Consider the following 56,362-nt stretch of genomic DNA (forward strand, 5'->3'; position numbering starts at 1 on the left):
TCTCGGCGCGGGCCACGACGCCGCCGATGGACATGCCGTTGCCGATGCCCTTGGCGAAGGTGAGCATGTCGGGCGGGCCGGCGGCGGCGTGCGCCTGCCAGCCCCAGAAGTGTTCGCCGGTACGGCCCCAGCCGGTCTGCACCTCGTCGGCGATCCAGAGGACGCCGTGCTGTTGCAGTACTTCACGGAAGGCGGCGTAGAGGCCGTCGGGCGGCAGCGTGAAGCCACCGACACCCTGGACGGGCTCGGCGATCAGGGCCGCGGGCGGGCGGACGTGGCCCAGCAGGTCCTTCAGGTCCTCGACGCAGGCCGCGATGAACTCGGCGTCGCTGAGATCGGCGTAGGGGCCGCGGCTGCGGACGCCGCCATGGACGTACAGCGTCTGGAGCGGCGAGAGGGAGGTCGGCGACCAGCCCTTGTTGCCGGTGATGCCGACCGCGCTGAACGAGCGGCCGTGGTAGCTGTTGCGCATCGCCAGGATCTGGTTGCTCTGCCGGTAGGCGGTCGCGAGCATCAGGGCGGTGTCGTTGGCCTCGGTGCCGGAGGTGGTGAAGAAGACGCGGGCGTCCGGGATGCCGGACAGCTGGGCGATCCGCTCGGCGAGGTCGACCATCGGGCGGTTGAGGTAGAGCGTGGAGGAGTGGATGATCCGCCCCGCCTGCTCACTCACCGCCTTGGTGACCTCGGGCAGGGCGTGCGCGGTCATCGTGGTGAGGATGCCGCCGAAGAAGTCGAGGTACTTGTTGCCCTTGGCGTCCCAGACGTGGCGGCCCTCGCCGTGGGTGATCTCGAGCGGGTCCTCGTAGTAGAGGGCGAGCCAGTCGGGCAGGACGGCCTTGTGACGCGCGTACAGATCGGTCACGGCTGCACCAGCCCTTCGTACGCGTCGGGACGGCGGTCTCGGTAGAAAGCCCACTGCTGGCGTACTTCCTCGATCACGTCGAAGTCGAGGTCGCGGACAAGGAGTTCCTCGGCCTTGTCGCTCGCCGTCTCCCCCACGAACTGTCCGCGCGGGTCGACGAAGTACGACGTTCCGTAGAAGTCGTTGTCCCCGTACTCCTCTTCTCCCACGCGGTTGATCGCGGCGATGAAGTACTCGTTGGCGACGGCGGCCGCGGGCTGCTCCAGCTGCCAGAGGTAGGCGGAGAGACCACGGGAGGTGGCGGAGGGGTTGTAGACGAGCTGGGCGCCGTTCAGGCCGAGCTGGCGCCAGCCCTCCGGGAAGTGGCGGTCGTAGCAGATGTACACACCGATCTTGCCGACCGCGGTGTCGAAGACGGGCCAGCCGAGGTTGCCCGGCTTGAAGTAGTACTTCTCCCAGAATCCCTTCACCTGCGGGATGTGGTGCTTGCGGTACTTGCCGAGGTAGGTGCCGTCGGCGTCGATCACGGCCGCCGTGTTGAAGTAGAAGCCGGACTGTTCGACCTCGAAGACGGGCACGACGACGACCATGCCGGTCTCGCGGGCGAGCTCCCGCATCCGCGTGACGGTGGGCCCCTCGGGCACGGGTTCCGCCCAGCGGTAGTGCTCGGGCTCCTGGACCTGGCAGAAGTAGGGGGCGTTGAAGACTTCCTGGAATCCGATGACCTTGGCGCCCTGCCGGGCCGCCTCGCGGGCGTGCTCCTCGTGCTTGGCGACCATGGATGCGGTGTCGCCGGTCCAGGTGGCCTGGACCAGAGCGGCACGTACGACGTTGGCCATGAGCTGCTCCTTCGACGGGACGTCAGAGAGCCTCTACGCCCGTAGACAAAGGCTGTAGAGGCTCGAAAGTAAGCCCCCTGGAGAGCCTTGCCAAGACCATCGTCGTTAACCCGCTGAGTCGATCACGTTTCACACCCCTGTGGGTGAGCGACAGGTCCGGTGACCGGACAGGTCACGCGGTGAAGCCGGCCACTCTCAGGGCGTGCAGCAGGTCCCAGTGGCGCTCGTCGGAGACGCCCTGGGCGGCCTCCAGGAGGAGCGGCACGAGCCGCTGCGGGTCGGCTTCCGCGCTGCGGGCGGCCTCCTCCGGAGTGCGTACACGGACGTACGCGCCCAGCAGTGCCCCGATCTCGCGCCTGCGGCCCTCCTCGGCGAGGCCCAGTACGACGGCCCCGATCTCCGGCGCGGGCCGGGCCACGCCCTGGCGCAGCATCTGCTGCCCGTCGGCCGTGCGGCCCGCCGCGACGAGCGCGTCGGCTGCGGCGACCAGCCGGTCGGCGGGGAGTGAGGCAGCCTCCCACAGCAGGGTGGCCCAGTCGGCGTCGAGGCCCGCGCGATGCAGTTCGGCGGCGAGCAGCGGGAAGCGGGCGGCGGGCCAGTACGCGGCCTCGACGAGCAGGGCGTGCGCCTCGCCGCTCCTGCCCTCGCCGCGCAGCCGTGTCAGCGTCTCCACCGTCTCGGCGGTGGCCCGCCGGGCGTCCTCGTCCAGCGGCTCCGCACGCGGCTGTACGGGCGCCTCGGCCGCCCCCGCGAAACGCGCGCCTCGGGGGGTACGGCCGCTCGGCACCGCCGGGGCGGGTGCGGGCGGCGCCACCTCGGGTACGGCGACGGGCGCCGCCTCCGGCTCCAGCATCCCGGCGAAACGGGCACTGCCCCGGGGGCGGCGCTTGGAGCGCTGCTTGGGGGCGGCGGGGGTCGGCTCCGGGTCGGGGGTCGTGGATGGGAACGGGGACGGAGCGGGGGTCTGGGGCTGGTCGTGGTCGGCCCGGCCGTCGGGGGCGTACGCGTCCGGGGCGTAGGAGTCGGAGGCGTAGGAGTCCTGGGTGTGCTCGTCCGAGGCGTACGGATCGGAGGCGTAGGAGTCGGGGGCGTACGCGTCCGAGGCGTAGGCGTCGGGGGTGGGCGCGTCCGGGGCGTACGGATCCGAGGCGTAGAAGTCCGGGGTCTGCGCATCCGGGGCGTACGGGTCGGAGCGGGGGGTCGCCGGTCGATCCGGGGCGTACGGATCGGAGCGGGGGGTCGCCGGTCGATCCGCGGGCGCCGGGGGCTCGTAGGGGAAGCGCGACGCGGTCTGCTTGCCCGGCGCATGCACCCCGCCCTCGGGCTCCCGCACCCGGAACACGTCCCCGGCCGGGCCGGCCGGGAAGCTGAGGGTGTCCTGCGCGTGGGTGCGCAGGGCTCGGCGGTCGAGCTCGGCCATACGGTGGCGGAGCTCGGTGCAGCGGGCGGTGGCGCGTTCGTGGTCGTCGTGGGCCCAGGCGAGGTCGAGCCGGAACGACTCGGCCTCCTCCTGGGAGCCGGCCGAGTGGAGCAGCCGGCCGAGTTCGGCCTGGCGCTCGGCGGCGTAGCGCTGTTCGCGGAGCATCACGTCGAGGCGGTCTCCGAGGGCGTCCCGGCCACCGGGCCGGGCGTCGTACGCGGCGAGCGAGGCGCCGTGCAGCCGGCGGGCCCGCTGGGTCTCCTGGACGGTGGCGCGGTCGCCGTACTCGGCGGCGAGGTCCTGGAGGAGGGCCTCCACGACGTCCCAGGGCGGGACTTCCCAGCCGTCCAGGCAGGCCCGCATGCCGTCGGGGTCGCGCTGCCAGAACACTCCGCACCAGCCGCCGCCCCGATCGAGCCGTTCCATCAGCCCGTTCAGGTACCTCGCGAACTCCCGCACCTGACCCGGGAGTTGTTCTACAGCCATCACATGACTCCCCGCCCGACTGGAGTGCTCCGATCCGGAAGAAAACACCAGCCGTGTTACGGAACGGCTACAGGGAGTTTTCGGACCGGGCGCAGAGCGCTCCGGGATGGATGAACCCGTGTGCGGCCCGCCGGGTCGCAGTTGGCACGAGACCCTACTCGCCTCTCCCGCCGGGCGGTTGGGCACTGCCCGCATCCGGCCACGAGACGGCTTCGCTTCAGCCCCCGCCGTCCTCACACCTCACGCCGCTCGCTCCAGCGCGCAGCGCAGCACGATGTCGTCCATCGACAGCCCGAGCGCCCGGGCCAGGGCCGCCACCGTGAAGAAGGCGGGAGTGGGCGCCCGGCCGGTCTCGATCTTGCGCAGCGTCTCGGCGGAGATCCCGGCGACCGCCGCGATCTCCGTCATGCTGCGGCCACCGCGGGCGTCGCGCAGCAACTGCCCGAGCCGCTCCCCGCGTTCGCGCTCTTCGGGGGTCAGGGGGGTGCGTACCATCCCCCCATTCTAATACCGGTATAGTAATTGGCATGGTGGAACTGAAGACGGACACATCGATCGACGAGATGTACGCGGCGGGCCAGGTCGTGGGCCGGGCCCTGACGGCGGTGCGGGAAGTGGGCGACGTCGGCGTCTCGCTCCTGGAGCTGGACGAGGTGGCGCATCAGGTCCTGCGGGACGCCGGCGCACGCTCCCCCTTCCTCGGCTACCGCCCCTCCTTCGCGCCGACGCCGTTCCCCGCGGTCCTCTGCGTCTCCGTGAACGACGCGATCGTGCACGGCATCCCGAACGGCTACCGGCTGCGCGACGGCGACCTGGTCTCCGCCGACTTCGGCGCCGAACTGGGCGGCTGGGTGGGCGACTCGGCGATCAGCTTCGTCGTCGGCAAGCCGCGCGCCGCCGACCTCCGCCTGATCGAGACCGCCGAGCGCGCCCTCGCGGCGGGCATCGAGGCAGCCGTCGTCGGCAACCGCATCGGCGACATCGCGCACGCCGTCGGCACGGTGTGCCGCGCGGCGGGGTACGGGATCCCGGACGGCTTCGGCGGCCACGGCGTGGGCCGCCGCATGCACGAGGACCCGGGCGTCCCGAACGAGGGGAGCCCGGGCCGCGGCCTCCCCCTCCGCCACGGCATGGTCCTCGCCATCGAGCCCATGCTCATCGGCGGCGGCACCGACGGCTACCACGCGGACCCCGACGGCTGGACCCTCCGCACCGACGACGGCTCCCGCGCCGCCCACACCGAACACACGGTGGCGATCACGTCGGCCGGGCCTCGCATCCTGACGGCACGCTGAGCCGCCGGAGGCGGCGGCCCCGAGGCCCCGGGCGCCCGGAGACCCCCCCGGCCCCGGAGAGCGCACCGGCCCGCAGAGCCCCCCGGACGCCCCAGGGGGGCTCCCGGGTGGGCCGCCCCACCATCCGTGCGCTACGACGCCGGACGTACCACCATCGCCGAGCCGCCCCCGCGGCGGACCTTCTCCGCGGCCGCGAGCCATTTGCCGTTCGGGAGGCGTTGGACGCCGGTCGCCGCGCCGATCTCGGGGTTCTGGCGGAAGGCGTGGCCGAGGGACTCCAGCTGGGTTTTCAGGGGGCTGGTCCACAGCGACGGTTCGAGTTCGGTGGTGGTCTGGTTGCGCTGGCTGGCGCGAGGGGCGGCGATGGCGTCGACCAGGGGCAGTCCGCGGTCAAGGAACTCGGTCAGTGTCTGCAGCACCGTGGTGATGATGGTCGCGCCGCCCGGCGAACCGAGCGCCACCACGGGCCGGTTGTCACGGTCGAGGACGATCGTCGGGGAGATGGACGAGCGCGGCCGCTTGCCGGGGCCGGGCAGGTTCGGGTCGTGGACGTCGGAGCTGGCGGGGGTGAAGGAGAAGTCCGTCAGCTCGTTGTTGAGCAGGAAGCCACGGCCCGGGACCGTTATGCCGCTGCCGCCGGTCTGCTCGATGGTCAGCGTGTAGGCGACGACGTTGCCCCACTTGTCGGCCACCGTCAGGTGCGTGGTGTTCTCGCCCTCGTACGTCGTCGGGGCGGCCTTCCCCGCGGTGGAGCAGGCGGCCGGCTTGCTCGGGTCACCCGGCGCCAGCGGGCTCGTCAGCACCGCGTCGTCCTTGATCAGGCACTCCCGCGAGTCCGCGAACTTCTGCGACAGCAGCCCCTTGGTGGGAACGTTCTCGGAGGCGGGGTCGCCCACCCAGCGCCCCCGGTCCGCGAACGCGATCCGGCTCGCCTCGATGTAGCGGTGCAGGTACTGCGCCTCGCTCGCCTTCGAAAGGTCCGTTTTCTCAAGGATGTTGAGCGCCTCGCCGACCGTGGTGCCGCCGGAGGAGGAGGGCGCGATCGAGTAGACCTTCAGCCCGCGGTACGACGTCTTCGTCGGCGCCTGCAGCTTCGCCTCGTACTCCCCGAGGTCGTCCAGGGACAGCTTGCCTGGGCGGGCGTTGTAGCCCGAGGCCGGGTCCACCGGCGGCTTGTTCACCGTGTCGACGATGTCCTGACCCAGGTCGCCGTCGTAGACCGCGTCGACCCCCTCCTTGCCCAACTGCTCGTACGTCCGCGCCAGATCGGGGTTCTTGAAGGTCGAGCCGACCACCGGCAGCGCGCCACCCGGAAGGAACAGCTTCGAGGTGTCCGGGAAGTACTTGAAGCGGGCCTGGTTGGACTCGGTCTGCGAGCGGAAGGTCGAGTCGACCGTGAAGCCGTCGCGGGCGAGGCGCTCGGCGGGCTTCAGCACACTGCCCAGCCCCTTGCTGCCCCACTCGTCCAGAGCCGTCTGCCAGGTGGCGGGGGTACCGGGAGTCCCGACGCCCAGCCCGCTGGTGACCGCGTCCGCGAAGGCGAGCGGCTTGCCCTTCTCCAGGAACAGCCCGGAGTCCGCGGTCAGCGGCGCCGTCTCGCGTCCGTCGATCGTGTGCACCGTACGGGACCTGGCGTCGTAGTAGACGAAGTAACCGCCGCCGCCGACACCGGACGAGTAGGGCTCGGTGACGCCGAGGGCCGCGGCTGTGGCGACGGCCGCGTCCACGGCGTTGCCGCCCTTCTTCAGGACCTCGATCCCGGCCGCGGAGGCGTCCGCGTCGACGCTCGCCACGGCACCGCCGTACCCGACGGCGACGGGAACCTTCTCCACCGAGGCATCGGTGGAAGACGGTGGCGCCGCCGCTCCGACCGACACCACCGCGGCCGAAACCGCCACAACCGCCAGATTCCGCGCAAGGGGGCGACGCATCCGTACCTCCAGTCAACAGCCGTCCGCGCAGCGTAACTTCACTGCCCTGCCCGCGTCAGGACCCCCTCGAACGCTGTTCCGTATTCCCGCTAGCATGCGCGCCCATGAATGACGACGTGCGCAACATCGTCCTCGGCGTGGTGGCGGCCGGCATCAGCGCCGCGCTCGGCTGGCTTGCCCGTACCTATCTGTGGAAGCGCAAGCTCCGCCGCAAGCAGGCCTTCTTCGGGCTGCCGGACAACTCCGAATCGCTCCTCGTGGTGAACCGCGAGGCGGGCGGCCCGGAGCTCACCGTCATGCGTCACGATGTGTTCGCACTCCTTGAACTCTCCGCACTGATCAAGGACTGCGGCGCGCACGCCCAGGTTATCGCGCACGACGCGGCGCAGCAGGGGTTCGGGGAGCGCACCGAGTTCTGTGTGGGCGGCCCGTCGTCGAACCGCCGTATGGCGGCTCACCTCCAGTCCCTCCTGCCGGGCATACGCGTCAACACCGATGCCGAGCCGGGTCCGGACCGCGGCGCCTTCCAGGTCGGCAGCGAGCGCTACCGACTGGATTCGGGCAAGGGCGAGTACGTGATCCTCGCCCGCCTCGTCGCGGGCCAGGACCGCGGCACGCGACCCGTCTTCCTCTTCTGCGGCCAGCGCGCGATCACCAACCAGGCCGCGACCCGCTATCTCGCCCGCAACCACGAACGTCTCGCGCGCAAGCACGGCGGCAACTCCTTCGCCCTGCTCCTGAAGGTGGTGAATTCCCAGGCGTACGGCCCCGATGTCGTCGAACTCGTCGCGGACGTCACCCGGGCCGCCCACACCCCGCTGCCCACGCCCGCACCCCCGCGCACCTCCCACCGCGCGAACTCGTGACGCCCGTCAACGTGCGCACGGAATGAGCACTTCAGCAGGTCATGGCAGGCCAGCCACTGTCCGCGCACTCACGAAATCAACACGCCGTCAATCGTTACCCGCACGTAACTTACCGACGGGTTACTTCCAGTAAGAGGCCGAGGTTACCGTCGGGTCACTTTGCGCTGACACGAGTGAGGAGTGACCCGTGGGACACGGTCGCAACGCCCTGCGTACGTCCGCCGTCGGTGCCGTCTCGGCGACGCTGATCGCCACCGCCGGCCTCGGCCTGGCCCCCGCCGCCCAGGCCGCCACCGGCGCGGCGGGCATCCGCTTCGTGGACATCTCCGGAGACGGCGGCACGATCCTCAAGGCCAACGTCGTCACCCCCGCGAACGCCGACGACAGCCGCAGCTACCCGCTCCTCGTGCTGCCGACGAGCTGGGGCCTGCCCCAGGTCGAATACCTGGCACAGGCCCAGAAACTCGCCGACTCCGGCTATGTCGTGGTCAGTTACAACGTCCGCGGGTTCTGGCAGTCCGGCGGTGAGATAGAAGTGGCGGGTCCGCCCGACGTGGCGGACGCGTCCAAGGTGATCGACTGGGCTCTGGCGAACACCCCGTCCGACGCCCGGAAGGTCGGCATCGCGGGTGTCTCGTACGGCGCCGGCATCAGCCTGCTCGCCGCCGCGCACGACAAGCGGATCAAGGCGGTCGCCGCCCTCAGCGGCTGGGCCGACCTCATCGACTCGATCTACTCGGGCCGCACCCAGCACGCCCAGGCGGCCGCCCTGCTGGACGGCGCCGGCACCCTCACCGGCCGGCCCAGCGCCGAACTCCAGCAGGTGTTCAAGGACTTCTTCGCCTCGAACCTGGACAAGGAGCCCGAGCTCATCGCCTGGGGGAAGAAACGTTCTCCCCAGACGTACATCGACCAGATCAACTCCAACGGCGCGGCCATCATGCTGGCCAACGGCTGGGGCGACACGGTCTTCGCTCCCAACCAGTACGCCAAGTTCTACGAGCAGTTGACCGGGCCGAAGAGGCTCGAGTTCCGCCCCGGCGACCACGCCACCGCCGAGGTGACCGGTCTGTTCGGGCTTCCCAACGACGTGTGGACGGACACCGGCCGCTGGTTCGACCACTACCTCAAGGGCGCGGACAACGGCATCGACCGCGAGCAGCCGGTCCAGCTCAAGTCCCGCTCCACGGGCGGCTACGAGGGCTATCCGGACTGGAAGTCGGTCGGTCCGACCAGGAAGAAGATCGCCCTCGCGGGCACCACCTCGATCCACACGAACGTGGACTCCGGCGCCGACGGCGGGGTCATCTTCCTGTCCAGCATCCTCGACCAGCTCGCCCAGCTGCCGCCGGTCGCGTCGATCCCGCTGCTGCCGCGCTACTGGGCGGCCGTGTGGCAGTCGGAGAGGTACGCCAGCGTCCAACGCGTGCGCGGCACCGTCACCTTGCACACCACGGTGACCGGAACCAAGGAGAGCGGCACCCTCGTCGCCTATCTCTACGACGTGGGCCCGCTCGGCCTCGGCAAGCTGGTCAGCAACGCGCCGTACACCTTCCACGGGCAGACGCCCGGAAAGCCGTTCGGTCTCGACCTGGAGCTGTACTCCACGGCCTACGACGTCCCGGCAGGGCATCGACTCGCCCTGGTCGTCGACACGGTCGACCCGCTCTACATCGAGCACAACCCGTCCGGCGCGCAGCTGACCTTCTCCTCGCCGGAGCACGACCCCTCATATGTGTCGGTGCCCCTGCGCGAGCAGTGATCTCCGGCTGCCGCCGGCCGGGCCTGGCCCTGTGAGCTGCTGCTCCCCCTACAGTCTCGGGGCTGTGGGGGGACCCCCACCCGGCAGCAGCGTCCCTGGTTCGGCCGGTGCCACGTCCACGGCCTCGGTCTTGGGACTGCGCTGCTCCCACCGGGACACCCACTGGGCGAACCAGGAGAGCAGCATGCACATCCCGATGTAGATCGGCGAGATCACCATCACCACGGGGATGAACGGCAAATCGTAGTCGAGGTTCGACGCGATGAGCTTCCCGGCATGGAGGAACTCCTCGTAGGTGATGAGATAGCCGAGCGAGGTGTCCTTCAGGGCCACCACCAACTGGCTGATGATGGCGGGCAGCATGGCCCGCACGGCCTGTGGCACCAGGACGTAGGACATGACCTGGGTCTTGCGCATGCCGAGCGCGAACGCGGCCTCCCGCTGGCCGCGGTCGACGGAGTTGACGCCGGAGCGGAAGACCTCGGCGAGCACCGAGCCGTTGTAGAGGGTCAGCCCCGCGACCAGCGCGGGCAGCGGCTGCACCTTCAGCGCCACGAAGATGAAGAAGATCATCACCAGCACGGGCATGGCGCGGAAGAACTCGACGACCAGCGCGGAGAGCCAGCGCACCGGAGCGTGGTCGGAGAGCCGTCCCGTCGCCAGCACGGTGCCGAGTGCCAGCGAGAGCACCGCGGCCAGCGCGAAGGCCTTGAGCGTGTTGCCCAGACCCCGCAGCAGCAGCTCCTGGATCCCCTGGTACTCGAAGGGCGTCCACTTCGTGGCCGTGAACTGGCCGGTGTCGAACAGGAGATAGAGGATCCAGCCGATCAGGGCGAGGATCAGCGCGGTGGACACGGCCCCGTACATGCGGTGCCGCCGACGGGTCTTGGGGCCGGGGACGTCGTAAAGGGCGGTGGACTCGACGGTGTGGGCTGTCATCTGGGTACTCCCCAGCGCTTTTCGAGGACGTTGAAGATCCCGCTGATGGCGAGGGTGATGATCAGGTAGCCGACGGCGATCCAGAAGAAGGTCCACACGATGTTGTAGCCGAGCTCGCTGAGCGTCTTGTAGGTGCCGAGCAGCTCGGTGACGCTGAACGCCCCCGCGATCGCCGAGTTCTTGGCGAGGGCGATGAGCGTGGAGCCGACCGGCGGGATCACCGAACGGAAGGCCTGCGGCAGGACGACCAGGGTCAGCGTCTGGTTGAACGTCATCCCGAGGGTGCGGGCCGCCTCGCCCTGCCCCTTGGGCACGGTGTTGATGCCGGAGCGCAGCGCCTCGCAGATGAACGCCGAGGTGTAGCAGCCGAGCGCGAGGACCGCGAACACCTTGAAGGGCAGGACGAGTCCGAAGCGTGGCAGGCCGAGCAGCACCGCGAAGAACAGCAGGGTGAGCGGGGTGTTGCGCAGCACCGTCACCCACGCCGTGCCGAAGGCCCGCAGGGAGCCGACCGGGGCGACCCGGAAGGAGGCCATCACGAAGCCGAGCGCGAGCGCCAACGCCGATGCGTAGACGGTGAGTTCGACGGTTCCGAGAAATCCTTCGGCGAAGGTGGAGAAGTTGTCTGTCAGAACGTTCATGCGGCCGCTCGTCCCTTCAGCTCGCCGGGTAGCGGTCGATCGGGGGCGGGATGGGCGCGGGCACACCGGACAGGCCGAGCGTCGCCTCGTACGCCTTCTTCCAGTCGCCGTTCTTCTCGCGGGCCTCCAGTGCGTCGTCGAGCGCGAACCGCAGCGCGTTGTCCTTCCGTGGTATGCCGATGCCGTACGGCTCCTTGGAGAACGGCTGCCCGACGACCTTGAGTTCGTCGGGCACCTTCGCCGCGTAGCCGATCAGGATCGCGTCGTCGGTGGTGACGGCGTCGACCTGGTAGGTGAGCAGGTTGTCGACGCAGACCGAGTACGTGTCGTACGCGACGAGTGTCGCCCTCGGGTAGTCGGTCTTGATGCGCTGGTACGGGGTCGAACCGGCCGCCGAGCAGACGCGTTTGCCGGCGAGGTCCTGCGGGCCGTGGATGTCGTTCTCGTCCTTGCGTACGAGCAGCGACTGACCGGCCAGGTAGTAGGGGCCCGCGAAGCCGACCAGCTTCTTGCGCAGGTCGTTGATGGTGTAGGTGCCGACGTAGTAGTCGATCTGGCCGTTCTGCAGGGCGGTTTCGCGGTTCGCGGAGGCGATCGTCCTGAAGTGGATCGTCTTCGGGGCGAATCCCAGCGAGGCCGACATCATCTTGGCGATCTCGATGTCGAAGCCGGAGTAGGTGCCGGTCGCCGGGTCCTTCTCGCCCAGGTACGGCTGGTCCTCCTTGGCGCCGACGATGAAGTAGCCGCGCTTCTTGGCCCGCGTCCAGGTGGGCGAGTCCGGCAGCTGAAAGCCTTGCGCGACTTGGTAGTCGGGCAGTTTGTCGGCGGCGGGGCCCTTGACGGGCGGGCTGCCCTCCTTGCCACAGCCGGCGACCGCGGCGGTGGCGATCAGTGCCGTGAACCCCGCGAGGGCACGGCACACACGTGTCGTACGGATCATGCGGTGCGCTCCCCCGGTCAGTGCTTGAGGATCTTGGAGAGGAAGTCCTTGGCGCGGTCGCTGCGCGGGTTGGTGAAGAACTCCTCGGGGGTGCGGTCCTCGACGATGCGGCCGTCGGCCATGAAGACGACGCGGTTGGCGGCGGAGCGCGCGAAGCCCATCTCGTGGGTGACGACGACCATGGTCATGCCGTCGCGGGCGAGTTGCCGCATGACCTCCAGGACCTCGTTGATCATCTCGGGGTCGAGCGCCGAGGTCGGCTCGTCGAACAGCAGCGCCTTGGGGTCCATGGCCAGGGCGCGGGCGATGGCCACGCGCTGCTGCTGGCCGCCGGAGAGCTGAGCTGGGTACTTCGATGCCTGGGAGGCGAGGCCCACACGGTCCAGGAGCTCACGCGAGCGCTTGTCGGCCTCCTCCTTCTTACGGCCGCGCACCTTGATCTGGGCGAGTGAGACGTTCTGCAGGACCGTCTTGTGCGCGAAGAGGTTGAAGGACTGGAAGACCATCCCGACCTCGGCGCGGAGCTGGGCGAGGGCCTTGCCCTCTTCCGCGAGCGGCCGCCCGTCGAGCTTGATCGTCCCGGACTCGATCGTCTCCAGGCGGTTGATCGCCCTGCACAGGGTTGACTTGCCCGACCCCGACGGGCCGATGACCACGACCACCTCCCCCTTGCCGACGGTGAGGTTGATTCCCTGGAGGACATGCAGCTCCCCGAAGTGCTTGTTCACGTCATGCAGCTCGATCAAAGGATCGACAGCCATGCCCTGCCCTACCCACTCTCAGCTGTGTCGCAGTTGCCGCAAACTATCCAGCCAAGAACGGACTTAATACTCGACACGCACTTTTCGGGCATTAGCCGTATTTACGACGGAAAGGGTTTCGCGGGGCCTGCCGACCACCCGCGCCACGGTGATGGACCCGGAGTTGCGCCGGGGGTTGCGCCGGGGGTCCGCCCCCTACCCCTCGGCGACCTCCGCGTAGAGCTGTGAGAGTTCGGGTGCGCCGCTGGACGCCCACGTGTGACCGCTCTCGACCACGTCGATCTCCCGCCCGGAGGTCAGCCGCACCACGGGGTGCCCATTGGGCCAGACCTCCCACACCGCGCCGGGAACCGTCCGCACGATCACCGTGCCGAGGTAGAGACCGGCGTCGTTGCCCAGCCAGGGCAGGCTCTCCTCGTCGTCGCGCCAGCGCGGGAGCAGCTGGTCCAGCGCCTCCAACGAGGCGGCGGAGTCGTCGAGTTCGACCCCGGCGTCCTGCGCCTGGGAGCGGAGCAGTTCGCACTCGGAGAGCAGTTCGGCGACGCCCTCGGGGTCACTGTCACCGTCGGAGAACACCGCGACGCCGAAGGCGAGGCCGCGCTTCTTGCGCCAGTTGCCCAGGAAAGGGATGTTCATACGCCCAGCGTGTCACCCACCCCGTCGGTCGCACCACAGGCGCGCGATGCTTCACCACCGGTGGCGGCAGCACTTCGCCGGCGCCAGCACTTCGGCACCTCAGCGGCAGCACCTGGCCACCCGCGACGGCGCCACGCCGCCAGCGGCAGCACTGCACCACCCGACGGCGCCACCATCAGCGGCGCCACTCCACCACCCGCGACGGCGCCACGCCGCCAGCGGCAGCACTGCACCACCCGCGACGGCGCCTCACCATCAGCGGCAGCGCCTGGCTGGCCACCAGCGGTAGCGCTTCGGGACCAGTAGCGGGGCCGCGTCGTGAGCGGCTACGCCTCGCCGGATGTGGCGAGGCGGTCGGCGGCAGCGAGGTGTCCCGGAACAGGAGTGGGGACTACCGCACGACGGACGCCGAGTTCTTCGCGGATCTCGGCTCGCCGGGCGGCGGCTGCGGCCTCGGTCCGGTCGAGCGCGATCATCCGGCAGTCGCTGGGGCGGCGCCGCCGACTGCGTGACGTCACCGGTCACGGCTCGGGGATCGGCGAACTCGCCGGTCCCCGAGGGCCTGCCCGGCGGATCATGCCGGACAGCCCCTGGACATCCCTGGGCGTCCCTAGACGTCCAGGTCCACCACGACCGGCGCGTGGTCCGACGCGCCCTTGCCCTTGCGCTCCTCGCGATCCACGTACGCGTCCTTGACCGCCTTCGAGAACGCCTGGTTCCCATAGACGAGGTCGATGCGCATCCCGCGGTTCTTGGGGAAGCCGAGCTGGCGGTAGTCCCAGTAGGTGAAGGGGTGCTCGTACTTGAGGGGCCGCGGGACCACGTCCGAGAGGCCCGCCTCGCGCAGGGTGGCGAGGGCGGCGCGCTCGGCCGGGGTGACATGCGTCGCGCCGTCGAAGAGGGAGATGTCCCAGACGTCGGCGTCCGTCGGCGCCACGTTGTAGTCCCCCATCACCGCGAACGGCCGGCTGCCCGCCGTGTCGCCCGCGATCGCGGCCTTGAGGGCCTCGAACCACTGGAGCTTGTAGGCGTAGTGGGGGTGGTCCACCTCGCGTCCGTTCGGCACATACACCGACCAGACGCGGACCGGGCCGCAGGTCGCGGAGATGGCGCGGGGTTCCTCGACGCCCTCGTAGCCAGGGTCTCCGGGCAGGCCCTTGACCACGTCTTCGAGGCCGACTCGGGAGATCACCGCGACGCCGTTCCACCGCCCCGTCGCGTGCACGGCCGCCTCGTAGCCCATCTCGCGCAGTTGGTCGGACGGGAACTGCTCGGCGGCGATCTTGGCCTCCTGGAGGCACAGCACATCCGTGCCGCTGCTCTCCAGCCAGGCCAGCAGCCTCGGGAGGCGGGCGGTGATCGAGTTCACGTTCCAGGTGGCAATGCGCATGGCTCACAACCTACAAGGCGGGTACGACAACGGCTCCGGCGGTCGCGTTCGCACCCGGATTTCGACCGGCAAGGTCCAGCGCGGAGCGCAGCTCCTGCGCGGTCCGCCCCAGGCTGAAGCCGGTGCGGGGCCGAGGCGAAAGCCGGTGCGCGGCCGAAGCTGAAGCCGGTGCGCGGCTGAGGCTCAAGCCCGTGCGCGGCCGAGGCGGAAGCCGGTGCGCGGCCGAGGCGGAAGCCGGTCCAGACCCGACACTGGAACCCGTGCCGGCCCGACGCCGAGACCCATGCCGGCCCGACGCCGAGACCCATGTCGGCCCGACGTTGCTCGATCGCTGACGCTCAGATGTCCGCCGACGCCCCCGGCGCGAGCCGCAGGTGCGCGGAGCCGCCCAGCGCGCCGATCTGGTTGTCGTAGATCGGCCGGGCGAGGTCGGTGAGCAGGGCGTCGTGGATGTCGTACGCGCGTTGCGGTTTGACCTCGCGGACGTACTCGATGACCTCGGCGATCTTGTTCCAGGGAGCCATGACCGGGAGCATCAGCGTCTGGACCGGCAGGTCGGGGACGGTGAGGGCGTCGCCGGGGTGGAAGACGCGGCCGCCGTCGACGAGGTAGCCGACGTTGGTGATGCGCGGGATGTCCGGGTGGATCACGGCGTGCAGTTCACCGTGCACCTGGACGTCGAAGCCCGCGGCGGTGAACGTGTCGCCGTGGCCGACGGTGTGCACGCGGCCCGGAAAGGCGGCGGAGATCTTGTCCGCGACGGACTTCAGGGTCCAGATCTCGGCGCCCCGGTTGGACTCCATGCCCGCCCGCAGTCGCTCCTCGTCGAAGTGGTCCGGGTGCTCGTGCGTGACCAGGATCGCGTCCGCGCCGAGGGCGGCGTCCTCCTCGCTGAAACCGCCGGGATCGATGACAAGGGTCCGGCCGAGCTTCTCGAGACGGACGCAGGCATGCGACTTCTTCGTGAGCTTCATGGTTCCATCCTGCCCCTGCGCCGGCCCGGTGCGCATTCACAGGTGGCTCAGGGCTCACTCCTGCCACATGGAGACGGCCCTGGCCCCACTCCTGCCCACTCCTCGGGCAAGGACATGCCCCTGCACTCATTCCTGGGGCGTGGTCTCCTCGCGGATGACCTGCTGGGCCACCTTGAAGGCGCTGTTCGCGGCCGGTACGCCGCAGTAGACCGCCGCCTGGAGGAGCACTTCCTTGATCTCCACCGGCGTGAGGCCGTTGCGGAGGGCCGCGCGGGTGTGGAAGGCGAGCTCGTCGAGGTGACCGCCCGCGACCAGCGCGGTGAGCGTGACACAGCTGCGCGAGCGCCGGTCGAGCCCGGGCCGGTCCCAGATCTCGCCCCACGCGTACCGGGTGATGAACTCCTGGAAGTCGCCGGAGAACTCGTCCGCCGTGGCCAGTGCCCGGTCGACGTGCGCGTCCCCCAGCACCTCGCGACGCACCTTGATCCCGGCGTCGTACGGATCGGGCCGCCCCGTCCCCATGACCTGCGGCTGCGCGGCGGCCGGGGCGATCTCGGCGACGGGCGCCACCGGCGGCGGCGCGGCCAGCACCGGCTTCACCGGAGCCGCGGGGATCGCCATCTGGCCGGTGGTCGAGTCGAAGGCGGGCTGCCAGGCGGTGGAGAAGTGGCGTACGAGCAGGTCCGTGACGGCGGCCGGCTGCTCCACCGGAACCAGGTGCGAGGCACCGGGCACGACCGCGAGCCGGGCATCCGGTATCCCGGCGACCAGGGTGCGGGCCTCGGCGGGCCCGGTGACCTGGTCGTCGGAGCCGACGAGGACGAGCGTCGGGACGCCGATCCGGCCCAGCTCGGCCCGTACGTCGAAGGCGGCCAGCGCCTCGCAGGCCGCGATGTAGCAGCCGGGATCGGTGGTGCGCACCATCTGCACGGCCCACTCGGTGATCGCGGGCTGGGCGGCGGCGAAGCCCCCAGTGAACCAGCGCTCGGGCGAGGTCCGCGCCACGGGGTCCAGCCCGTTGGTGCGCACGATCACCCCGCGCTGCCGGAACTCGTCGGCTGTTCCGAACCGCGGTGAGGCGGCGATCAGCGCGAGCGAGGCGAGGCGCTCCGGGTGGCGCAGCGCCAGCTCGATCCCGACGGCACCCCCGAGCGCGCAGCCCGCGTACCCGAATCGCTGCACGCCGAGCGCGTCGAGCGTGGAGAGCAGCCGCCCGGCGAGTTCGGTGACCGAACCCGCCGGATACGCGGGTGCTCCGCCGTGTCCCGGCAGGTCGAACCGGAACACCCGCCAGTTCTTCGCGAGCTCCGGAACCTGCCTGTCCCACATGTGCCATGTGGTACCCAGTGAGGGACCCAAGATCAGGACCGGAGCGTCTTCTGGCCCGTCAAAGCGGTATTGCAGGGTGTTCGCTGGTGTCTCACTCACCCGCCTGACCCTCTCATCTGTCACGCCTGCCCCTATGTTCGTAGAGTTCGATGCCGTCCCGTTCAGTCCGGCGGGTGATCAGCACGTGGTGTGCGGTGCCACTCCCGCCGGGTTCGGCGCACCCGTCTACGTCGACGGCCCTGAGGCAGCCGAACGACGTCTTCCGGAGGCTGCTTGAACGGTACCCGCGGTTGCCGAAAGAGCTGAAGTCGGCCGGCGAGCTCAAGGCTGCAGGGCTGCGCGCGTCGAACCTGTTCCGTCCTGACGCCTACGTGCTCGGGCCCCCACAACTGGTTGCCGTCCCCGGGGTGCTCACGGGCACCGGGCGCACGACGCCGGGATGGGACGAGACCGTGTACCCGTCGTCGCCTGTCTACCGCGCAGACACGGCCGTGCCGTTCTCGACGCGCCCTAACGCCGACGAAGCCCAAGCCGTGCGCCGTGAGGCGATCCGTTGGGCACAAGATGTCCTCGACGACCCCGGTACGGTCATTCTGGCAGTCAGCGCCATCGGTTCACCTGCTCCGGCCACTCCGCCTCTGGAGCGGGCAGGGCCCTACGAGATAGCACTCACCTCGACGAGCGGCCGCAAGAGATGGCATCAATTGCGCAGTTGGAGCGCAGCCGCTGGGAGTGTGCGCGCCTGCGCCACGGTGAGTTCGACAACGACTGGGATGCGGCGGAGGGACACTTCGCGCTACCGGTCGAGGAATCGGCTGCCGACGCGCTCTCACGATGCCGAATGACTGCTGCTCTACTGCGCCGTATGGCAGACCCGGTCCTGCGCTACGCAGAGCTGCTGTCCGTCTATGGCTGTTCCCGCAGCCCTCGTTTTCTCCAAGCCGAAAGCATCAGTCGTCCTGCTCTCTGAGGGCACGACGGCATCGTCGACAACAACCAGTACGCTCTTCACCCCGACGCCAAATTTCCCGATCGCACCACCACGCATTCGGGACATGGCCATTCTGCGGATCGTCTCAACGGCTTCTTCGCTGATCGGCTCGTTCATCCGCCCCCTAACCGTGGGCCTGACAGCCTTGCACAGGGCGCTGACACCGTCCCCGGGCTGCCGCTTCGCTCGTCCCCCGGATAGGCCATACTCCACCTCCCCCAACGGCTGGCGCAGGCGTTCCCCGCGCCAGGGCAGAGGCGAGGGCACACGGAACATGCGGCATCCAGCGGCTCTGCACACCGGCCACCATGCAGGCGAAGCCGGGTGCCCTGCGAACCGGCACACCGCGTCATTCCGAAGAAACGCGAAACTCGAATTCGGGACGGTCCCACGGCACGGCGGGCGGGTAGGCGAGCGCGGTCCCGGTCCGCACCGCACCGACGCGGTGGTAGAAGTCCTCGGCGGGAAGATGCGACACGACCTTGACACGGTCGAGCCCGGCGGCACGGGCCTCGGCCTGCATGTGCTCGACGAGCAGCCGTCCGATACCCCGTCCCTGCGCATCGTCAGCGACGAACAGCAGGTCGAGCTCCGGTGGAGCGAGGACGAGCGAGTAGAACCCGAGGATCCGGCCTCCATTCTCGTCGGCGCCGATGGCTACGAAGGCGCGGTGGGCCTCGATGTAATCAGGACCGACCCGGTAGCCCTCGACTGCGGCTGCGTACTTACCCTCGTAGGCGCCTGAGCCGCGCACGAGCCGCGTGAGCCGTTTGGCATCCTGCGCGACGGCCCTCCGTATCGTGATCGGCCGGCTGATCGGGGACCTGCGTGAACTCATCGGGAAAGTATGTCGCACCGATCTCCCCTCAGGATGTTCCTCGGTGGGGCCTCGCCGTCTCACCCGCTGCCACAGAGAGATCACACAGGCAATGGATCATGCCGTCCCGCAGCACGGGTACCGTCAAGGTATGAGTCATCCACACCCCGAACTGAAAGCCGCCCCACCCCTGCCTGAAGGAGGGCTGCGGGTCATCGCCCTGGGCGGCCTGGGTGAGATCGGCCGCAACATGACCGTCTTCGAGCACGCGGGCAAGCTGCTCATCGTCGACTGCGGCGTGCTGTTCCCCGAGGAGAACCAGCCCGGCGTGGACGTGATCCTGCCGGACTTCACCTCGATCCGGGACCGGCTGGACGACGTCGTGGGGATCGTCCTCACCCATGGCCACGAGGACCACATCGGCGGCGTGCCGTACCTGCTGCGCGAGCGGTCCGACATTCCCGTCGTCGGCTCCAAGCTGACGCTGGCGTTCCTGGAGGCCAAACTCAAGGAACACGGCATCCGGCCGCGCACGGTGCGGGTGCGGGAGAGCGACCGGCGCCGCTTCGGGCCCTTCGACCTCGAGTTCGTGGCGGTCAACCACTCCATCCCGGACAGCCTCGCGGTCGCGATCCGCACCGGCGCCGGACTGGTGCTGCACACCGGCGACTTCAAGATGGACCAGTTCCCTCTCGACGATCGCATCACCGATCTGCGTGCCTTCGCCCGCCTGGGCGAGGAGGGTGTGGACCTGTTCCTCACCGACTCCACCAACGCCGAAGTGCCCGGCTTCACCACGTCCGAGCGTGAGCTGAACCCGGCGATCGAGCAGGTGATGCGCACCGCGCCGCGCCGGGTCATCGTCTCCAGCTTCGCCAGCCATGTGCACCGCATCCAGCAGGTCCTGGACGCCGCCCACCAGCACGGCCGCAAGGTCGCGTTCGTCGGCCGGTCGATGGTCCGCAACATGGGCATCGCCCGTGACCTGGGCTATCTGAAGGTCCCCTCCGGTCTGGTGGTGAGCACGAAGGAGCTGGAGAAGCTCCCGGACCACAAGATCACTCTGGTGTGCACCGGATCCCAGGGCGAACCGATGGCCGCGCTGTCACGGATGGCCAACCGCGACCACATGATCCGCATCGGCAAGGGCGACACCGTCCTGCTCGCCAGCTCCCTCATCCCCGGCAACGAGAACGCCATCTACCGGGTGATCAACGGCCTGACCCGGTGGGGCGCCCACGTGGTGCACAAGGGCAATGCCAAGGTGCACGTCTCCGGTCACGCCAGCGCGGGCGAACTCGTCTACTGCTACAACATCGTCAAACCCCGCAACGTCATGCCCGTGCATGGCGAATGGCGCCACCTGCGGGCCAACGGCGACCTCGCCATCCGTACCGGTGTCGACCCCGAGCGGGTCGTGATCGCCGAGGACGGCGTCGTCGTCGACCTCGTCGACGGGCGTGCGTCCATCACCGGCAAGGTGCCCGCCGGCAACGTCTACGTGGACGGGATGGAAGTGGGCGGCGCCACCGAAGCGTCCCTCAAGGACCGCCTCACCCTCGCAGAGGAAGGCGTCGTCACGGTGGTGGCGATCGTCGACGCGGACACCGGCGCCCTCGCCGAGGCCCCCGACTTCCTGGCCCGGGGCTTCGTCCACGACGACGCCACCTTCGAGCCCGTCATTCCCGTCATCGAGAAGACCCTGGCCACCGCGGCCGAGGAAGGCGTCGGGGACGCGCACCAGCTCGAACAGCTCGTCGCCCGCGCCGTGGCGAACTGGGCCTTCCGCACCCACCGCCGCAAGCCGCTCATCATCCCCGTCATCATCGACGCATGAGCCACGGCCCGGCAGCACGGCCCGCGGTTCCGGTCGCAGTCTTGCCGGCATCGCGGCCGGGCACGGGAGTCAGCAGCCACCCACCTGTACGCCGATACCAGCGACAAGACCACCGGGCACGACCGAGGCGACCACGTTCGCCGACGCCGTGAAGCACCACCTCATCGACCAGAACAAGCAAGCAGCCAGCGAGAAGGAACGGGCGCTTGGCCGCGCCGCCGGGACCGATACTCTGAGTACCAGTGAGCGACAAGGAGTATCGGTGACCGTATGCGAGCCTGGAGACGGTGTGCCGACCAGTCCTACTCCGCAGAACGGGCACCGCCGGGACGGGGCGATGACCTTGGCGGGGACGCTGGCGGCGGCGGAGACCGCGGCGCCCGTGGAGTCGCTCGACGTAGTCGCGCGCATGCTCAAGGATCACCTCGGGGCGAATTCGGTGTCGTTCCTGATCACCGACTTCACCGGCGGCTCGGTCGTACGGCTGGGGGCGGCGGGCAGCGTCGACACCGATGAACCCGCCCGGCGCATCACGCTGCGCGGCACCCTGTACGACGACGTGATCCGCACCCAGCGCCCGAGCATGGAGGACAAGGGCGAGGGCACGCTGGTGCGGATCGTCGCCCCGGTGACCAACCGCGGGGACGCCATCGGGCTCCTCGAACTGTTCCTGCCCGCGGCGCCGGACGCGGAGGCGATGCGGGAGATCGGCGAGACCGCGCATATATGCCGTTCGGCTTCCCTGCCCCTCACAGCTACCGGGTCCAGTCGCTGGACCTGCGGCCGGGCGACCGGCTGGTGATGCTGACCGACGGCATGCTGGAGCGCAACGCAGGCAGCCTCGATCTGTCCGACCGGATCGTGCGCACCCGCGCGCTGCATCCCCGCGAGGCCGCCCGCACCCTCATCGCGGCGATCGTCGACGCCAACGACGGTCACCTGCAGGACGACGCGACGGTCATGTGCCTGGACTGGCAGGGCGTCGGCCACTCCCGGCGTGACGCCGACACCGGTGCCGACCTCACCGACGCGTCCGCCCCGTCGCGGACGAGGCAGAGCGTTCCCGGACGATGACTCGGGCCTTCTCCGGTCCCCGCTGCTGCGGGCCCTTCACCGGGGCAGGCGCCTCCGGAGGCGGCCCAGGCGCGGCCTGACAGGGACGAAGACAGCGGTCAGGACCACCACACCGGTGACGAGCAGGTGGAACAACCCCTTCGCCACCAATCCTCGGAGCGGTGGGGGAAGTTGGAGCACGTCGCCGGGCCCGGCCGACTCTCCACCGCGTGAACTCCAGTCCCGTTGACCCTCCCGCCGATCGGGCCTGCCGAAGCCGAGTAAAACGGCCGGCCATGGGAAAGATCAGGGCTTCCGAACGGCATCTCCGCTCGCCTACGAGCAAGGATCGCCGATGCTTCCTGAGGTCCGCCCCCACGTATCCACCGCCCTCGCAGACCAGTTGGAACACCAACTGGACCTGGCTCCGCATCTCGAGGCCGGCCGGCTCGATGTGGAGGGCATCGCAGTCGTCGCAGCCGCCCACTCCGATGGTTACGCGGCCACCGGCCATCTCCTCGGGCTGCTGGCCGCGCTGCCTGCCCCCACCGAGGCAGGCGAACGCTTCTGGTCGGACCTGTGGAGGTCGTCGAACACCGCGTACCTGCTACCCGTCAACATGAAGGCTCAGGTGCTGCGTTCTCTGGAAGGAGAGGGAACCGCCCTGGCCAGGCAGATCCTCTCGGCCATCGATGAGATGACTCCGCCCCAGCGCGTGGCGGCCGGAGAGGTGATCGGTCAAGCCCTCGCCGAGTCCGACCATTTGCCCGACCTCAAGACACAGGTCATCGGCGAGTTGTGGCTCCGAGATCTCGAGCTCACCGCCTGGCGCGTTCTGCATGCGGACCGCAGATGGGACGATCCGGATGGACGGCAAGCCTTCCTCGCCGCCTGGACGAGCACCTGACCGTCTACTGCTCCAAACTGCGCGCACAGAGGCACAGGGCATGCGGCGCCCGCACCGGACGACGCTCGAAGCAACTGAGGTCAGGAAGTTCGGCCGAGGTCACACCCGTCTCAACAGATCAGGGGCCGCGCAGCCATGGCTGCGCGGCCCCTGATCCTGTGCACGCCCTGCACGAGAGCAGGCGCTTCGCCCGGTAGGGCGGCAAAGCCCACACGGGCGGCGCTCACCGGACGCAGTGTGCGCGATCCCTCGGGCGGGTCTGTGAGGTCAGGCCGGGGTGATGTTCTCGGCCTGCGGACCCTTCTGGCCCTGGGTGACGTCGAACGCCACGGCCTGGCCCTCCTGGAGCTCACGAAATCCCGTGGAGTTGATCGCGGAGTAGTGCGCGAAGACATCCGGGCCGCCACCGTCCTGGGCGATGAAACCGAAACCCTTCTCCGCGTTGAACCACTTCACAGTTCCCGTTGCCATGTCTGATGCCTTCCAGTCGATGAACGCCTACCACTCCATGTGGAAGGCAGAGATGATCGCCCTGGTCCCTGCGGCACAGCACAGCAAAACGCCCACACCGAAGGCGTGGGCAAGAGGGAATTCCGAACCACGACAGCTGACGCAGACGCTACACGCCCACACGCCGCGTCACCACAGGAAACGATCACACCACACGGCAGACCATGCGTGCGGTACCCGCCGACGCGGACGGGCACGCTCATCTCACGCTGCTGCGGTCGGGTCCGCCGACTCGGTGGCGCGGCGGTACTGGGCGTTGAGGCGCTGGGCTTCCTCGAGCTGGTCTTCGAGGATGATGATGCGGCAGGCGGCCTCGATGGGGGTGCCGTGGTCGACGAGTTCCCGGGCACGGGCGGCGATGCGCAGCTGATAGCGGGAGTAGCGGCGGTGTCCGCCCGCGGAGCGCAGCGGGGTGATGAGGCGGGCTTCGCCGATGGCGCGCAGGAAGCCCTGTGTGGTGCCGAGCATCTCGGCGGCCCGGCCCATGGTGTAGGCGGGGTAGTCGTCGTCATCGAGACGGCCGAACGTGTCGTCTGCTGTCATTGCACCTCTCTGTGGAACGCGTGGAGGGGCCCTGGCGCCGTACTGCCGCCAGGGCCCCGAAGGAACTGCTACACCATCTGCCGGCCCTGATACTGCACCGGCCCTCTGTTTCCGCAGACCCGACCGAGATGCTGTCGGGGGCGCGGGGATCGCGGTTGCTTGACCGGAGACCACCTCACTATCGATGTCCTGCGGTACCCGGGTCCAAGACTTCCGCCCGGGCGATCCTGATGGCGCTCGGCTCCTCCGTTCTTCCCTCTTGATCAACTACTCACTAACGGGAACTGCGTACTACTGGTACTGCGAACTGCTGGTACTGCGAACTGCTGATGGCCTCGAACAGCGCCACTCTTCGGCAGCCAGCCCCGTCGCCCATCCTGCGTCTGCCCTGGCTTAGAACCCCACTGCCGAACCTCCCGATGCGCGCGCCCGCAGCCGGCGCCTTCACCGAGGTACTGCCACTGACTTCACTGCTGGGTACTGCGAACCTTCACTTACTGACACTGCGGTGCTGCTCATGGCGGCCCCTGATCACTGCGGGCCACCCGGTCCGGTCGTCAGTCCCGTCGCCGTCCTGCGACCACTCTGGCTTCGGAACTCCACCACCGCACCGTCATGCCAACTGCAACTGGGTACTGCTGCCCGGCAGTTCATCTCTGCCGGGCCTCTCTTGATCTCGGCTACGACAGAAACCTTAACCACATCGCAGGCCAATGTCTACTCCAGCGAGTACAGATTTCCGCGCGCTGGAAGATGAGATACTTCGCCTCGACCAGCCTGCTTCGGCCGGTCCCCATGGACGGTTCAAGCAGCCGCGAGGCTCTGGCCGGCGCTCACAGTGACCCACCACCGTTGGCAGGTGGAGGGCGGGGCACAGGGGTCGGGTACCCAGGGCAGGAGGCATGGACGATTCAGAGATCAGGGTGACCCTGATGATCACGATGATTGCCAGCGCCGCAGCCGACCGTGGCTCCTGACGCGGCGGACACTGTGGTCCTGGTCGTCTCCGAGCTCGTCACCAATGCCCTGCGCCACGGTGGGGGCCGCTGCACACTGGAACCGGCTGCGCACCCCGACACCATCCAGGTCACCGTTCACGATCCCAGCCGGCATGTGCCGCGCATGCGCACCCCTGACCTGAACGGCGGTACCGGGGGCTTCGGCTGGCCCAGGGTCACCGACCTCGCCAACGCCACGGCGGTCACCCGCCGGGCCCCCCCGCGGGTACGCGGGTCGACCCGCAGGCGGGTGAACACGAGGCGATGCTGCGCGGCGTTGGCCTGCCGGTCACCGCCGCGGTTGAGGCGCCGGTAGTTCCGCCGTCCCGATGAGCGCTCGACGGGACTGACCCCGCACAGTGCCGCGAAGGACGCCTCGCTGTCAGCCGCTCCGGGTTGTCCCCCACCGTGATCAGCAAAGTGACGGCCGTGCCCGGACCGATCCCCACCACGTGTCCTCGCCCTGCTGCTCGTGGGGGAGCGCCTGAACCGTCGTCAGACCCTCGGCCTGGTGTGCGCGGCGCTGGCCGTGGCGCTGATCGCCCTGCACTGAGCCATGCGCGAGGAGCCACCTGTTCTCATCGGGTGATCGCCTGGCGCAGCCCGTTCCGCGAGGCGTCCGCCCACACCGCCGGGAGCTCCCGGTCGCGCGTATCGGCTGCGGCCTGCTCCTGTCCGTACAGCAGGCCCCAGACGAAACCGGTCTCACCGGCCGCATGTGCCGCCAGGGCCAGCTCTCGCAGGGTATCCCGAGCCACGACGCTGTCCTGATGATCGCCCAGCACCTTCTGGACGGCCTTGACCCGCTTGCCGAGGCGCTTGGCCGGTTTGCCGATCGAGTCGCGTGCCGGCTCCGTGGCGTACCGCGTCCTCTTGGCCGCCTTGCGGGCCTCGTGGAGGGCCGCGTCGCGTTCCGTTCCCGGCGGGAGTTCCAGCGCGTGCGCCACGCGGTCGGCGAGTCGGCCGTACTCCTTGAGGATGGCCTTGGTCATGACGTGCGGCGGCTTCCGAGTCGCCTTGGCGCGCAGTGGGGGCCGTTGTGTGAGCGTGGCGAGGGAGTTCAGAAGGGCCAGATAGCGGCGTGAGTTCAGGGCGTCGAGCGTGCGCAGGTGGGCCTCGGTGCTGCTGGTGACGTCCCATACCTGGAGCCGTGCGGAGACCGGGCCGAAGACCAGCTCCGGGGGCAGCGCCTCGATCCTCGATTTCAGGCGCTCCAGAAGAACCTCCTGATCCCGTTCCACGGCCAGTTCGTTGCCCAGCCACTTCAATTCCTCGCGGACCGGATCGGCGGCCTCCCTGTCCACGACCGACCGGTACGAACGCAGCACGCTACGCAGCCGGCGACAGGCGACGCGCATCCTGTGCACCGAGCCGGGCAGGTGACGCCGTACCGCGGGGTCCAGCTTCACGAGGGCGCGGATCTGGCCTTCCACATGGCGCAGGACCTCCTCGCCGGCGGAGCCGGATACGACGGCCACGGTCTCGGCCGCGCGTTCGCCCGGCAGCCGGGGTGCTCCCGCCTCCGTCTCCGTCAGGGCCCTGGCCAGCTTGGACGGGGAGTGCGCACGGTCGATACCGCTCTTGCCGAGTGTCTTGTCCACCACGTCCAGGAGGTCCGGGTCGGTGTCGGAAGCGAGTTCGACCTCCATCTCGGTCCAGGTGGCCCGTGTTCCGGTACCGCGCAGGGACTCGGCACAGACCGCGTCGATGCTCAGCTCGGCGAGGGTCGTGCCGCCGGAACCTACGAGTTGGCGTACTCCGCGAGTGGAGCGGATGCGCACGACCGGCCGCAGTTCCGCACCTCGGCTGCGGGAAAGGGCCAGGTCGCGCAGTGCGTCCGGAACCGTGTCGGACAACGGGGCCTGCACCTCCTCCCGGCTGTCCCCGGACAGCGGCAGTTTGAGATGCCAGCCCGCGTCGGCCCCGCCCGTCCTTCGCCGGAGCGTGGCCGAGGCGCTTGCCAGCCGCAAGTCGTCGGTGTCGTAGTACACCGCGTCCAGTTCCTGGGTGCCCTGGTCCACGACCGACACGATCCCGGCAACGCCGGTGAGGTCGGGCAGCCATGTCGTGTCGTCGGCGGACGGGGCGTCGTACTTCCGTTCTGTTTCCTGCTTCGGCTCGGTCATCTACTGCGCGTACACGTCTGAGCCGCGAACAAACCCAGCCGATCAGGATCTGTGCCGAACGGGCGGCTCGGAATGGCGGTGACTGGTGTCGCACCACGGGTAGGTGCGGCTGCGTCGGCAGGTGCACAGGGCGACGCAGAACCTGTCGGACGACACGGTGGTGCCGTCCTCCAGCGTGACGTCCACCGGGCCCTCGACCAGGAGGGGCCCCGCGCGCCGGGCCACGATGCGGCAGCGCCGTTCATCCGAGTCGTACGGCACGAATGATCACCAGCTCTTCCTTCTCGGCGTCGGCCTCGATCAGGCCGCGGTCGTGCAGCCAGCCGCTGCGGGAGCGCAGGACGGACCGAAGGCGACGCTGCGGTGTTCCACGATGTCGGCGCGCAGGCCCGCCGCCCGCAGCCGCCGCAGCGACTCCTCCGGGTAGCTCAGCTCGGACTGGACCAAGAGCAGCACTCCGCCGAGCTTCAGGAGACCGGGGGCGTCCTGGCAGATCCGGTCCAGTACGAGACGGCCGTCGTGTCCTGCGTCCCAGGCCCGTTCCGCACCCCGGCGGGGGCACGCGGCGGCGGGGGCCGGAACGTACGGCGGGTTGGAGAGCACGAGGTCGAAGGAGCGGCCCGTCACGGGAGCCAGCAGATCGCCGCGTCTGACCCGGATCGGGAGACGCGCCGGCAGCGCGTTGACCTTGGCGTTGAGAGCCGCTCGCCAGGAGATGTCGATCGCCGTGACGCGGGCGCCGAGCCGGGCCGCGGCCAGCCGACGACTCCTGTTCCCGTGCCCACGTCGAGGACCTCGGCGTGCGGAGGAAGGCGTTCGTCGTGGAGGAGTCGGACGAGCAGGTCGGTGTCGTCCTGCGGGGTGTAGACGCCGGGCCAGAGTGACATTGGCCATGGGGCTTCATTTCCGGTTCCCGTGGACGTGGGAGAACCTGTTCGTGGTCGGAGAGCCGGTCATACAGGCATGCGCAGTGATGACTCCCCCGCCCGCCAGGCACCGAGCAGGCGTTCGGCGAGGCGGTCTTCGAGATACGTGGTGGCATCCACGCCGAAGGCGACGTCGCCGTCGAGGTGCGGCTCCTCTTCGAGCAGACCCGCTACGACCTCCCGGCGGACGACCTGCTCGTGCACGGCGTCGGCCTCGACGTGCTCGTCGTAGGAGTGCTCGGCGGCCGGCCCGGCACCGGTCCGCCGCATGGCTTGGGCCAGGCGCCGCGAACCCGGCGACGAGGTGATCTCGACGGTGGCGAAATGTCCCACGAGGGCTCCTCGCAGGGCGCAGTGCAGGCCGAAGAGGGACATCAGGTTCACGGTGGCGAGGGCCTCGGCGCCGGTCGCGTCGAGCCAGTGCCCGTGCGTCGTGTTCAGGTCGAGGTCGGCCATGAGGTCGACGAACAGGCGAGCGTGCACGCGATCCGCGCGGCCGCCGCCGAACTCGTCGAACTCCACGGCCGCCATGCCCGCCTTCGCCCGGCCCCACAGCCGGGGCAGCACCCACGCGTGCGGGTCGGCCTCCTTGAGGTGGTAGAGCGAGCGCTGAGCGGCGGACTCACGCACCTGCCACAGTTCTCCCTCGTCCCGCAGGAAGTGGCTGACCGTCCCGCAGGAAGTGGCTGACGCCGCTGCTGTCGACGGGTTCGACGAAGAGTTCGTCCACTGCCTCGTCGGCGTGTTCGTGTGCGCTCGCCTCGTCACGGAGGGTCTTGAGGAACGGCTGTTCCAGGGCCGCTCGGACCCTGAGCAGGTCGGGGTCCCCTTCACGACCGGCGTCGACGTCGGTGAATCCGCGGTAGTGCAGCTCGTAGCAGACGTACAGGGCGAGCTGGAGATCGTCTCCGAGCGGGGTAGCGGCGGAAAGCGCCCTTCCGTCCGGAAGCGGTCCCGCACCCCGCAGATGTCCGATCATCGCCGCGGAGATCCGGCCACGAGGGGACGGCAGGGTCGGCGCCGGCGATGTGACGTTCATGAACGCCGGGTACCCGTGATGCGGGAGCTCTCACGTGAGGCGTTCGCCGTATGCCTGATCGTTTCGCGGGTACACGGCCGGTTCCATACCTCTACCCCGGGAGCCGTCCGTGAGCCCACGCCCCCGCAACGTATTCGTCGTCGGTCTCGACGAGGCCAATCTGCGGACCCTGCGGGCCGTTCCGCACGCCGAAGAGCTGCGCTTGCACCCCCTTTTGACCATCGAGGAACTCCAGCACGGCGAGGTGGACGTGCCGTCGCTGATCGACCGGGCCCGGAGTGTGCTGGACGGCTTCGACGGACCGGTCGACGCGATCGTCGGCTACTGGGACTTCCCGGTGAGCACGCTCGTCGCGCTGCTCGGAAAGGAGTACGGGACGCGCGCCACCAGTCTGGAGTCGGTGGTCAAGTGCGAGCACAAGTACTGGAGCCGTCTCGTGCAGCAGGAGGTCGTCACCGAGCATCCACGCTTCGGCCGGGTGGATCTCGACGCGGCCGACCCGCGGCCGCCGGAGGGCGTGCGGTTCCCGATGTGGCTCAAGCCGGCGCTGTCGTACTCCTCCGAACTCGCTTACGGAGTAAGGGACATGGAGGATTTCCGCTCCGCCGTGGAGCACATCGGCCAGGGCATCCACCGTGTCGGCCGCCCCTTCGAGTACATCCTCGACCAGCTCGACCTGCCGGAGGAGATGGCCGGGGTCGGCGGCCGGGTCTGCCTCGCCGAGGAGGCACTGTGCGGTGTTCAGGTCGCGGTCGAGGGGTACGAGCACGACGGCGAGATCACCGTGTACGGCGTTCTCGACTCGATCAACTACCCGGATTCCACCAGTTTCCTGCGTCACCAGTACCCCTCGGCCCTCCCGGAACCGGTGCAGGAGCGCCTGCGCGAGGTGTCGAAGCGGGTGATGCGGCATATCGGTTGGCGGCGGGCGACCTTCAGCATCGAGTTCTTCTACGATCCGGCCACCGACGGCATCTCGATCCTGGAGATCAACCCCCGCCACTCGCAGGCACACGCTGAACTCTTCGCCTACGTCGACGGCGTGCCCAACCACCACTGCATGCTCGCCCTCGCTCTGGATGAGGACCCGACCCTGCCGGTCCGGCAGGGGCCGTACGCCCTGGCCGCCAAGTGGTACTACCGCTGGTTCGCCGACGGGATCGTCCGTGAGGTGCCCTCACCCGAGGAACTGGCCCGTATCGAGAAGGAGATACCGGGCGTCCGGATCGACATCGTGCCCGATGATGGCCAACGCCTGTCCGACGTCGACCAGCAGGACAGTTACAGCTACGAGGTGGCGCACATCTTCACCGGCGGTGCCGACGAGCACGACCTGCGCGAGAAGTACGACCGCTGCGTCGCCGCACTACGACTCGCCTTCGACTCTCCGACCGGCCCGACGACTGACCGTACGGCCTGAGAGACCTATGCGATACATCGAGAACCTCCCCCACACCACCATGCAGGAGGACCACGTCCGGATCCCGATGCCGGACGGCGTCCACCTCTCCGCGCGCATCTGGCGCCCGGTGTCCTCCGACGACTCCCCCGTCCCGGCGATCCTGGAGTACATCCCGTACCGCAAGGGGGACTTGAGCTCGGTCCGCGACTCGATCCATCACCCCTACATCGCAGGGCACGGCTACGCGTGTGTCCGCGTCGACCTGCGCGGTACCGGCGACTCGGAGGGCGTGCTCACCGACGAGTACCTGGAAGTCGAGCAGAGCGACGCCGAGGCGGTGCTCGACTGGCTGGCCGCGCGACCCTGGTGCGACGGCACGACCGGGATGATGGGCCTCTCCTGGGGCGCGTTCGCCGCGCTTCAGGTGGCCGCCCGGCGACCCGCGAGTCTGCGGGCCGTCGTCATCTCCTCGTTCACCGACGACCGGTACTCGGACGACATGCACTACATGGGCGGCGCGATGCTGTCCGACAACCTCGCCGAGGCGGGCACGATGTTCGCCCACACCACGTGCCCGCCGGACCCGTCCGCCGTCGGCGACCGCTGGCGCGAGATGTGGCACGAGCGTCTGGAAGCCGCCGAGCCGTGGGTCCTGAACTGGCTGCGCCATCAGCGCCGCGACAGCTACTGGCGGCACGCATCGGTGTGCGAGGACTACACGGCCGTGCGCTGCCCCGTCCTCGCCTCCAGCGGGTGGGCCGACGGCTACTCGAACGCGGTGACCCGGCTGCTCGCCCGTCTGGACGTGCCGCGCAAGGGGCTGATCGGCCCTTGGTCCCACAAGTACCCGCACCTGGGCGAGCCCGGACCCGCCATCGGCTACCTCCAGGAAGTGGTGCGCTGGTGGGACCACTGGCTCAAGGGGGCGGACAACGGGGCGATGGACGGTCCGATGCTGCGGGCGTGGATGCAGGAGAGCGTGCCGCCCTCGACCTCGTACGAGGAACGTCCCGGCCGGTGGGTGGGCGAGCCGACATGGCCCTCGCCGCACGTGCGCGACACCGCGTACGCGTTGCGCTCCCGCCGCCTCACCGCCGAGGACGAAGCCTCCGACGACGGAGGCAGCCAGACGCTGAAGTCCCCATTGTCCGTGGGCCAGTTCGCCGGAAAGTGGGCCTCCTACAACGCCCCGCCCGACCTGCCCTACGACCAGCGCGAGGAGGACGGCGGCTCCCTGGTCTACGAGACCGAGCCGCTGCGGGACCGGCTGGAGATCCTCGGGGCGCCGCGCGTCGAACTGGAGGTGAGCGCGGACCAGCCCGTGGCCATGGTCGCCGCCCGGCTCTCCGACGTGGCCCCGGACGGCAGCGCCACCCGGGTCACGTACGGCGTCCTCAACCTCACCCGGCGGGACGGTACGGACGAGCCGGCGCCCCTTGAACCGGGCCAACTCCATCGAGCCACAGTGCACTTGAACGGGGTGGCGCAGGCATTCCCGCCGGGCCACCGGGTACGGCTCTCGCTGTCCACGTCGTACTGGCCATTGGCCTGGCCGCCACCACGGCCCACGCTCCTGACGGTCCACGAGCGGCCGAGCCGTCTCGTTCTGCCGGTCCGGCCGGCCGACGGCGAACCGGATACCCCGGCCCCGTTCGAGGCACCCGAGGGCACGGCTCCCACCACGACGACACAGGTGACACCGCCGGAACAGCGCTGGGAGGTCAGCCGCGACCTGGTCGACTACGGCGCGGCGTTGAACATCGTCAAGGACCGCGGCACCGTCCACTTCGACGCGAAGGACCTCGACGTCGGCTGCCGTGCCCACGAGCGGTACACCTCGGTCGCCGACGACTTCACCTCACCGGCCGGTGAGGTGACGTGGACCATGAGTTTCCGGCGCGGGGAGTGGGACGTCGAGGTCCGCACGAGCACGAGGTTGACCTGTGACGCCGAGGCGTTTCACGTCAACGCCACGCTGGACGCCTACGAGGGCGGCCGGCGCGTCGACTCGCGCACCTGGAACGAGTCGGTCCCCAGGGACGCGCTGTAGACCGTGCCCGCGCGGGTACGAAGGCGGCCAGGTGGGAGGTAGGTGCTGGCGCCCCAAGTGGCCTGCTGTGGCTGCCTGGTGGTGATGCTGCTGGTGCAGCTCGGGGGGTGGCGGTGACGGGGCTGCTGAATCTGCGGCTGCCCCGGGGGGTCGGCTGAGATGCGGGGGGGTCGGCCGAGAGCTGACCGGGACCGGCCGCGCCCGGTACGGCCGCAGGGCCCGGACCGCGCGTCGCCGTCCGGGCCCTGCTCCATGCGGTGCCGCCCTGCGGCGGCGGTGCGTCAGCTCTGTGCGGTGTCGTCGCTCGTCTGCCCGGCGCCCTCGGCTGCGCCTGCCATCTCGCGCATCTTGCGCACCAGCTCCGCCTTCTGGTCGGCGGCAGCCTGGCGGTCGAGGTTACGGTGCGGACCGTTGTTCTGCCGTTCGGCGCGGGACAGCTTCTTGCGCTGGCCGCCGCCCATGCCCACGGGGTTGTTGATGTTCTTGCTCACTGTCATGGGTTCTCCCGGAATGATGTGAAGTGATCTACGGATTCATCGGTGGGGGGCGGGCGCGGCGACGTCGAAGGACATCAACGGGAGCCCATCACGGCCTCACTCGTAAATCGGCGCCTGGAAGAACATGACCAAGACGTTACCTGGTTCCGTCGGCCCCGCACACCAAGTTCTTCGCCGTCCCGGCGTCGGCCACATCACGAAGCCCCGCCAGAGGGAGGCGAGCCAGGGCCCAGAGACGGCTTCTACGACATGTGCCAGGTGGTGCCGGGCGCGGTCAGACCACCTGGACGGGGTGCCGGACCACCGCGTCGAAGAGGTAGCCCTGGGTGTTGAGGACGGTGGTCTCCGGCTGTCTGCGGCCCGTCGTGTCGGTGGCGCGGGCCAGCAGTGTGTACGTCCCTGGAGTCGTCGGACGCCAGTCGGTGGACCAGCGGACCCAGCCCGCCCGGCGCGGGGCGTCATACAGCCGGGCCGGACGCCAGGTGGTCCCGCCATCGGTGCTCACCTCGACGCGGACGACACCACCGGCGCCCGACCACGACCGGCCGGTGAGGCGATGGTCCGCACCGGCCGGGAGACTCGCGTTCCAGGCGAGCTCGAAGGCGCTCTTGAGCGTCTGGTGGGTCAGCGACGCGCTGCCTCCCTCGGGGTACGCGTCGCCGAACAGCCGGTAGAAGTCGGTGTTCCACGGCGAGTACAGCGGCTGGGCGGCGACCTCGATGTCACCGAGCCACTTGATCGAGGAGATGCCCACCCAGGAAGGCACGAGCAGGCGCACCGGGTGGCCGTGGTCCGGGGGCAGCTCCTCGCCGTTCATCTCGTACGCGAGCAGCACGTCGTCCAGCGCCTTCGACAGCGGCAACGGACGCCGGACATGCCCGAGGTTCGCACCGTCCGCCGTGACGTACTCGGCGTCGAGGCCGCGCGGCATCACGTCCACGGCGCGGCGCGTGAGCCCGGCCGCGCGGAGCACCTCGGCCAGCCGTACGCCCTTCCAGCGCGCCGTGCCGATCGCACCCAGCGTCCAGGCCGTGCCGGTGACCGACTGCCCCTGCTGCGTCGTGAAGAAGCTGCGACCGTTGCCCGCGCACTCCACGAACGCGGTGCGGGTGGTCGCCGGAAACCTTTTGAGGTCGTCGAGGCCGAACTCGACGGGCTCCTCACGCGCGAGCCCGTCGCCCCACACGGTCAGCTTCCATGTCCGGGCGTCCAGGATCGGGGTGGAGGTGTGGTTGCGTACGAAGAAGTGGTCGATGGGGGTGTGATAGCCGGTGCCGGCGAGGGACGGGAACTTGGTCTCGGCGTTGGTACCGCGGATCGTGAACCAGTCGTCGGGGAGCGGCTTGACGATACCGGGGGCCGCCGCGGTGGTGGCGGCTGCTGCCGCTGCTGCCGGTGTGCCCAGGGCGACGGGGGCGGCCGTGGTGAGTCCGGCCGCGGCGAGCAGCTTGAGCAGGTCGCGACGGGCGACTCCGTCGGCCCGGGCGTCGCCCGCCAGCCATTGACGGAGTCTGCGGCGGTCGTAACTCGATTCGGGGCGCGGCATGGAGGGGCCTCCCTTTCGGGACGTTGGGACATAGGTGTTGGGGCATTGGGGCGTTGGGACTTCGGGATCGGGACCGGGGTCGAGCCCGAGTTCGGGGCGATGGCGCGGCGCACGGCGAGAGAACCGTGTGGGAGAGAGGAGTGCGGGAGTGCGGCACAAGGCGGCGGCAGCCTGACTGCCTGAACCGACCGTCGGCTAGGACGTCTGCCCCGGTGGGGCGTCAACCACGACCGCGCGTGCCACAGCGTCCGTGACGTCCGCGACGTCCGTGCCGGGGATCAGCGACAACAACCGCGCGAGAGCAGCGCGCGGGACCGCGGGGCGGGGTAGTGGTTGCCGAGGATCATGGCAGCCATGGTACGAGGCCGGGACTCAACTCGGAGGGGAAACGAGGCAGTTGGCGCCGAGCGCGGGCCAGGTCCGACTCGATGGACGGAGAGCGACCCGGGGGCCGTCGGATGTCGCCGGGAGGCGGTCGGCGGTCAGAGGTCAGAGGTCGGCGGTCAGCCGTCAGCGTTCAGCAAAGGCGGTAAGCCGTCGTAGGGGCAGACGGACATCGCCAGCCGGTGTAGGGAATGCCGGGCGGTCAGGGGCGCCAGCGGGTCTGGGGTCGTTGGCGGCTCAGGGGTCGCCGGGGGGCAGCGGTCGCCGGGGGTCAGAAGCCGCCCGGGCGGTCAGAGGTCGCCCGGGGCGCCGAGGCCCGTCAGCGCGCCGACCGGGTCGAGGTCGGGGGTGCCCCGGGGCCACCAGTCGTCGTGGCCCGGTTCTGATTCGTAGGCGTACCAGAGGCCGTTCTGGCCGAGGCGGAGTTGGGCGTGGCCGCGGGGATGGGTGAGCTGGTTGCGCCAGGGGCGGAAGGCGGGGAGGTCGGCGGCGAGGAGGAGCGGCCTGGCCCGGTCGAAACGGCCCGCCGGTGGGTCCCAGGGCTCTTCGAGCACCCTCAGCGCTTCGAATCCGCCCTGCCGCCAGGCGGCGACCGCCCGCGCCAGATCGGCGGGGGTACGACCGGTCGCGGACGCGAGCGAGGAGTACAGGGCGCGGGTGGCGGCGGTAAGGCCGGAACCGGGGCGTGCGGCGGCCAGCCGTACCGCGTCCTGCCAGAGCGTCAGCTCCGCCACCGGATCGCGGCCCGTGGTGAGCAGCGCATGCGCGCGGGCGGCCGCGTCCGTGGCCAACTGGTCGAGCGCGAACGGGTCCGGTCCGCCCGGCGCGCCCGGATAGGTCGGTGGCTGCTCGGGGTGCGGGGGCGCCGGCAGAGGCGCGGGGAGGCACGGCAACGCACGCCGGGCGAGGACATCGCGGGCGCGTACGCCGGGGAGGGGGGCCGGTTCCTGTTCCTGGGCGGCGCGGGCCGCGCGGGCGGCGTTGCGCCGGGACAGCGCGTCGAGCAGCTCGCGTTCGCCCCGGCCGCGCAGCAGGAGCAGCACGAAGGGGTCTTCGTCCAGCAGACGTGCCGTCTGATAGCAGAGGGCCGCCGCATGCTTGCAGGGGTGACCGGAGTCGGGACAACTGCAGTGCGGTTCGAGCTCGCCGGGGCCGGGGAGCAGCTCGATCCCGCACTCCGCGAGCGACTTGGGCATCTCCTTGTCGAGCAGCGCGGCGATGTGACCGGGCCGCTCGGCGGCCGCGTCCAGGAAACGGTCCCAGTCACCGTCGGACAGCGTCCGCACCCTGACCTGCACCCGATACGGCCGAGGCCGGCTCCCGTGCACATACGCGAGCACCGACCCCGGCGTCACCGTGATGGCGTCCACATACCCGTGCCCGGCGTACGCCCGCCCGCGCGCCAGCCGTGCCGCGTCCAGCGCCCCCTCCTCCAAGGCGGTCACCCACGCGTTGCCCCACCAGGTCTCCGCGAAGGCGTCCGCGCCCAACTCCCTTGTGGGGAGCGCGGCGAAGGTACGACGCAGCTCGCCATCGCGCCCGGGCGCCGCCATGGACCGGGGAACACGCCCGCCCGGGGGCGCACTCGGCCCGGTCGTCTCCGGCGCCACCGGGCGGGGGCCCGACACGGCGTCACGCACACCTCCGAACGGCCCGGGGCGCGGATCGGGGGCCCGCACGTCCGGGGCTTGGGAGTTCGCGGCTTGGGAGTTCGGGGCCTGCGCGTCGAGGGCTGGTACATGCGGGACTTGGGAGTCAGGCGCCTGTGCCTCGGGAGCCTGTGGTTCCGGTGCCACTTGGCCCGCGCCCTCGGTCCGACCGGGACGCGAGTCCCCGGCCGTCTCGCGTCCCCGCTCACCCAGGAGTGCACCCCGACGCCTCCCCGTCTCAGCGCCAGGGCGCGCCGCACGCTCGTCCTCGGACGCGCCGCCCAGCGGTGTCGCGTCCGTGGGCAGCTCGAACGCACCGGCGAGCAGATCCCGTACGTCACGGGCCCTCGCTCCGCGGCCCTGATCCGGCGAGCTGCGCCGAGGCTGGGCCCGGGGCGCCGTAGGGTCGGCGGACCGGCGTGCGGCCCCAACACCCTTGGTCTCGGCGTCCGTTCGCGCCCGCGCCGCCTCACTCCGCGCAGCGCGCAACGCCTCCCGAGCGACGTCACCGGGACGCGCGCCACCCGCGGCGCCCCCGCTGGGACGGACCGTGGGGGCCGTGCCCGCTGATGCCGAGCCCGTAGGCGCTGAGCCCGGAGAGCCGGAATCCACGGGGGCCGAGCCCGAAGCGCCCGGACCCGCGGACACCTGCTCCGTGGAGGCCATGCCTGGCGAAGCAGAACCCGGAGAGCCCGAGCCCGGCGAAGCAGTACCCGGAGAGCCCGAGCCCGGCGAAGCAGTACCCGGAGAGCCCGAGCCCGGCGAAGCAGTACCCGGAGAGCCCGAGCCCGGAGCGTCCGAGGACGCCGTATCCGCAGCAGACGCACCCGTCCCGGCTCCGCCCGCCGAAGCCCCCTCCCCCCGGCCCAAGTCCGTCGAGGTCACGCCCGGCGCATCCGTACCCGCCCGGGACGTACGGCCCTCCAGTTTCCGTGTCTCGGAGTCATCAGGCGCTGCCGGGACCGCCGGAGCCGGAGCCGATTCGGGGGCGGACGTCGTCGCGCCGCCTCCCGCGATCGCGCGCCGGAGCGCCTCGCGCGCCACATCGCCCGGGCGTCGTTCGGGTACGGAGGCAGTTTCCCGCCCGGGGGTACGGGCCGCGGCCTCCGCACCCCGCCAACGTGCGGGAGCCGCCTGATCAGTCTCCGCCTCGCGAGCCTCGCGGGCCTCGCGCTCCCGTGCGGCCCGCAAAGCCCGCCGTGCCACGTCGGCGGGACGCGACGGCCCGACATCCGCATCCTCATCCGCACCGCAATCGCCAGCGCCATCGCCGACAGGCGGCCACTCCACGCCCCCCTCCGCACCACCACCGGTGCCAGGGCGCGGCTCCTTCTCGGAGGCGTTCACGTCGCCCTCCTGAGGGACACCAGGTCGGACAGCTCGCGGTCGGTCAGTTCGGTCAGGGACGCCTCGCCGGAGCCGAGGATCGCGTCGGCGAGCGCCCGCTTCGCTTCGAGCATCTCGGCGATGCGGTCCTCCACCGTGCCCTCGGTGATGAGGCGGTGGACCTGGACGGGCTGGGTCTGGCCGATGCGGTAGGCGCGGTCGGTGGCCTGTTCCTCGACGGCGGGGTTCCACCAGCGGTCGAAGTGGACGACATGGCCCGCCCGGGTGAGGTTCAGGCCGGTGCCTGCCGCCTTGAGGGAGAGGATCAGGACCGGGGTCGCCCCGCTCTGGAAGCGGTCCACCATGCGTTCGCGGTCGGCGACCGGGGTGCCGCCGTGCAGGAGCTCCACCGGGACGGCGCGGGCGGCCAGGTGAGCCGTGATCAGGCGGGCCATCCCCACGTACTGCGTGAAGACCAGGGCCGAGCCGTCCTCGGCCAGCAGTGTGTCCAACAGCTCGTCGAGCAGGGCGAGTTTGCCGGAGCGGGCGGAGGGCCCGTGGGCGGCGGCCCGCGCGTCCTCCTTCAGGTACAGCGCGGGGTGGTTGCAGATCTGCTTGAGGGAGGTGAGGAGCTTCAGGACGAGGCCGCGGCGGGCGATGCCGTCGGCGGTCTCGATCGCCAGCAGGGACTCGCGCACCACCGCCTCGTAGAGTGAGGCCTGTTCGCGGGTCAGCGGGACCGGGTGGTCCGTCTCCGTCTTGGGCGGAAGCTCCGGGACGATGCCGGGGTCCGACTTCTTGCGGCGCAGCAGGAAGGGGCGGATCAGCCGGGCCAGGCGGGCCACCGCCTCCTCGTCCTCGCCGTTCTCCACCGCGCGCGCGTGCCGGGCGCGGAAGGACTTGAGGGGGCCGAGCAGGCCGGGGGTCGTCCAGTCCAGCAGGGCCCAGAGTTCGGAGAGGTTGTTCTCCACGGGGGTGCCGGTGAGCGCCACGCGTGCGGGGGACGGGATGGTCCGCAGGGCCTTCGCCGTCGCCGAGTACGGGTTCTTGACGTGCTGCGCCTCGTCGGCGACGACCATTCCCCACTTCTGCTGGGCGAGGCGCGGGGCGGTGGACCGCATCGTCCCGTATGTGGTGAGGACGAAACCGCCGTCGAGGTCCTCCAGGGTGCGGTCGGGTCCGTGGAAACGGCGGACGGGGACGCCGGGTGCGAAACGGGCGATCTCCCGCTGCCAGTTGCCCAGCAGGGAGGCCGGGCAGACCACCAGGGTCGGCTCGCGATGGGCCCGCCGCAGGTGCAGCGCGATGACGGTGACGGTCTTGCCGAGGCCCATGTCGTCGGCGAGGCAGCCGCCGAGGCCGAGGGAGGTCATGAGGTCCAGCCAGGCCAGGCCGCGGAGTTGGTAGTCCCGGAGCGTGGCCTGAAGGCCGGGCGGCGGCTTCACGGGAGCCACGCCCGCCGTCAACCGGTCGCGCAGCGCGGCCAGCGCGCCGACCGGCACCGCCTCGACCGTCTCGCCGTCGACCTCGGCGCTGCCGGTGAGCGCCACGGACAGCGCGTCGACCGGGTCGAGCAGGCCCAGTTCGCGCTTGCGGGCCTTGCGGACGAGGGCGGGATCGACGAGCACCCACTGGTCGCGCAGCCGCACGACCGGGCGGTGGGCCTCGGCCAGGATGTCCATCTCGGCCTCGGTGAGCGGATCGCCGCCGAGGGCCAACTGCCAGCGGAACTGGAGCAGTTCCTCGCTCTCGAAGAAGCCGGTGCCGTCCGTCGCCGAACCGGGCGCGGGACGCACCACCGCCGCCACGCTCAGGTCGTGGGCGAGGTCCCGAGGCCAGTGCACGGCGACGCCGGCCGCGCCGAGCCGGGTCGCGGCGACCCCGAGCAGATCGGACAGCTCTTCCTCGGAGAGGGCCAGGACGTCGGGCACGTCCTGTTCGGACAGCCGGTCCAGCGGTGGCCAGACGCGGGCGGCGCGACGGACGGCGAGCGCCGCGTCGACGCGCGCGCGGGGGCCGAAGGTCGCGTCGGCCTCCCCCGCCCACAACGCCGACGCGTCCACTACGAGCGTGGGGTCGGCGAGGCTGTGCACCTGCACGACGGCCGCGCCCGCGCGACGCGCTCCCTCGCCGTCGTCGAAGAGCTGGTACGCCGACAGGTCCAGGCGCAGCGAGATCCGGACGCCCGCGTCCATGCCCGCGGCGACCTCGGCGGCCCAGTCGTGGGCCGCGGGCAGCCGCTGCGGTCCGCTCGCCGCGAAGGGTTTCCCCGAGGTGTAGGGGGCGGCAGGGGTGCGCGGCAGTGTGTCCGCGACCGCGTCCAGGAAGGACCTCATCAGCGCTTCCGGTTCGGGCAGCCGGAGCGGCCCCTTGCCGGGGAGCGGTACCGCGTGTCCTTCGTACGGGAGGGCCGCGGCCACCGACCTGAGGTGCGCGATGTCCTCCTGGTCCAGTGGGCCCGCACGCCATGCGTCGACGCCGTCGGGGGTCAGCCCCGGCAGCAGCCGCCCGCGCGCGACGAGCCGCAGCGCGTGCAGCGCGGCCGCGCCCCAGCAGGCGGTGGCGGGATGCGCGGCGGGGTCACGGCGCGCCCCGGCCAGCAGCGGAAGGGCCTCGCCGATCGACAGGATCACGGTGGGGACGATGCCTCTGCGGACTCCGGAACCGTGCGGCCGTACAACCGTCAGCTCCGTCAGCTCGGGGCGCTCACCCGACGCCCCGTTCTCACCCTGCTCCCGGGCCGCCGCCCCCACGACCCGCTGCCGGCCGGGCGTCCCCGGTTCAGGCTCATGAGCATCCTTGCCCGCGACAGGCTCAGGCGCACGCGTCCCTGCGACATACGTATGGCCAGGCGCCCCCACGACGCGCTCCGCCGAAGGCAGCGGCTCGTCCCGCTCTCCCGAGGCCTGCAACGCAGCACGCTCACCCGACGCCGGCAGCGCTCCGTCCGGATCCCAGAACGCGACCCGTCCCTGGCGCGGCAGCGGCGCGGGCAGGAAGACGGCCGCGAGACGCGCGGACGCCGTCATCCCGGACGGCACCGGCCCGCTCTCGACTGCCGCCGACCCGCCGTCGGCAACCGTCGCTGGTCCGCCCGTGGCCACTGCCGCGGGCCGGCCCCCGGCGACCGTCGCGCCCGCCGAATACACCCCGTCCCCCATACGCCCGGTCACCTCCCGCCCCTCGGTCGAATCAGTTGTCTTCGACTCTACGGGCGGGGTCTGACAATCGGCCTCGGCGACCCTGCCGGGACCGGTCAGGGGATCGTGCGCGAGACGACGTACACCATGGGGTGCTGGGGCTGGGACCAGTTCACGACGATGTCCTGGGTGGGCGCCGGGTCCTTCTGTTCGTGGACGAGGCCGGACCAGGGGCCGGGGCCGGTGAACTTCCAGCCGACGACCTTCTGGTCGCGGGCGCTGATGGTGATGTCGGCCTTCTTCAGGGCGTTCCGATTGGTGCCGACGTCCGCGAGAAACTTGTCCAGGTCGTCGTCGGTGGTGCCGAACTGCACGTACAGGCGGCTGGTCTTCCAGTTGTTCGTCTCGTAGTAGGCGATGTCGGTGGCGTTCGTCGGGATGGGCACCTGATAGAGGCGGCGCTGGACGCGCGACGGCCAGCCCGAGGTGAGGCCGGTCGCCGAGTACTTCTCCTCCTTCTGCTTGCCGCTGTCGCGGCTCTGGTTGGCGGAGATCACCAGGTAGCCGGCCGGTACGCCGATGAGCAGCACGATGATCAGCAGCGTCAGGGCACGGCGGCGGAACTTGTGGCGCGGGTCCTCCGGGGGCCGCTTCGGCTCGTCCGGCGGCGACGCCTGGCGCGGCAGCGAGGCGGTCACAGCGACCCTTGGGCCGTACGTCGGGACTCCGTGTAGCGCTCGTACCGCTCGTAGCGCTCCACGCGACGCCGATTGGCGCGGCGGAAGCGGCGGGCGACGAGACGGGCGAGGTCGGCGGCGCCGACCATGCCGGCCTCGGGGCCGAGCTGGGCGCGGGCGATCCGGGCCTCGGGGCGGTAGCCGCGGCCGGTCAGATGGCGGCGGAAGGCGTCGCGCGCGGGGCCGATCAGGAGGTCGTCGGCGGCGCTGACGCCGCCGCCGATGACGAAGCAGGAGGGGTCCAGGGCGGCGGCCAGGTTGGCGATGCCGACGCCGAGCCACTGGCCGATGTCCTGGAGCAGCTCGATGCACATGGCGTCGCCCTCGCGGGCCAGCTCGGTGATCATCGGTCCTGTGATGTCGCCGATGTTGCCCTTGACGTGCTCAATGATCCCGTACGCCACCGGGGAGTCGGCGGCGGCGAGCTCGCGGGCCTCGCGGACCAGCGCGTTTCCGGAGCTGTACTGCTCCCAGCAGCCGCGGTTGCCGCACGGGCAGCGGTGGCCGCCGGGCACGACCTGCATATGGCCGAACTCGCCGGCCACGCCGAACTTGCCGCGCTTGACCTGGCCGTCCTCCAGGATGGCGCCGCCGATGCCGGTGCCGAGCGTGATCATGACGAGGTGGTCCTCGCCGCGGCCCGCGCCGAAACGCCACTCCGCCCAGGCGGCGGCGTTGGCGTCGTTGTCCACCAGGACGGGGACGGCGAGGCGGCTGGAGATGCGGTCCCGCAGGGGTTCGTTGCGCCACGACAGGTGCGGGGCGAACAGGATGCGGTTGCGGTCCGCGTCGACCCAGCCCGCCGCGCCGATGCCGACCGCGTGCACGTCGTGCCGGTCGGAGAGGTCCAGGACCAGCTCGACGATGGTGTCCTCGACGACCTTCGGGCTCTTGGACTTGTCCGGCGTCTCGGCGCGGACCTTCTCCAGGATGTTGCCGTCGGCGTCCACGACGCCCGCCATCACCTTCGTACCGCCGATGTCGATGCCGACGGTGGGGACGCGGGGCGCCGTCAGGTGGGAACGGCGCTCGCGCGTCCCCACGGTCCGCAGGACGGTGGCCCGCGCGGAGCCGCGGTGTGCGAGGTCGCGGTAGGTGCTCATCGGCCCGATTCTGCCTTACGCCGGTGCGGGCCTGCACTGCGGGAGCCTTCGCCGAGCCCGGCGGCACGGTTCCGCTCCGCTTGTGCTCGAGGGCCTCTGCGGTCGGTTCACCGCGGGCCGCCGGGGGGCTGGTCGCACAGTTCCCCGCGCCCCTGACGGGGCACGTCTCCCCGGCGGCCGCGATCGGTCTAGGTAGTGCGTTCCAGCTCGTGCCGCAAGTCGTCCAGTTCGCTTCCCCCCGCCATCTGGCGGGTCAGCTCGTCCAGGGTGATCTCGTCGCGGGCGTTGCTGCTGAACATCGTGCCGCGCTTGAGAAGGACGAAGCGGTCGCCCACGAGGTACGCGTGATGAGGGTTGTGGGTGATCAACACAACACCCAGTCCGGCATCCCGTGCGGCGGCCACATATTTCAGGACCACACCGGACTGCTTCACACCGAGGGCCGCGGTGGGCTCGTCGAGGACGAGGACCTTGGCGCCGAAGTAGACGGCGCGGGCGATCGCCACGCACTGGCGCTCACCGCCGGACAGGGTGCCGATGGGCTGGTCGACGTCGCGCAGGTCGATGCCCATACGCAGGAGTTCCGCGTGGGTCGTCCTGCGCATGAAGTCGACGTCCATGTGCTTGAAGGGGGCGACGCCCTTCCTGGGTTCGGAGCCGAGGAAGAAGTTCCGCCAGACCGGCATCAGCGGGACGACGGCGAGGTCCTGGTAGACCGTGGCGATGCCGTGGTCGAGGGCTTCGCGCGGGGAGGACAGCCGGGTCTCCTCGCCCTCGATGCGCAGCGTGCCCGTGTCGTGCCGGTGACGCCCCGCGATGATCTTGATGAGGGTGGACTTGCCCGCGCCGTTGTCGCCGAGCACGCAGGAGATCTCGCCCGCGTGGACCTCCAGCGAGACGCCCTCGAGGGCGCGGATGTTGCCGTAGTACTTGCTGACGTCGTCGAGTGCGACGAGCGGCGTGCGGTCCGTGGAGGCCGCGTCGGTCGTCTTGTCCGCGTCCGTGGTCACTTCGTCGCCTCCGCGCGCTTGCGGACCCAGTGGTTGAGCAGGGTCGCCAGGAGCAGCATCACTCCCAGGAAGAACTTGAACCAGTCCGGGTTCCACTCGGCGAACACGATGCCCTTGCTCACCATGCCGAAGATCAGCGCACCGACCGCCGCGCCGACCGCGGAGCCGTAGCCGCCGGTGATCAGACAGCCGCCGATGACGGCCGCGATGATGTAGATCAGCTCGTTGCCGACGCCCTCGCCGGACTGCACGACGTCGAACGAGAACAGCAGGTGCTGGCCGGAGATCCAGGCGCCGAAGGCGACGCCCATGTAGAGGCCGATCTTGGTCTTGTCGACCGGGACGCCGACCGCGCGGGCCGCCTCCTCGCCGCCGCCCACGGCGTAGATCCAGTTGCCGACGCGGGTGCGCAGCAGGATCCAGGTGGCGACGGCGACCAAGGCCAGCCACCACAGGATGGTGATCTTGAAGTCGACGCCGCCGATCGTGATCGTCGAGGCGAAGACGTCCCTGGCGGAGGAGAAGCCCTCCATGTCGGAGATCGACTTCGTGGAGACCGTGCCGCTGATCAGCTTGGTGAAGCCGAGGTTCATACCGGTCAGCATCAGGAAGGTGCCGAGCGTGATGATGAAGCTGGGCGGGTCGGTGCGGGTCAGCATGACGCCGTTGAAGACGCCGATCGCCAGGGTGACGAGCAGCGAGACAAAGACGCCGACCCAGACATTCGCGGTCATCTGGTAGCTGAACATCGAGGAGATCAGGGCGGAGCTGGTCACCATGACGCCCGCGGAGAGGTCGAACTCGCCGCCGATCATCAGCAGGGCGACCGGCACGGCCATGATGCCGATGGTGGAGGAGGCGTACAGGACCGTGCTGAGACTGGCGGCCCGTACGAAGCTGTCCGCGAAGATCGCGAAGAAGACGAAGACGGCGATCGCGCCGACCACCGAGCCGAGCTCGGGGCGGCCCATGAGCTTGCGCAGCGGTGAGGTCCTCAGCAGGCGCTCGTCGGTCTTGGTGGCCGGCGACGGCGCGGGGGCGGGTGCCGTGCCGCTCATCGGGTCCCTCGCTTCGCGTACTCCTCGAGGGCGCCCGCCTGGTCCTTGGTGATGATCTGCGGCCCGGTGAGGACCGGCTTGCCGCCGCCGAGGACGTCGGCGTTGTACTTGTAGAGCCAGAGCAGGTCCACCGCCTCGTACCCCTGGAGGTAGGGCTGCTGGTCGACGGCGAAGCCGAGTGTGCCGTCCTTGAGCTCCGCGGCCACCTTCTCGTTCAGGTCGAAGGTGTCGATCTCGGCCTTGCTGCCCGCGTCCTGCTTGGCCTTGACCGCGGTGTCCGCGAAGGGCGCGCCGAGCGTGACGACCGAGTCGATGGACGTGTCGGCCTGGAGCTTGGCGCCGATGGAGGCCTGCACGTCGGGCATGCTGGTGCCCTGGACGTAGAGGTTCTGCACGGTGCCGTGGAAGGTCTTCTTGATGCCCGCGCAGCGCTGTTCGTGGCCGACGTTGCCCTGCTCGTGCAGGACGCAGAGCGCCTTCTTCTTGCCGCGCTTGTTCAGTTCGTCGCCGACCGCCTCGCCGGCGATCGTCTCGTCCTGTCCGATGTGGGTGAGCGCGCCGAACGCCTTGGACTCCTCGGAGCCGGAGTTCACCGTGATCACGGGGATGCCGGCCTTCTCGGCGCGCGCGACGGCCGCCTTCATGGCGTCGGGCTTGGCGAGCGTGACGATGATGCCGTCGACCTTCTTGTCGACCGCCGCGTCCACGAGCTGCGCCTGCTGCTGCGCCTCGGCGTTGTGCGAGTACAGGAAGTTGATGTTGTCCTTCACGGCTGCCTGCTTGGCGCCGCTCTGCACGATGTCCCAGAAGGTGTCGCCGTCGCCCGAGTGGGTGATCATCGCGAAGGTCCACTTGGGCGTGTTCACCGCGGCCCTGCCCTGGGCCACCGCCGCCTTGCGGGCGTCCTCGGCCCGCTTCCCGCCGGTGCTGCTGCATCCCGCGAGGGACACCCCCAGCGCCCCTGCGAGCGCGATGCTTACCCAGGTCCGAGTCCGTGCCACGAGGCCGTGCCCTTCTTGCTTGCTCCTTGGTGCGCCGGGCCAGTGGACCGGCCCGGAGGGCCGTCCCGTAGGCCCGGGGGCAGGCGTCTCACCGGCCCCGAACGCCCAAGTATCGATCACGGGGATCATGCACCGCGTCAGCGGGTCCCGCGCGGTGGACTTCTCCGGTCCGCGGCATGCCCTTCTCGGTGACGGCGGCGGATGCCGTGAGGAGCGCGAGCCGGGCCCTCAGGGCCGTACGAGGAGCTGGAACTCGAAGGAGTAGCGCGAGGCGCGATAGATGTGGGTGCCGAACTCGACGGCCCGGCCGGTGTCGTCGAAGGTCGTGCGCTGCATGGTGAGCAGCGGCGCACCGGCCGGCTCGCCGAGCCGCTCGCCCTCCTCCTCGGTCGCCGCGCGGGCGCCGACGGACTGCCGGGCGCTGTGCAGCGTGATGCCCGCCGTGCGCATCAGCCGGTACAGCCCGGTGGCCTCCATCTGGGCGCTGTCCAGCTCCAGCAGCTCGGGGGGCAGGTAGTTGCAGAGGTACGCCATCGGCTCCCCGTGCGCGAGCCGCAGCCGTTCCACCCGGTGTACGTCGCTGCCCTCGGCCACGCCCAGCGCGGCGGCGACCTCGGCGGACGCCTGCACAACGGTGTTGACGACCACCTGGGTGGCCGGGCGCTGGCCCGCCGATTCGAGGTCGTCGTAGAGGCTGCTGAGTTCCAGCGGACGCTTGACCTGGCTGTGCACGACCTGGGTGCCGACGCCGCGGCGCCGTACGAGCAGGCCCTTGTCGACGAGGGACTGGATGGCCTGGCGGACGGTGGGCCGGGACAGGCCGAGCCGCCCGGCGAGCTCGATCTCGTTGCCGAGAAGACTGCCCGGGGTCAGCGTTCCGTGCTCGATCGCGGCCTCCAGCTGTTGGGACAGCTGGAAGTAGAGCGGGACCGGACTGCTGCGGTCGACGCTGAGCTGGAGCGACACGGTCGGATCCACATCTGGTTTCGGCACGGCCCGAGCGTAGCTCCGGGAGATGTTGACGGGAAGTTGTGAAGTTCGATTGTCCGGACAAACCATTGACATGGTGCTGGGTCCGCCCTCACTTTGTTCCCATGCGCATCGGACTCATCGGAGCGGGTCGTATCGGTACATTTCATGCGACCACTCTCAGCCGTCACCGTGAGGTCGGCGGCTCCCTCATCGTCACGGACGCGGACACGGCGCGGGCCCATCAGCTGGCGGACCGACTGGGGGCGACGGCGGCGCCCAGCGTGGACGAGATCTTCACCTGGGGCGTGGACGCGGTGGTGATCACCGCGGCGACTTCGGCCCACGCCGAACTGATCGGTCGGGCAGCACGCTCCGGACTCCCGGTCTTCTGCGAGAAGCCCATCGCGCTCGATCTGGCGGGCACACTGGCCGCGCTCGCCGAGGTGGACGCCGCCAGAACGGTGCTGCAGCTGGGCTTCCAGCGCCGCTTCGACGTGGGCTACACGGCGGCCCGGGAGGCCGTACGGTCCGGACGGCTCGGACGCCTGCACACGGTGCGGGCGATGACGTCCGACCAGTCTCCTCCCCCGGCCGGCTACCTCCCGCTCTCCGGCGGGCTCTACCGGGACTGCCTGATCCACGACTTCGACATACTGCGCTGGGTCACCGGCCGTGAGGTCACCGAGGTGTACGCGACCGGGTCGGACGCCGGGCCCTCGATGTTCCGCGAGGCGGGTGACATCGACACCGCCGCGGCCGTCCTCACCCTCGACGACGGCACGCTCGCCACGGCGACGGCGACCCGGGTGAACGGCGCGGGCTACGACGTCCGGATGGAGCTCGCCGGCGAGCTGGACCAGATCGCGGTCGGCCTCGACGACCGTACGCCGATCGCCTCCACCGAAGCGGCCGGGCCGCCGCCCGCCGACAAGCCGTGGATGGGCTTCCTGGAGCGCTTCGGCCCCGCGTACGAGGCCGAGCTCGCCGCGTTCGTCGAGGTCGTCCGGGGTGAGCGCACCAACCCGTGCGACGGGCGCGAGGCGCTGCTGGCCCTGCGCATCGCCGAGGCGTGCGAGCTGTCCCGCCGGGAGCGGCGCCCGGTGCGGCTGGCGGAGATCCCGGGCGGGCGGGACTGAACGGGGTTCTTCGCCCCCGCCGGCCCTGCCACCCGTCCCGAACCTGGGGACTCTGCCCGCAGATCTCCGTATCGCGCTCCGCGCTCGTTCGAAGAGCGGGAGTTCGGGGGCGGAGGGGGCAGAACGGGCGGACGTGGCGGGCGGGGCGAAAAGCTGCTCGTCAGCCGCTCACCAGCGCACCGGCAGGCTGCGCAGGCCGCGCATCAGCATGCCGGGCAGCCAGTCGCCCGGGGGCCCGTCGAGCGCGAGATCGGGGCATCTCTCCAGTAGGGAGCGCAGCGCGACGCGGGCTTCGAGGCGGGCCAGGGGTGCGCCCAGGCAGTAGTGGATGCCGTGCCCGAAGGAGAGATGGCCCCGCGGGGCGCGGTGGATGTCGAAGCGGTGCGGGTCCGTGAGGTGCACCGCATCCCGGTTGGCCGCGTCGAGGCCGATCATCACCGGGTCGCCCACCGCGATGGATCTGCCGCCGATCTCCATCGGTTCCGCCGCATAGCGATAGGTCGCCGTGTGCACCGGTCCCTCGAAGCGCAGCAGCTCCTCCACCGTGGCGTCGAGGAGGGTCATGTCGGCCCGCAGCGCGGCGAGTTGGTCGGGGTGGGCGAGCAGGGTGTGCACCCCGGTCGTGATCAGATTGACCGTCGTCTCGTGGCCCGCGACCAGCAGGATGAACGCCATCGCGCGCAGTTCGCCGTGCGAGAGACGGTCGCCGTCCTCCGCGCGGGTGCGGATGAGGGCGCTGAGCAGGTCGTCGGCCGGTGCCGTGCACCGCTTGTCCTCGATCAACTCGTCCAGATACGCGGCGAGTCCCTCGAAGGCGGCGATGTCGTCGTCCCCCTCGGACGGTGCCACGATCGCGTTCGACAGGGCGCGGAACGCCACCCGGTCGATGTCCGGGACGCCGAGGAGTTCGCAGATGACCGTGAGGGGCAGCGGGTAGGCGAAGGAGTCCACGAGGTCCGCGCGGCCCTTCGGCAGCATCGCGTCCAGCAGCTCGTCGGTGATCTGCTGGACGCGCGGGCGCAGCGCCTCCACCCGTCGCATGGTGAACGCGCCCGAGACGAGTGAGCGCAGCCGGGTGTGCTCGGGCGGGTCGGTGATCAGCAGATACCGGCCCATCAGCTCCTCGTCGAGCGACCTCAGCCCGCTCTTGCCGCTGTCCTTGGACAGCCTCGGGTCGGCGAGGGCGGCCCGCGCCTCCTCGTACCCCACGACGAGCCAGCCCTCGTACGCGCCGGGTGGCGGCGTCCGCACCCAGTGGACGGGACCCCGCTCGCGCAGCTCCGCGTACACCGGATACGGGTCCTTCGTGAACCCGGCCCCGAACTCCCCCAGATCGATCATGGTTCTCCCTTCCCCTGCCCCGCACAACGCCCGGCGCCCCCGATCAGTGCCCGTCCTCCTCCAGCAGCCCCGCGTCGTACGTCAACAGGGCGATCTGCACGCGGTTGTTGAGGTCGAGCTTGGCGAGGATGCGGGAGACGTGGGTCTTGACGGTGGCGACGCTCATGAACAGCGCGGCGGCGATCTCGGCGTTCGAGCTGCCCTGCCCGACCGCGACGGCGACTTCGCGCTCACGGTCGTTCAGGGCGGCGATCCGGGTCCGGGCGGCGGAGCGGCGCGCGTCGAGCGCGGAGCCCGCGGCGTGCCGCATCAACTGGCGGGTGACGGTGGGCGACAGCACGGGATCACCGGCCGCCACCCGCCGCACCGCCGCCAGGATCTCCGTCGGCGGGGTGTCCTTCAGTACGAATCCGGCCGCCCCCGCGCGCAGCGCCCGCAGCACCTGGTCGTCGGCGTGGAAGGTGGTCAGGACCACGACCTGGGGTGCCTCCGCGCGGGCGCGCAGCCGCTCCGTGGCCGTGAGGCCGTCGACCGTCGGCATGCGGATGTCCATGAGGACGACGTCCGGCCGGGTGCGGTCGACGAGCGCCTCCACCTCGCCGCCGTCGGCGGCCTCTCCGACGATCTCGATGTCGTCGGCGCCGCCCATCATGAAGGACAGGCCTGCTCTCACCAGGGGGTCGTCGTCGACGAGGAGCAGTCGGATGGCAGTCATGGGCCCTACCGTAGTGATCGGGCGGGGGTCGGGTGGGCCGAAGGATTTTCACCCTCGCCGGCCGTTCCGTACTCGGGGGCTGCGCCCCGGACCCCGCTTCGGCCTGAACGGCCTCGTCCTCGAACGCCGGACGGGCTGACCGGACGGGCCGAGAGGATGGGCCGAGAGGACGCGCTGACAGGGCGGGCTGAGAGGACGGCCCAACAGGACGGGCTAAGAGGCTGCTCCCCACGGCAACCACGCGCGTACCTCGAACCCCCCGTCCCCCGTACCCCCGTGCTCAAGTCGCCCGCCCGTCAGCGTGGCCCGCTCGGTCAGTCCGATGAGGCCCTGCCCTGACCCGGGGACGTGGGGGACGTCCCCCGGTGGTGGCGGATTGCCGACCGACACGGCGAGGCCGGTTCCGGGAGCGCCGGAGAGGGAGACGGTGACCTCGGCACCCGGGGCGTGCTTACGGGCGTTGGTCAGGCCTTCCTGGGCGATCCGGTACGCGGTGCGGCCGACGGACGCGGGGACGGCGGACGGGTCGGCGACGCGGTTGTCGAGGACCACTTTCATGCCGGCCGAGCGGGACTCGGCGACCAGCCCGTCGAGCGCGCCGAGCGTCGGCTGCGGGCGCCCCGCGTCGTCGGAGTCACCGGCCCGCAGCACGCCGATGATCTCCCGCAGATCCTGCAGGGCCTCGTGCGCGCTCTCCCGGATCACCCCGGCCGCCCGCGCGACCTCCTCCTGGGGCGCGTCCGGCCGGAACTCCAGCGCCCCCGCGTGCACGCTCAGCAGCGTGAGCCGATGCGCGAGCACGTCGTGCATCTCGCGCGCGATGGCCTCGCGCGCGAGCCGCTGCGCCTGCTCGGCGCGCAGCTCCGCCTCCGTCTCGGCCCGCCGCGCGCGGTCCCGCAGACTCAGCATGAGCTGACGCTTGGAGCGTACGAACATGCCCCAGCCGACCACCGTCGCGGTGAGCAGTGCGGTGACGGCGACCGCGGCGAGGTACGGCAGGTCGGGGTCGGGCCGCAGCCAGTAGAACGCCGGGAGCAGGGCGAGCTGGATGCCGGCGAGCCAGCCCACGTACTTGAAGGGCCGGTGCACGGCGAGCGTGAACAGGGCGATCAGGTCCGCGCCGCCCGCGGTGTTGGAGACCACCCCGACGGGGATCATGGCGATGGCCAGGCCCAGCGGCCAACGCCGCCGCAGCCAGACGGCCGCGCAGGCGAGCGCGCCGAGCCACTGGTCGGCGACGGCGAGACCGTGCGGGGTGTTCGGGTCGTGGGTCAGCGTGTTCGCGGCCGCCACCGCGATGACGACGGCCAGCAGGAAGCATCCGAAGTCGACGACCCAGTCGCGCACGGTACGGCGCGGCCGGCCGCCCCGGCGCGTCCGCTCCATGTCCGGGTCCAGTTCGGCGACCACGGCCGAGGGCAGCAGCCACCGTCGCCCGGGCAGGGCTCCCGCCGCAGGCACCACCTGCCCGGTCAGCCCCTCAGGCGAAGCCACCGCCACCGGCACGGCCGCAGCCGTCTCCCGCACTCCGATGGCCCTCTTCCACGGCACGCGCGCCGCCTTGTCACCACTCACGGTCGACAAATCTACGCAGCCGCGCCCGTCGGCCTGTGCCCGCGCCCGGGAGCACCGACCAAAGTCGCGCCGCTTCAGACTTTCGTTCCGTCCCTTCCCACCGGCCCCCGACTTCGGTCGGACATGCCTCGCCCCGCGGCCGATGAACGCGGGCGTCCGCGGGGCGAGGGTCGTCATATGAAGCGGATTCTGGAGCTACTCGGTTGTGTCGCCCTGGTCCAGGGCGCCCTGGGCCTGGTGCACGAGATCACCGGCCGTCTGCACGGGTGGGGGCTCGTACAGCGGTTCGGCTTTCTCGACGGCCACGAGATCTACGCGAGCGTCGCACTTCTCGTACTGGCATTCGCGCTGTTCGCGGCCGCCGAGAGCCACGGGCCCGGCTGAACGCGAAGCGCACACGCCGGCTGGAAGAAGAAGCTGACGATCGACTGACGCATCGTCAGACACCGCACGCGACGGTGGCCCCCACAGAGCTTGCCGTGCATGCCTCCGTCGCGTGCGGGCGTCGCGGACGCCGATCCCGAAGTTAACGTCCTGAAAACTCATCGCACTTGAAGGGTAAATCTCTGAAGTTGTCATTGACATGCCACGGTCTACGCGCGTCATCCTGGGTTCATGAGATTCCCCCCACGCGCAACACGCATCGGCACCACGGCCGCCCTGCTGTCCGCCCTCGTAGTGGGCGGCACCGTCACGGCCACCACGGCGGACGCCGCCGTCGGCAGCATCTGCTACACCGCACTGCCGTCGCAGGCGTACGACACGCTCGACCTGATCGCGTCGAACGGCCCCTTCCCGTATTCACAGGACGGGGCCGTCTTCCAGAACCGGGAGGCCGTCCTGCCCAGTCAGTCCACTGGCTACTATCACGAGTACACGGTCATCACACCGGGTTCCTCGACGCGCGGCGCCAAGCGCATCGTCACCGGCAAGAAGACCGATGAGGACTACTACACCTCGGACCACTACGTCACGTTCAAGCTGATCAACTTCGGCTGCTGATCCGAGGTCGGCCCGCTGCCCGGCCACGGCGGCGAACAGCGGGAACGACGGCACGAGCAGTGCGACGCTCGCGCAGAAGTGCCGCATGGACAGACCCTCGCCCCGCAGACCCCCCACGTTCATCGGCTGCGGGGCGAGGCATGCCCGGCCCGGACGCCATCATTGCGGTCGCGGCCGCCCGGCGTGTGTCCGGTGGCTCGCCTGGTTTCCGGGGTCAACCCGCCGCCCGGCGCCCCCACGCGGTCCCCGCGAGGACGAGAACGCCGCCCATCAGCCCGAGCGCGCCGAGGCGTTCACCGCCGAGGGCGATCCCCGCCGCGGCCGCCCACAGGGGCTCGGTTCCGAGCAGCAGGCTGACCCGGGACGGCGAGGTCCTGCGCACCGCCCACATCTGCACGAAGAAGGCGAACAGCGTGCAGAACACGGACAGGAACAGCAGCCCGGTCCACTCCCCCGCCCCGAAGCCCGCGGCGGTGCTCCACGGAGTGGCGTCCGCACCGGTCGACAGCACGGCGAACACGGCCACCGCGGCGCCCAGTTGGACGGTGGTCAGGGGCAGCGCGTCGGCACCCTGGACCGACTCGATGCGGGACATGGCGAGCACGTGCACGGTCCGGGCCAGGGCCGCGAGGAGCATCAGCAGATCGCCCGGTGAGGGGCGGGTGAACCCGCCGCCCTGGGTGAGCAGCACGACGCCCAGCACGGAGAGACCGGCCGCCGCGAGGAACGCGCGCGAGGGGGGCACGCGGGTCACGGCCGCTTCGGCGAGCGGCGTGAAGATCATGGTGAGGCTGATGATCAGGCCCGCGTTGGTGGCGGAGGTGTGGACGACGCCGTACGTCTCCAGCAGGAAGATCCCGCTCAGGATCAGCCCGAGCGCCCCGGCCCCGCGCCACTGCGCCGCCGTCAGGGCCCGCAGCGCGCGCCATCCCGCGGTCACCAGCACCGGCAGCACGATCGCGAAGCGCAGCCCCAGGACGGCGATCACCGTCCGGGCCGTGGTGATGTCCTTGGCCGCGAGATAGCTGGCGCCCCAGACCACCGCCACGAGCAGCACGGGCAGATCGGTGAGCCGGCCGCGGCGCGGCGCGAGCGCGCCTGGTACGGCGATCGACGACATGGGTGCGGCTCCGGGTCTCCTGCGGGCGGGCATGTGTGGAGACGGCGGCGGCTCGCACGGGAACGATCACCGTACCGACGCGGCGACGGACTGACTAGGCGTTTTCCGGGAGCGCGTACGAGCCGTACTCCGGGCGCCCCGCCGGGTCGTACGACTGGATGGAGACCCCGGCGGCGGTGACCCGGCCACCGGTGTGCCGGAAGGCCGTCGGGACGCCGCCCTCGGGGAACAGACGCAGGCCCGCGCCGAGTGCGACCGGGAAGGTCAGTACGTGGATCGTGTCGACGAGGTCCAGGGCGAGCAGGGAGCGCACGAGGGCGCCGCTGCCGTGCACCTGGAGTTCGCCGTCGGTGCGCTCCTTGAGGACGGTGACCTCCTTGGCGAGGTCGCCGCCGATCACGGTCGTGCCGGCCCAGTCGGGGTCGGTGAGGCTCGACGAGACGGCGTACTTCGGCAGCGCGTTCAGTCTGGAGGCGACCGGGTCGGCGGGGTCGGTCACCTTGGGCCAGAACGAGGCGAAGATGTCGTACGTACGACGGCCGAGCAGGAAGGCACCCGCGCGGTCGAAGACCTCGTGGATGAACCGGCCGAAGTCCTCGTCGCCGTACGGGAAACTCCAGCCGCCCTGCTCGAAGCCGCCGCGGGGGTCCTCCTGGGGGCCGCCGGGGGCCTGGTAGACGCCGTCGAGCGTGACGAAGACGGTGGAGACGAGCTTGCCCATGTCGGGTGCCTGCTTTCCGGTGCGGGGTCTGTTGTCATCACGTCAGACCCCGCCGGCCCCCGCAACTCATCGCTTCACCCGGCGTGCGTCAAGGGCGTCACCCGGCGTGTGTCGAGAACAGTCCTCCGGTCGGGCCCTGCTTGTCACCGCCCTGGGCCTTCTTCAGGGCGTTGGCGAGGCTCTCGATGGTGAGGGACTGGAGGATCACCCGCCCGTTGCCCTCCAGGGTGGCCAGGGACAGGCCCTCGCCGCCGAAGACGGCGTTCATCAGGCCCTGTCTGTTGAGTCCTCCGACGCGCTGGACGCCGTACTGGATGCCCTCCTCGAAGGCGACGACGCAGCCCGTGTCGACCTCGATGCGGCCGCCGAAGTCCGCCGGATTCAGGTCGATGAAATTGCCCGCACCGGCGATGATCACGGTCCCGCGCCCGGTGAACTTCTCCAGGATGAAGCCCTCGCCGCCGCTGCGTCCGGTCCGGCCGCCCTGGAAGGCGATCCCGAACTCCACGCTGGACTCCGCCGCCACGAAGGCGTCCTTCTCCGCGAACCACGCGCGCGTGCCGTCGAGTTCCAGGGCGCGCATCTCGCCGGGCAGCACACCCGCGAAGCCGACGGTGCCCTCGCCGCCCGTCGACGTGAAGTACTGGAACGCCAGCGACTCGCCCGCGAGTGCGCGCTGGCCGACCTGCATGGCCGTCCCCATGGCCTGGCGCAGCATGCCGCCCATGCCGCCGCCTCCGGCGCTCCCGGGCTGTTGGCCGCCCCCGGCGCCCGGCGGTCCGGAGAGCCGGGTCTCCATGGTCACGTTCGTCGTCTTGAACAGGAACTTCCCCGCCTCGCAGTACACGGTCTGGCCGGGGCTCAGGTTGACGACCGCCATCTGCATGGCGTTGCCGACGATTTCTTGCTGAAGAGTCACGACGGGAGAACGCGGGAGGTGGAGGGAAGAGTTCCGGCCATCTGGGCGCGGTCCTGGGTGACCCGAATTCGGTGTCCGTTCGCCGCCAGCACCTCGCCGGGCCGGCCGCTGAGATGGACGCATGACTTCACGACGCACGCCTCTACAAGGAAGCACGACCTCTGAAGGATCCACGGCCTCTCAAGGACCCACGGCCCCTCAAGGACCCAGGGCCCCTCAAGGACCCACGGCCTCTGAAGGACCCACGACCTCTGAAGGACCCACGACCTATCAAGAATCCACGACCTCTCGAGGGACCATGAACGGCAAGGTGGCCCTGGTGACCGGCGGGAGCCGTGGCATCGGTGCGGCGACGGCCGTGCGGCTCGCCCGGGAGGGGGCGGATGTGGCCGTCACCTATGTGCGCGGCAAGGAGGAGGCGGAGGACGTCGTACGTGCCGTCGAGTCGCTGGGGCGGCGGGGGCTCGCCCTGCGGGCGGACTCCGCGGATCCGCTGGAGGCGGCCGGCGCCGTGCGGCGTACGGCGGAGGCACTCGGCAGCCTCGACGTCCTCGTGAACAACGTGGGCGTCGGTCTGCTCGCCCCGTTGGAGAGCCTGTCCCTCGCCGACGTCGACCGGGTCCTGGCCGTGAACGTACGCGGAGTCTTCCTCGCCTCCCAGGCCGCCGCCTCCCGGATGGGCCGTGGCGGGCGGATCATCACGGTCGGCACCTGCATGACACAGCGGGTGCCCGGGCCGGGCGGGACGCTGTACGCCACCAGTAAGTCGGCGTTGATCGGGCTGACGAAGGCGCTGGCGCGGGAGTTGGGTGATCGGGGGATCACCGCGAACATCGTGCATCCCGGGCCGATCGACACGGAGATGAATCCGGCGGACGGGCCCTCCGCGGCCGGCCAGGCGGCGATGACCGCGCTGGGGCGGTTCGGGACGGCGACGGAGGTCGCGTGTCTGGTCGCCTACCTGGCCGGGAGCGAAGCCGCGTACGTCAGCGGGGCGGAGTTCTCGGTGGACGGGGGGTACGCGGCGTAGGTGCGGTTTGTTCCGCCCCCGCCGCCCCTGCCCGTCCCATCCGGGGGCTGCACCCCAGACCTCCCTGAAGACCGCGCAGTTCCCCGCGCCCCTGAAAGGGCGCGGGGAAC

At 70.6% G+C, this 56,362-nt stretch carries 47 protein-coding genes and 5 pseudogenes (1 of these 52 running past the window's edge); 13 read left to right on the forward strand and 39 right to left on the reverse strand.

Annotated elements, in window-relative coordinates; all coding sequences use genetic code 11:
- From ACFVXA_RS31220 to ACFVXA_RS31235, 4 genes are all read right to left on the reverse strand, one after another.
- Window positions 1-862: the 5' portion of an aspartate aminotransferase family protein gene (locus tag ACFVXA_RS31220; RefSeq protein ID WP_362024915.1), read on the reverse strand. Its footprint begins 422 nt before the window's first position; 862 of the gene's 1,284 nt are visible here — the first part of the coding sequence; the start codon lies at window positions 860-862; its stop codon lies off the left edge, out of view.
- The gene (locus ACFVXA_RS31225) at window positions 859-1,701 is read right to left on the reverse strand and encodes a nitrilase-related carbon-nitrogen hydrolase (protein WP_383743500.1); all 843 of its coding nucleotides are present in this window, start codon (window positions 1,699-1,701) and stop codon (window positions 859-861) included. The genes ACFVXA_RS31220 and ACFVXA_RS31225 overlap by 4 nt, the downstream gene beginning before the upstream one ends.
- A 172-nt stretch (window positions 1,702-1,873) precedes the next feature.
- On the reverse strand, window positions 1,874-3,607 hold the full coding sequence (locus ACFVXA_RS31230; RefSeq protein ID WP_390027883.1) for a hypothetical protein: 1,734 nt from the start codon (window positions 3,605-3,607) through the stop codon (window positions 1,874-1,876).
- Between the two features lie 240 nt (window positions 3,608-3,847).
- Entirely contained in the window at window positions 3,848-4,102 is a 255-nt protein-coding gene (locus ACFVXA_RS31235; protein WP_362024907.1) for a helix-turn-helix transcriptional regulator, read from the reverse strand.
- Window positions 4,103-4,134: 32 nt separating this feature from the next.
- Here ACFVXA_RS31235 and map point away from each other — a divergent pair, with 32 nt between their 5' ends.
- Complete coding sequence (gene map / locus ACFVXA_RS31240) at window positions 4,135-4,902, forward strand: type I methionyl aminopeptidase (protein ID WP_390027886.1); 768 nt, start codon at window positions 4,135-4,137, stop codon at window positions 4,900-4,902.
- A 131-nt stretch (window positions 4,903-5,033) separates the two neighbouring features.
- Here the strand turns inward: map and ggt are convergent, their stop codons facing one another.
- Entirely contained in the window at window positions 5,034-6,833 is a 1,800-nt protein-coding gene (gene ggt / locus ACFVXA_RS31245; RefSeq protein WP_390027889.1) for a gamma-glutamyltransferase, read from the reverse strand.
- Between the two features lie 104 nt (window positions 6,834-6,937).
- On the opposite strand from ggt, the gene ACFVXA_RS31250 reads away from it, so the two are divergent.
- Together ACFVXA_RS31250 and ACFVXA_RS31255 are read left to right on the forward strand one after the other, a co-directional pair.
- Window positions 6,938-7,699 carry a hypothetical protein gene (locus ACFVXA_RS31250; RefSeq protein WP_390027891.1) on the forward strand — a complete coding sequence of 254 codons (762 nt, stop codon included), beginning with the start codon at window positions 6,938-6,940 and terminating at the stop codon, window positions 7,697-7,699.
- Window positions 7,700-7,886: 187 nt separating this feature from the next.
- Complete coding sequence (locus ACFVXA_RS31255) at window positions 7,887-9,461, forward strand: alpha/beta fold hydrolase (protein WP_390027894.1); 1,575 nt, start codon at window positions 7,887-7,889, stop codon at window positions 9,459-9,461.
- A 48-nt stretch (window positions 9,462-9,509) separates the two neighbouring features.
- On the opposite strand, the gene ACFVXA_RS31260 is transcribed toward ACFVXA_RS31255, so the two are convergent.
- The 11 genes from ACFVXA_RS31260 to ACFVXA_RS31310 all read right to left on the reverse strand — a co-directional run bounded on the left by ACFVXA_RS31260 (window position 9,510) and on the right by ACFVXA_RS31310 (window position 18,900).
- Window positions 9,510-10,400, reverse strand: coding sequence for an amino acid ABC transporter permease (locus ACFVXA_RS31260; protein WP_362024892.1), 891 nt, complete (start codon window positions 10,398-10,400; stop codon window positions 9,510-9,512).
- Entirely contained in the window at window positions 10,397-11,041 is a 645-nt protein-coding gene (locus tag ACFVXA_RS31265; RefSeq protein WP_383907131.1) for an amino acid ABC transporter permease, read from the reverse strand. Before ACFVXA_RS31265 ends, ACFVXA_RS31260 begins: the two co-directional genes overlap by 4 nt.
- A gap of 16 nt (window positions 11,042-11,057) precedes the next feature.
- Window positions 11,058-11,981, reverse strand: a complete 924-nt coding sequence (locus tag ACFVXA_RS31270; RefSeq protein WP_390027896.1) for a glutamate ABC transporter substrate-binding protein — start codon at window positions 11,979-11,981, stop codon at window positions 11,058-11,060.
- 17 nt (window positions 11,982-11,998) lie between these two features.
- On the reverse strand, window positions 11,999-12,742 hold the full coding sequence (locus tag ACFVXA_RS31275; RefSeq protein ID WP_362024884.1) for an amino acid ABC transporter ATP-binding protein: 744 nt from the start codon (window positions 12,740-12,742) through the stop codon (window positions 11,999-12,001).
- Window positions 12,743-12,937: 195 nt separating this feature from the next.
- On the reverse strand, window positions 12,938-13,378 hold the full coding sequence (locus tag ACFVXA_RS31280) for a DUF6278 family protein (protein WP_362024882.1): 441 nt from the start codon (window positions 13,376-13,378) through the stop codon (window positions 12,938-12,940).
- A gap of 326 nt (window positions 13,379-13,704) precedes the next feature.
- Window positions 13,705-13,896, reverse strand: coding sequence for a hypothetical protein (locus tag ACFVXA_RS31285; protein ID WP_390027898.1), 192 nt, complete (start codon window positions 13,894-13,896; stop codon window positions 13,705-13,707).
- A 92-nt stretch (window positions 13,897-13,988) separates the two neighbouring features.
- Window positions 13,989-14,768 carry an exodeoxyribonuclease III gene (locus tag ACFVXA_RS31290; protein ID WP_390027901.1) on the reverse strand — a complete coding sequence of 260 codons (780 nt, stop codon included), beginning with the start codon at window positions 14,766-14,768 and terminating at the stop codon, window positions 13,989-13,991.
- A gap of 338 nt (window positions 14,769-15,106) precedes the next feature.
- Entirely contained in the window at window positions 15,107-15,742 is a 636-nt protein-coding gene (locus tag ACFVXA_RS31295) for an MBL fold metallo-hydrolase (RefSeq protein ID WP_383907125.1), read from the reverse strand.
- 126 nt (window positions 15,743-15,868) lie between these two features.
- Window positions 15,869-17,170 (reverse strand): 4-carboxymuconolactone decarboxylase, encoded by a 1,302-nt coding sequence (gene pcaC / locus ACFVXA_RS31300; RefSeq protein WP_389745983.1) that lies wholly within the window; start codon window positions 17,168-17,170, stop codon window positions 15,869-15,871.
- Window positions 17,171-17,924: 754 nt separating this feature from the next.
- Window positions 17,925-18,179, reverse strand: a complete 255-nt coding sequence (locus ACFVXA_RS31305; RefSeq protein WP_390027904.1) for a hypothetical protein — start codon at window positions 18,177-18,179, stop codon at window positions 17,925-17,927.
- Between the two features lie 232 nt (window positions 18,180-18,411).
- Window positions 18,412-18,900: a GNAT family N-acetyltransferase gene (locus ACFVXA_RS31310; RefSeq protein ID WP_383743474.1), complete on the reverse strand. Its 489-nt coding sequence runs from the start codon at window positions 18,898-18,900 to the stop codon at window positions 18,412-18,414.
- Between the two features lie 130 nt (window positions 18,901-19,030).
- Between ACFVXA_RS31310 and ACFVXA_RS31315 the strand changes: the two genes are divergently transcribed.
- The 3 genes and pseudogenes from ACFVXA_RS31315 to ACFVXA_RS31325 all read left to right on the forward strand — a co-directional run bounded on the left by ACFVXA_RS31315 (window position 19,031) and on the right by ACFVXA_RS31325 (window position 22,676).
- Window positions 19,031-20,716: a ribonuclease J gene (locus tag ACFVXA_RS31315; RefSeq protein ID WP_362024867.1), complete on the forward strand. Its 1,686-nt coding sequence runs from the start codon at window positions 19,031-19,033 to the stop codon at window positions 20,714-20,716.
- A gap of 337 nt (window positions 20,717-21,053) precedes the next feature.
- Window positions 21,054-21,790, forward strand: a pseudogene (locus ACFVXA_RS31320) (SpoIIE family protein phosphatase).
- A gap of 334 nt (window positions 21,791-22,124) precedes the next feature.
- Window positions 22,125-22,676 (forward strand): hypothetical protein, encoded by a 552-nt coding sequence (locus tag ACFVXA_RS31325; RefSeq protein ID WP_383743468.1) that lies wholly within the window; start codon window positions 22,125-22,127, stop codon window positions 22,674-22,676.
- 267 nt (window positions 22,677-22,943) lie between these two features.
- Here ACFVXA_RS31325 and ACFVXA_RS31330 read toward each other — a convergent pair whose 3' ends face one another.
- Together ACFVXA_RS31330 and ACFVXA_RS31335 are read right to left on the reverse strand one after the other, a co-directional pair.
- Window positions 22,944-23,147, reverse strand: a complete 204-nt coding sequence (locus tag ACFVXA_RS31330; RefSeq protein ID WP_389935771.1) for a cold-shock protein — start codon at window positions 23,145-23,147, stop codon at window positions 22,944-22,946.
- 243 nt (window positions 23,148-23,390) lie between these two features.
- A complete protein-coding gene (locus ACFVXA_RS31335; protein ID WP_383907090.1) occupies window positions 23,391-23,729 on the reverse strand; it encodes a MerR family transcriptional regulator in 339 nt (112 codons plus the stop codon).
- A gap of 957 nt (window positions 23,730-24,686) precedes the next feature.
- On the opposite strand from ACFVXA_RS31335, the pseudogene ACFVXA_RS31340 reads away from it, so the two are divergent.
- Window positions 24,687-24,944: pseudogene (locus tag ACFVXA_RS31340) on the forward strand (ATP-binding protein); the annotation flags it as partial.
- Here the strand turns inward: ACFVXA_RS31340 and ACFVXA_RS31345 are convergent.
- The 5 genes and pseudogenes from ACFVXA_RS31345 to ACFVXA_RS31365 all read right to left on the reverse strand — a co-directional run.
- A pseudogene (locus tag ACFVXA_RS31345) lies at window positions 24,932-25,170 on the reverse strand (transposase); the annotation flags it as partial. The pseudogenes ACFVXA_RS31340 and ACFVXA_RS31345 overlap by 13 nt on opposite strands.
- A gap of 135 nt (window positions 25,171-25,305) precedes the next feature.
- Entirely contained in the window at window positions 25,306-26,853 is a 1,548-nt protein-coding gene (locus tag ACFVXA_RS31350; protein WP_390027907.1) for a CHAD domain-containing protein, read from the reverse strand.
- A 42-nt stretch (window positions 26,854-26,895) separates the two neighbouring features.
- Window positions 26,896-27,114 carry a CDGSH iron-sulfur domain-containing protein gene (locus ACFVXA_RS31355; RefSeq protein WP_389935779.1) on the reverse strand — a complete coding sequence of 73 codons (219 nt, stop codon included), beginning with the start codon at window positions 27,112-27,114 and terminating at the stop codon, window positions 26,896-26,898.
- Window positions 27,095-27,740, reverse strand: a pseudogene (locus ACFVXA_RS31360) (HemK2/MTQ2 family protein methyltransferase). Before ACFVXA_RS31360 ends, ACFVXA_RS31355 begins: the two are co-directional and overlap by 20 nt.
- A gap of 66 nt (window positions 27,741-27,806) precedes the next feature.
- Window positions 27,807-28,818 (reverse strand): annotated as a pseudogene (locus ACFVXA_RS31365) (iron-containing redox enzyme family protein).
- 109 nt (window positions 28,819-28,927) lie between these two features.
- On the opposite strand from ACFVXA_RS31365, the gene ACFVXA_RS31370 reads away from it, so the two are divergent.
- Together ACFVXA_RS31370 and ACFVXA_RS31375 are read left to right on the forward strand one after the other, a co-directional pair.
- Window positions 28,928-30,238: an ATP-grasp domain-containing protein gene (locus ACFVXA_RS31370; protein WP_362024846.1), complete on the forward strand. Its 1,311-nt coding sequence runs from the start codon at window positions 28,928-28,930 to the stop codon at window positions 30,236-30,238.
- Window positions 30,239-30,245: 7 nt separating this feature from the next.
- Window positions 30,246-32,270: a CocE/NonD family hydrolase gene (locus tag ACFVXA_RS31375; protein ID WP_390027910.1), complete on the forward strand. Its 2,025-nt coding sequence runs from the start codon at window positions 30,246-30,248 to the stop codon at window positions 32,268-32,270.
- A gap of 281 nt (window positions 32,271-32,551) precedes the next feature.
- Here the strand turns inward: ACFVXA_RS31375 and ACFVXA_RS31380 are convergent, their stop codons facing one another.
- The 10 genes from ACFVXA_RS31380 to ACFVXA_RS31425 all read right to left on the reverse strand — a co-directional run bounded on the left by ACFVXA_RS31380 (window position 32,552) and on the right by ACFVXA_RS31425 (window position 46,687).
- Window positions 32,552-32,767, reverse strand: a complete 216-nt coding sequence (locus tag ACFVXA_RS31380) for a DUF6243 family protein (RefSeq protein WP_383907074.1) — start codon at window positions 32,765-32,767, stop codon at window positions 32,552-32,554.
- 274 nt (window positions 32,768-33,041) lie between these two features.
- A complete protein-coding gene (locus tag ACFVXA_RS31385) occupies window positions 33,042-34,313 on the reverse strand; it encodes a sulfite oxidase (RefSeq protein WP_390027912.1) in 1,272 nt (423 codons plus the stop codon).
- A gap of 674 nt (window positions 34,314-34,987) precedes the next feature.
- Window positions 34,988-37,012, reverse strand: a complete 2,025-nt coding sequence (locus ACFVXA_RS31390; protein WP_390027914.1) for an SWIM zinc finger family protein — start codon at window positions 37,010-37,012, stop codon at window positions 34,988-34,990.
- A 677-nt stretch (window positions 37,013-37,689) separates the two neighbouring features.
- Window positions 37,690-40,701 carry a DEAD/DEAH box helicase gene (locus tag ACFVXA_RS31395; protein WP_390027934.1) on the reverse strand — a complete coding sequence of 1,004 codons (3,012 nt, stop codon included), beginning with the start codon at window positions 40,699-40,701 and terminating at the stop codon, window positions 37,690-37,692.
- A gap of 227 nt (window positions 40,702-40,928) precedes the next feature.
- Complete coding sequence (locus tag ACFVXA_RS31400) at window positions 40,929-41,510, reverse strand: sugar kinase (protein ID WP_362024832.1); 582 nt, start codon at window positions 41,508-41,510, stop codon at window positions 40,929-40,931.
- Window positions 41,507-42,652, reverse strand: a complete 1,146-nt coding sequence (locus ACFVXA_RS31405; RefSeq protein ID WP_362024829.1) for an ROK family glucokinase — start codon at window positions 42,650-42,652, stop codon at window positions 41,507-41,509. Before ACFVXA_RS31405 ends, ACFVXA_RS31400 begins: the two co-directional genes overlap by 4 nt.
- A gap of 188 nt (window positions 42,653-42,840) precedes the next feature.
- Window positions 42,841-43,662, reverse strand: coding sequence for an ATP-binding cassette domain-containing protein (locus tag ACFVXA_RS31410; protein ID WP_390027916.1), 822 nt, complete (start codon window positions 43,660-43,662; stop codon window positions 42,841-42,843).
- On the reverse strand, window positions 43,659-44,720 hold the full coding sequence (locus tag ACFVXA_RS31415; protein ID WP_390027919.1) for an ABC transporter permease: 1,062 nt from the start codon (window positions 44,718-44,720) through the stop codon (window positions 43,659-43,661). Before ACFVXA_RS31415 ends, ACFVXA_RS31410 begins: the two co-directional genes overlap by 4 nt.
- Window positions 44,717-45,721 (reverse strand): sugar ABC transporter substrate-binding protein, encoded by a 1,005-nt coding sequence (locus ACFVXA_RS31420; RefSeq protein ID WP_362024819.1) that lies wholly within the window; start codon window positions 45,719-45,721, stop codon window positions 44,717-44,719. Before ACFVXA_RS31420 ends, ACFVXA_RS31415 begins: the two co-directional genes overlap by 4 nt.
- A 228-nt stretch (window positions 45,722-45,949) precedes the next feature.
- Window positions 45,950-46,687 carry a GntR family transcriptional regulator gene (locus tag ACFVXA_RS31425; protein WP_362025089.1) on the reverse strand — a complete coding sequence of 246 codons (738 nt, stop codon included), beginning with the start codon at window positions 46,685-46,687 and terminating at the stop codon, window positions 45,950-45,952.
- 128 nt (window positions 46,688-46,815) lie between these two features.
- Between ACFVXA_RS31425 and ACFVXA_RS31430 the strand changes: the two genes are divergently transcribed.
- Window positions 46,816-47,829 carry a Gfo/Idh/MocA family oxidoreductase gene (locus ACFVXA_RS31430; protein WP_390027922.1) on the forward strand — a complete coding sequence of 338 codons (1,014 nt, stop codon included), beginning with the start codon at window positions 46,816-46,818 and terminating at the stop codon, window positions 47,827-47,829.
- 168 nt (window positions 47,830-47,997) lie between these two features.
- On the opposite strand, the gene ACFVXA_RS31435 is transcribed toward ACFVXA_RS31430, so the two are convergent.
- The 3 genes from ACFVXA_RS31435 to ACFVXA_RS31445 form a co-directional block, all read right to left on the reverse strand.
- Window positions 47,998-49,170, reverse strand: coding sequence for a cytochrome P450 (locus tag ACFVXA_RS31435; RefSeq protein WP_383743435.1), 1,173 nt, complete (start codon window positions 49,168-49,170; stop codon window positions 47,998-48,000).
- Window positions 49,171-49,213: 43 nt separating this feature from the next.
- On the reverse strand, window positions 49,214-49,885 hold the full coding sequence (locus tag ACFVXA_RS31440) for a response regulator (RefSeq protein ID WP_390027924.1): 672 nt from the start codon (window positions 49,883-49,885) through the stop codon (window positions 49,214-49,216).
- Between the two features lie 213 nt (window positions 49,886-50,098).
- Entirely contained in the window at window positions 50,099-51,271 is a 1,173-nt protein-coding gene (locus ACFVXA_RS31445; RefSeq protein ID WP_362025086.1) for a histidine kinase, read from the reverse strand.
- A 366-nt stretch (window positions 51,272-51,637) separates the two neighbouring features.
- Between ACFVXA_RS31445 and ACFVXA_RS31450 the strand changes: the two genes are divergently transcribed.
- Complete coding sequence (locus ACFVXA_RS31450) at window positions 51,638-51,844, forward strand: hypothetical protein (protein WP_389469110.1); 207 nt, start codon at window positions 51,638-51,640, stop codon at window positions 51,842-51,844.
- Between the two features lie 231 nt (window positions 51,845-52,075).
- Window positions 52,076-52,462 carry a ribonuclease domain-containing protein gene (locus ACFVXA_RS31455; RefSeq protein WP_362024803.1) on the forward strand — a complete coding sequence of 129 codons (387 nt, stop codon included), beginning with the start codon at window positions 52,076-52,078 and terminating at the stop codon, window positions 52,460-52,462.
- A gap of 214 nt (window positions 52,463-52,676) precedes the next feature.
- On the opposite strand, the gene ACFVXA_RS31460 is transcribed toward ACFVXA_RS31455, so the two are convergent.
- From ACFVXA_RS31460 to ACFVXA_RS31470, 3 genes are all read right to left on the reverse strand, one after another.
- Entirely contained in the window at window positions 52,677-53,582 is a 906-nt protein-coding gene (locus ACFVXA_RS31460) for a DMT family transporter (protein WP_390027926.1), read from the reverse strand.
- A 94-nt stretch (window positions 53,583-53,676) separates the two neighbouring features.
- The gene (locus ACFVXA_RS31465; RefSeq protein ID WP_390027928.1) at window positions 53,677-54,303 is read right to left on the reverse strand and encodes a dihydrofolate reductase family protein; all 627 of its coding nucleotides are present in this window, start codon (window positions 54,301-54,303) and stop codon (window positions 53,677-53,679) included.
- A gap of 97 nt (window positions 54,304-54,400) precedes the next feature.
- Window positions 54,401-55,222 (reverse strand): AIM24 family protein, encoded by an 822-nt coding sequence (locus ACFVXA_RS31470; RefSeq protein ID WP_383743426.1) that lies wholly within the window; start codon window positions 55,220-55,222, stop codon window positions 54,401-54,403.
- 298 nt (window positions 55,223-55,520) lie between these two features.
- Here ACFVXA_RS31470 and ACFVXA_RS31475 point away from each other — a divergent pair, with 298 nt between their 5' ends.
- On the forward strand, window positions 55,521-56,252 hold the full coding sequence (locus ACFVXA_RS31475; protein ID WP_362024791.1) for an SDR family oxidoreductase: 732 nt from the start codon (window positions 55,521-55,523) through the stop codon (window positions 56,250-56,252).
- The last annotated feature ends 110 nt before the right edge of the window (window positions 56,253-56,362 follow it).

The sequence above is a fragment of the Streptomyces sp. NPDC058246 genome (genome assembly GCF_042881985.1).
Lineage (GTDB): Bacteria > Actinomycetota > Actinomycetes > Streptomycetales > Streptomycetaceae > Streptomyces.

What these genes read in the sequence shown, in the direction of transcription:
- ACFVXA_RS31225 (WP_383743500.1), bottom strand. Translation starts at nt 1,701, where the DNA reads ATGGCCAACGTCGTACGTGCCGCTCTGGTCCAGGCCACCTGGACCGGC.
- ACFVXA_RS31230 (WP_390027883.1), bottom strand. Translation starts at nt 3,607, where the DNA reads ATGGCTGTAGAACAACTCCCGGGTCAGGTGCGGGAGTTCGCGAGGTAC.
- ACFVXA_RS31235 (WP_362024907.1), bottom strand. Translation starts at nt 4,102, where the DNA reads ATGGTACGCACCCCCCTGACCCCCGAAGAGCGCGAACGCGGGGAGCGG.
- map (WP_390027886.1), top strand. Translation starts at nt 4,135, where the DNA reads ATGGTGGAACTGAAGACGGACACATCGATCGACGAGATGTACGCGGCG.
- ggt (WP_390027889.1), bottom strand. Translation starts at nt 6,833, where the DNA reads ATGCGTCGCCCCCTTGCGCGGAATCTGGCGGTTGTGGCGGTTTCGGCC.
- ACFVXA_RS31250 (WP_390027891.1), top strand. Translation starts at nt 6,938, where the DNA reads ATGAATGACGACGTGCGCAACATCGTCCTCGGCGTGGTGGCGGCCGGC.
- ACFVXA_RS31260 (WP_362024892.1), bottom strand. Translation starts at nt 10,400, where the DNA reads ATGACAGCCCACACCGTCGAGTCCACCGCCCTTTACGACGTCCCCGGC.
- ACFVXA_RS31265 (WP_383907131.1), bottom strand. Translation starts at nt 11,041, where the DNA reads ATGAACGTTCTGACAGACAACTTCTCCACCTTCGCCGAAGGATTTCTC.
- ACFVXA_RS31270 (WP_390027896.1), bottom strand. Translation starts at nt 11,981, where the DNA reads ATGATCCGTACGACACGTGTGTGCCGTGCCCTCGCGGGGTTCACGGCA.
- ACFVXA_RS31275 (WP_362024884.1), bottom strand. Translation starts at nt 12,742, where the DNA reads ATGGCTGTCGATCCTTTGATCGAGCTGCATGACGTGAACAAGCACTTC.
- ACFVXA_RS31280 (WP_362024882.1), bottom strand. Translation starts at nt 13,378, where the DNA reads ATGAACATCCCTTTCCTGGGCAACTGGCGCAAGAAGCGCGGCCTCGCC.
- ACFVXA_RS31290 (WP_390027901.1), bottom strand. Translation starts at nt 14,768, where the DNA reads ATGCGCATTGCCACCTGGAACGTGAACTCGATCACCGCCCGCCTCCCG.
- ACFVXA_RS31295 (WP_383907125.1), bottom strand. Translation starts at nt 15,742, where the DNA reads ATGAAGCTCACGAAGAAGTCGCATGCCTGCGTCCGTCTCGAGAAGCTC.
- ACFVXA_RS31305 (WP_390027904.1), bottom strand. Translation starts at nt 18,179, where the DNA reads ATGAACGAGCCGATCAGCGAAGAAGCCGTTGAGACGATCCGCAGAATG.
- ACFVXA_RS31310 (WP_383743474.1), bottom strand. Translation starts at nt 18,900, where the DNA reads ATGAGTTCACGCAGGTCCCCGATCAGCCGGCCGATCACGATACGGAGG.
- ACFVXA_RS31315 (WP_362024867.1), top strand. Translation starts at nt 19,031, where the DNA reads ATGAGTCATCCACACCCCGAACTGAAAGCCGCCCCACCCCTGCCTGAA.
- ACFVXA_RS31325 (WP_383743468.1), top strand. Translation starts at nt 22,125, where the DNA reads ATGCTTCCTGAGGTCCGCCCCCACGTATCCACCGCCCTCGCAGACCAG.
- ACFVXA_RS31330 (WP_389935771.1), bottom strand. Translation starts at nt 23,147, where the DNA reads ATGGCAACGGGAACTGTGAAGTGGTTCAACGCGGAGAAGGGTTTCGGT.
- ACFVXA_RS31335 (WP_383907090.1), bottom strand. Translation starts at nt 23,729, where the DNA reads ATGACAGCAGACGACACGTTCGGCCGTCTCGATGACGACGACTACCCC.
- ACFVXA_RS31350 (WP_390027907.1), bottom strand. Translation starts at nt 26,853, where the DNA reads ATGACCGAGCCGAAGCAGGAAACAGAACGGAAGTACGACGCCCCGTCC.
- ACFVXA_RS31375 (WP_390027910.1), top strand. Translation starts at nt 30,246, where the DNA reads ATGCGATACATCGAGAACCTCCCCCACACCACCATGCAGGAGGACCAC.
- ACFVXA_RS31380 (WP_383907074.1), bottom strand. Translation starts at nt 32,767, where the DNA reads ATGACAGTGAGCAAGAACATCAACAACCCCGTGGGCATGGGCGGCGGC.
- ACFVXA_RS31385 (WP_390027912.1), bottom strand. Translation starts at nt 34,313, where the DNA reads ATGCCGCGCCCCGAATCGAGTTACGACCGCCGCAGACTCCGTCAATGG.
- ACFVXA_RS31390 (WP_390027914.1), bottom strand. Translation starts at nt 37,012, where the DNA reads ATGGCCTCCACGGAGCAGGTGTCCGCGGGTCCGGGCGCTTCGGGCTCG.
- ACFVXA_RS31395 (WP_390027934.1), bottom strand. Translation starts at nt 40,701, where the DNA reads ATGACGGCGTCCGCGCGTCTCGCGGCCGTCTTCCTGCCCGCGCCGCTG.
- ACFVXA_RS31405 (WP_362024829.1), bottom strand. Translation starts at nt 42,652, where the DNA reads ATGAGCACCTACCGCGACCTCGCACACCGCGGCTCCGCGCGGGCCACC.
- ACFVXA_RS31415 (WP_390027919.1), bottom strand. Translation starts at nt 44,720, where the DNA reads ATGAGCGGCACGGCACCCGCCCCCGCGCCGTCGCCGGCCACCAAGACC.
- ACFVXA_RS31430 (WP_390027922.1), top strand. Translation starts at nt 46,816, where the DNA reads ATGCGCATCGGACTCATCGGAGCGGGTCGTATCGGTACATTTCATGCG.
- ACFVXA_RS31435 (WP_383743435.1), bottom strand. Translation starts at nt 49,170, where the DNA reads ATGATCGATCTGGGGGAGTTCGGGGCCGGGTTCACGAAGGACCCGTAT.
- ACFVXA_RS31440 (WP_390027924.1), bottom strand. Translation starts at nt 49,885, where the DNA reads ATGACTGCCATCCGACTGCTCCTCGTCGACGACGACCCCCTGGTGAGA.
- ACFVXA_RS31445 (WP_362025086.1), bottom strand. Translation starts at nt 51,271, where the DNA reads ATGGAGCGGACGCGCCGGGGCGGCCGGCCGCGCCGTACCGTGCGCGAC.
- ACFVXA_RS31450 (WP_389469110.1), top strand. Translation starts at nt 51,638, where the DNA reads ATGAAGCGGATTCTGGAGCTACTCGGTTGTGTCGCCCTGGTCCAGGGC.
- ACFVXA_RS31455 (WP_362024803.1), top strand. Translation starts at nt 52,076, where the DNA reads ATGAGATTCCCCCCACGCGCAACACGCATCGGCACCACGGCCGCCCTG.
- ACFVXA_RS31460 (WP_390027926.1), bottom strand. Translation starts at nt 53,582, where the DNA reads ATGTCGTCGATCGCCGTACCAGGCGCGCTCGCGCCGCGCCGCGGCCGG.
- ACFVXA_RS31465 (WP_390027928.1), bottom strand. Translation starts at nt 54,303, where the DNA reads ATGGGCAAGCTCGTCTCCACCGTCTTCGTCACGCTCGACGGCGTCTAC.
- ACFVXA_RS31475 (WP_362024791.1), top strand. Translation starts at nt 55,521, where the DNA reads ATGAACGGCAAGGTGGCCCTGGTGACCGGCGGGAGCCGTGGCATCGGT.